Raw genomic sequence first — 56322 nt, 5'->3', positions numbered from 1 at the left:
GTGAGGTGGTGTAGCTGGTGGCATTCGCCCCGACCGAGGTGAAGTAGCCGGTGTTGCGGAAATTGTCGGTCTGCTGCCGCGCCAGCTCGACCCCCGCCAGGATCTTGTGCCGGATGGGGCCGGTGTTCAGGTCGAAGACGAAGTCGGTCTGGTTGATCAGGTTCTGCCGGTGGGTCTCGTTGTTGTAGGCGGCGATCGACACCGTGCTGCCATTGGCGGACACCGCGCCGGGGAAGACGTTCTGGTAGAACTTGTCGTAGTCGGCGAAGCGGAAGTTGTTGCGCAGCAGCACGCCGTTCTCGAAGCGGTGCTCGACCCCGAGGTTGAGCGCATTGACCTGCGCATTCACCGGGCTGCGGCCAGGATCGCCGAAGAAGGTGGCGCGGCCGGTCTCCAGCGGCCGGCCGCGGAAGGACGGGATGCCGCGGTCCGCCACGCGCTCGTCGCGGAAGTATTCGTAGGAGGCACGGACGATGGTGGAATCGCCGATCCGGTAGGCGAAGGTCGGGTTGATGCCGTAGCGCTTGAGGTTGACGCCGTCGCGGTAGCTGTCGCTCTCCTCGTACATCCCCAGCAGCCGGACGGCGGCATTCTCGTTGATCGCCTGGCCGAGGTCGAAGCTGCCGCGCCACTGGCCGAAGGAGCCGGCCTGCAGCCGCACCTCGCGCCGCGGGTCCCAGTTCGCCTGCTTGGTCACGCGGTTGATCACGCCGCCGGTGCCGCCGCGGCCGAAGATCATCGCGTTGGGGCCGAGCAGCACCTCGACGCGGTCCACGTTGTAGAGGTCGCGGTAGTACTGCACGTCGTCGCGCAGCCCGTCGACGAAGAGGTCCGAGGTGGTGGACTGGCCGCGCAGCACCGGGGTGTCGCGGTTGCCCTCGCCCTGCGCATAGCCGGCGCCGGGGACGTAGCGCAGCACGTCGCCCAGGTTCTGCATCGACAGGTCGCGGATCGCCTGTTCGGTGATGACGGTGACGCTCTGCGGCACGTCGCGCAACGGCGTGTCGGTCTTGGTGGCGGAGGTGGTGCGCTGGGTGGCGTAGCCGGAGGTCACGGCGGGCACGGCGTTCACATCCATCTGAGGCAGCGCGATGGGGGCCGCCTGGTCCTGCGCCACCGCCGGGACGGCCCCGCAGGCCAGTGCCAGCAGCGAGGTCGCCGCCAGCAGCCCGGGCCGCCGGCCCGGCCGCGTCACCACGGCATTTCGATTGCAGTTCGGCATGTCCATCAGTACGACCCAAGTTTCCGCGATTGCGAGTTATTCGCAATAAGGGCAACCTGCCCGGGCCGCTGCCGCCAGGCAAGGGCCCGCGGCCGATGCATGGGAAAAGAAATGCGATTGCGAGTAATTCTCATTCGGTCTAGGCCAGGGACCATGCCCGTCGCGCCTAGCCTCCGCCGTCGCCTGCCGATCCGCCGCCAGGGCGCCAGGGCGTGACCGCGCGCCGGGCCCTCCTCTTGGCGCATCGCTGGGTCGGGCTGGTGCTCGGCCTCGTCCTCGCCGTCATCGGCGCGACCGGCAGCATCCTGTCCTACCAGCGCGAAATCGACGCGGCGCTGAACCCCGCGCTGTTCCGCCCCGACGGCCCGGCCGACCCGGCGCTCACCTATGCCGCCATCCAGCGCCTGGCGGAGACGGCCGGCCGTCCCGTCGGCGGCATCCGGCCGCCGGATGCGGTCTGGCCGGTCTGGGTGGTCTCGCCGCCGCGCGGCGCGCGCGGCGCGACGACGGCCTACCTGGACCCGGCGACCGGGCGGCTGCTTGGCGAGCGCGACGCCCGCGCCGGCTTCATCGGCACGACGCGCGACCTGCACGACACGCTGATGCTGCGGGCCTGGGGCGGGCGCGAGGCGGTGGGCTGGCTCGGCGTGCTGACCCTGCTGTTCTGCGCCAGCGGCATCTGGCTCTGGTGGCCGCGCGACGGCGCGCTCGGCCGGGCACTGGTGACAATCCGGCGCCGGCCGGCGGTGATGCTGAACCTCGACCTGCACCGGGTGGTCGGCATCTGGCTGGCGGCGGTGCTGGCGGTGGTCGCCTTCTCCGGCGTCGCCATCATCTTCCCCGGCTGGTTCCGCCCGCTGCTCGGCATCGCCGCGCCAGCCGCCGGAGCGCCGCAGCGCGGGCCGCTGCGGCCCGAGTCGCTTCGCCTGGATGCGGACGCCGCCGTCGCCGCGGCGCTGGCGCACCTGCCCGGCCAGGTGGTGACCGGCGTCATGCCGCCCACCGGCCAGCGCCCCGCCTGGGGCGTGACCCTCCGCCCCGCCGCGGCCGACCCGGAAATCCGCGGCCGCACCGTCCTGACCATCGACGCCGGCACCGGCACGGTGCTGGAGGAACGCGGCCCGCGCACCCGCGGCGCGGCGGAGGAGGCGCTCGCGCTGCAACGCTGGCTGCATGGCGGCGCCATCCTGGGGACCGGCGGGCGCCTTCTCGTCTTCCTGTCGGGCCTCGCCATGCCGGCGCTCTTCGTCACCGGCCTCGCCGCCTGGCTGCTCCGCCGCCGCAACCGCCGCCGGGTCCGCCAGGCGGACCCTGCCGCCCTGTCCGGGAGGACCGCATGAACCCCACCCCGCCCGACCTCTCCCCGCTCACCCTCATCCTGCAGGCCGATATCGTGGTGCAGGGGGTGATGGCGCTGCTGCTGCTCGCCTCGCTCGCCTGCTGGGCCATCATCATCGAGAAGGCGGTGACCCTGCGCGGCTTGGCGCGGCAGGCCCGGCTGCTCGCCGCCGAAGGTCCCGACGCCGCGCCGCCGGGCGGCGAGGGCCTCGCCGCCGCGACGCTGCGGGCCGGCCATGCCGAATGGCGCGAGGGGCGCGATCCGGCCGAGACCGCCGGCGAATTCCGCGGCCGGCTGGAACACGCCATGCGCGCCGCCATCGCCGCGACGCTGCGGCAGGCCGAGCCCGGCCTGCCCCTGCTGGCGACCATCGGCGCGGTCAGCCCCTTCGTCGGCCTGTTCGGCACGGTCTGGGGCATCATGCACAGCTTCGCGGGCATCGCCGCACGGCAGGATACCAGCCTGGCGACCGTGGCACCCGGCATCGCCGAGGCGCTCTTCGCCACCGCCATCGGCCTGGTCGCCGCCATCCCGGCGACCATCGCCTACAACCGCTGCACCACGCGGCTGCACCGGATCCGGCAGGAGGCGCTGGCCGCCGCCGGGACGCTCGCGCTGCGGCTGGCGCGCCGGCCGGCCTTCGTCGCCGGCGGCCGCGCCGCGGCGGCGGAGTAGCTGGCATGGCGATGCAGCTTTCCGGCGGCGACGACGGCGACGACGCCCGCCCGGTCGCCGAGATCAACGTCACGCCGCTGGTCGACGTGATGCTGGTGCTGCTGGTGATCTTCATGGTGACGGCGCCGATGCTCACCGCCGGCATCCAGGTCGACCTGCCGCGCGCCGCCGCCGCGCGCCTCGCCCCGCCCGAGCCGCCGCTCGAGCTCGGCCTGACCCGGGCGGGCGAGCTCTTCCTCGGCAAGGAGCCGGTCGCCGAGCCGGCGCTGGAGCCGCGCTTGGTCGCGCTGCATGCCGAATCGCCCGACCGCGCGCTGCATCTCCGCGCCGACCGCGGCATTGAGTATGGCGAGGTGCTGCGGATCATGGCCCTGGTGCAGCGGGCCGGTATCCAGCGGGTCGCCCTCGTCTCGCAGCCGGCGCCCTGAGCCATGGCCCAGCCGCAGGCGCTGCCCCGCTTCGACGGCTTCGCCGTCCCGCCGCCCCCCGGCCTGCCGCGCCGCCCGTCCGGGCGGAGCCTGGCCTGGACCGGCTCGGCCGTTCTGCATGCGGTGGCCGGGCTGGTGCTGCTGTTCGGCATGCCCGCCCCGGCACCCGTCGTGATGCCGGTGATGCTGCTGGAGATGACGGCGCCGGAGCCGGTTGCGCCGAGTCCCGAGCCGGTCGCCGAGCCCGTCGCCGAGGCCATGGCGGAGGCGGCGCCGGCCCCCCTGCCCGTCCCGGCCGAGGCGCCGCCCGAACCACCCGTGGCGACCGAGACACCACCGATGCCGATGGCCGAGGCGCCGGCCTTGCCCGAACCGCCGCCGCCCGTGCCGGAAGTGGCCGAAACGGCCCCCGAGGCCGTCGCCGAATTGCCGGTCCCGCCGCCCCTGCCGCGCCCGCCGGCGCCGCAGCACCGCCCCGCGCCGCCGCGGCCTGCGGTGGCGCAGGTGCAGCCCACGGCACCGGCACCGGCGCCGCCCGCCCCCGCGGCTCGGGCCGCAGCACCCGCCGCCGCGGCACCGCCGGCGAGCTACGTCGCCCGGTTGTTCGCCGCGCTGGAACGGCACAAGACCTATCCGCAGGAGGCCCGCTTCCGCCGCGCCCAGGGGGTCGCCATGCTTCACTTCCGCATGCGGCGCGACGGGACCGTCATCGGCTACCGGCTGGAACGCAGCGCCGGCGATGCCGCGCTGGACGGCGCGGTGCTGGCGATGATCGAGCGTGCCTCGCCGCTGCCCGCCCCGCCCGCCGAGGTCACCGGCGACCCGATCGAGCTGACCGTGCCGGTCCGCTTCGCCCTGCGCTGACCCGCCGGCCGGATTGAAGCACCGCGCGGAACGGCGCTAGGATGGCGGCAGCCCGGGCAGCACGGGTTGCCCGACCCAGGGAGCGATTCATGCCCACGGCCGCCGCGCAGCACCCCTATCTCGACCTCTTCTCCTTTGCCCTCGTGCCGCGCCTGAAGTCCGGGCCGGACCATGCGAAGGACCCGCCGGCGCCGCATCTGCTGCCGCTGGCCAATGCCTCGCCGGAGGCCAGGCAGGTGCTCGACCTGCTGCTCGGCGCCGACCACGACCTCCGCGACGACCATGACCAAGCCGCAGGCATCAACCTGGCGCTGGCGGAAACCCGCATCCGCCTGGCGGTCAGCCATGGCGACAAGTCGCCGGCGCTGCAGACCGCGCTGACCCGCATCGCCCTGGCGCGGGAGGAGATGGCGAAGCACGACACCCGCCGCGCCTGCGCCGCCCTGGCCGATGCGGTGCGCGCGGTGATGGCGCCGGCAGCCAAAGGGTAAGGCAAGGCCAGGGAGGAAGTATCCTCCCTGGTCCCTCTTCTATGTTTGGGAGTCCGACCTGCCGCGCGGCAGGCGCCAAGCCCACAACAAGGAGGGGGAAGCTTGGGGAAGGAATACTTTTCCCTCCCCAAGCTTCCCCGCAGATCCGCTAACCGCCGACCGCTCCACCACCGTTGCGCACCAGGCCGATCAGCGTCGAACGCGGCGGCACGCCGGCCTGGAATTCCGGCCAGCGCGTCGCCGGCCGGTCGAAATTGCCGCCGGGCTCGGCGCCCGGGTGGCGCACCGCGCTGAACAGCGCCTCCCCATCCGGGGTCAGCGCCGCGCCGCCGACCGAGGCCGCCCGCGGCGCGCCATAGATCGGCAGCGGCACCCCGCGCCCCGGCCCGTCCAGGTCGCAGACATAGAGCCCCTCCGCCTGCGGCCCGACCCGGCCGCCGCGGTCGGTGCCGATCCAGGCCCGGCCGCGCGCATCCACCGTCACCGTGTCCGGGTTCTCCGGCCAGGCGCTGCCCGGCGGCAGGCCGGCCCGGCCGTAGCGGGCCTCGGCGCTGCGCGGGTCGCCGGCGGCGAACAGCAGCCCGGCCCCGGCGGTCGCCGCGCCGTCGTCGCCGCCGGCCGCGGTCAGTTCGATCACATGTCCGGCCGGCCGGGCCGGGCTGCCGTGGCAGGCCAGCAGCAGCCGTGGCCGGGTCGGGTCGAGCCCGAGCCCGGAAGGCGAATCGAGCGGGCTGCCCCCCGCCTGGGTCGCCGCCATCACCGGGTCCGGCACGCCCGCCGGCAGCGGCAGCCAGGTGAAGCGGTCGCCGTCCAGCCGGGCGACCGAAAGGCTGCCGGCATCCAGCACGTCCTCCCCGGTCGCCGGCCCGGCCGAGACGAAGCGGAACAGGAAGCCGCCGACCCGCCGGTCGGTCAGGTAGACCACCGCGCGGCCGTCGCGCGACAGGGTCGCCGCCACGTCGCCGTGCGCGAAGCGGCCGAGCGCGGTGCGCTTCACCGGCACCGATTGCGGGTCGAAGGGGTCGAGCTCGACCACCCAGCCGAAGCCAGACGCGTTGGCGAAGCGCGGGTCGACATTGCCGAGCCGGGCCAGCCAGGGGGTCGGGTCGCCCTCGGCCAGCAGCAGCGTGCCCCAGGGGGTGACGCATCCGCCGGCCAGGCCCAGCACGCCCCGCACGCTGCCGCCGCCGCTGACACGGCACAGCGTGGCACCGCCCAGCCGGCGGCTCTGGAAGCCGCCATCCACCACCACCCAGCCGCGGCCGCGCTTTTCCAGGTTCAGCAGGGAGGCGCCCTGCATCGCCGCCGCCGCGGCCGGCTGGTCGCGCCCGCCGGGGAAGGCGAAGGCGGGGTCGACCCGAGGATGCACCACCGCCAGCACCGCGCGGGGGATGCCGTCGGCGGCCTGCTGCGTCGGCACCGCGATGGCGGCGACCCTCGCGTCCCAGCCGAATTGCGCCGCGGCGCCATCCGGGGTGGGCCGGCGCGGGTCCCAGGCCGGGGCGTCGAAGGTGACGCGGTCGCCCCAGCGGACCAGGACGTCGCGGCGGTAGCCGCGCGCCACCGTGTCGTCCTGCTGCACCGGCAGGCCCATGGCTTCGAGGTCGTTGCGGCGGGTCTGTGCCCGGGCGGCGAGCGGGGCGAGGGCGGAGGCGGCCAGCAGCGCCCGGCGCCGGATCGCGCGCCGCGTCCCCTTCCCTGCAAAGCCCCTGGCATCCTGCATCAGCGCGTCCTCGTTGCGGCGGCGCGGACCTTGCCACCCGGCCGCCGCCGGCGTCCATCCGCCGAGGGCCAACAAGGGCGTGCGGCAAGCGGCCTTGGGTTGGCGGGCATTCCGGGCCTAGACTGCGGCATCCCGCAGAGAAGGTCCCGCCGATGACCCCGCCCCGCAATTCCACCGCCGCCCGCGACGTCGCCTACGCGCTCCACCCCTATACCGACCACAAGGCGCACCTGATCAACGGCCCGATGGTGATCAACCGCGGCAAGGGCGTGAAGGTCTTCGACGACCAGGGCAAGGACTACATCGAGAGCGTCGCCGGGCTCTGGTGCGCCAGCCTCGGCTTCGACAACGAGCGCCTGGTGCAGGCCGCCACCGACCAGATGCGGAAGCTCCCCTTCTACCACTCCTTCACCGGCAAGTCGCACGAGCCGATGGTGGACCTGGCGGAGATGCTGATCGAGCGCGCGCCGGTGCCGATGAGCAAGGTGTTCTTCGCCAATTCGGGGTCCGAGGCGAACGACAGCGTCATCAAGATCCTCTGGTACATGAACAACGCCATCGGCCGGCCGGCGAAGAAGAAGATCATCAGCCGGCTGAAGGGCTACCACGGGATCACGCTGGCGGCGGCCTGCCTCACCGGCCTGCCGGCCAACCACAAGCTGTTCGACCTGCCGCTGCCGGGCTTCATCCATGTCGGCACGCCGCACCACTACCACAACGCGCTGCCCGGCGAGTCGGAGGAAGACTTCGCCACCCGCCTGGCCGCCGAGCTGGAGGAGGTGATCCTGAAGGAGGGCCCGGAGACGGTGGCCGCCTTCTATGCCGAGCCCTTCATGGGCGCCGGCGGCGTCATCATCCCGCCCGCCACCTATTTCGAGAAGATCCAGGTGGTGCTGAAGAAGTACGACGTGCTGATGTGCGTCGACGAGGTGATTGCCGGCTTCTTCCGCACCGGCAATTACTGGGGCAGCCAGACCTTCGCCATACAGCCGGACATCCTGGTCTGCGCCAAGGCGCTGTCGGCGGCCTACCTGCCGATCTCGGCGGTGATGGTGAACGAGCGGGTCTTCCAGGGCATCGCCGAGGGGTCGTCCACCGTCGGCACCTGGGGCCACGGCTTCACCTATTCCGGCCATCCGGTGCCGGCCGCGGTCGCCATCGAGACGCTGAAGATCTACGACGAGCTGGACATGCTCTCCCATGTCCGGAAGGTCGGGCCGCACATGCAGGCGGCGCTGCAGCAGCGCTTTGCCGAGCACCCGATGGTCGGCGAGGTCCGCGGCGTCGGGCTGGTGGCGGCGGTCGAGCTGGTCGAGGACAAGGCGAAGGCCAGGAATTTCGACCCGGCGAAGAAGATCGGCCCGCGGCTGACCAAGCTGGGCGAGAAGCACGGCGTCATCATGCGCGCCATGACCAACGACAGCATCGGCTTCTCGCCGCCGCTGATCATCTCGACCGCCGAGATCGACGAGATGGTCGACCGGGTGGGCCGGGCGCTGGACGAGCTCTCGGTCGAGCTGCGCCGCGAGAGCATCGCCGCGGTCTGACCCGCCCGCAGGCAGGCGGTCCTGCGGGACCGCCTGCCCCGCCCGCTATCGTCATGGCCGGGCCCGACCCGGCCATGCCCCTCCCGCCGGCAAGCACTCCGTGGCCCCGGGCCTGACGGGTCGGGACCGCCTCTTCCGGAGCCCGACCCGGCCCCCCCATGCAGATCCCGACTTCCCTCGCCGCGCCGAGCCTGCCGCTCGCGGTCGCGCTGGCCATCGCGCCGGTCGCCGGCGTGCTGCAATCCAAGGCCATCGCGCCGATCGCCACCCTGGCGCTGCTGCTGTGCGTCGTCGCGCACCGGCGTCGGCACGGTGCCTGGCCCTGGCCGCAGGGCGGCGCCGCCGGGGTGGCGCTGGCGCTGTTCGGCTGGGCGGCGGTGACCGCGCTTTGGGCGCCGGAGCCGCTGCGGGCGCTCGGCACCGCCGTGCAGGTCGGCGGCTTCGTGGCGCTTGGTGCCGCCGCGGCCCGGGCGATGGCCGCCGAGGACGAGGCGGCGAAGCACCGGCTGGTCCTGGTGGCGACCGGCGGGCTGGTCGCCGGGCTGGCGCTGGCGGCGCTGGACGCGCTGACCGGGCATGCCATCCGCGCCGCGGTGCGCGGGCTGAAGGAGGTCCCGGTCACCCTCGCCTTCGGCCTCAAGCCGGCGGCCTCCGCCATGGGGCTCTGGCTGCCGCTGGTCGCCGCGTCCGGCCTGTCGCGCTGGCTGCGCAGCCTGGTCCTGGCGGCGGGTGCCGCGGTGCTGGTGCTGCTGCCGGGCGAGGCAGCCAAGCTCGCGGTGGTCGCCGGTGGCCTGGCTGGCGCGGCGACTTGGCTGGCGCCGCGCTGGGCGCCGCGGCTGCTGGGCGCCGGCCTGGCGCTGGCGATCCTCGCCATGCCGGTGGTGCTGGGGCCGGTGCTGGCGCAGGGCGTGCCGGCGGACCGCATCGCCCCCTCGGCGGCGCACCGGCTGCTGATCTGGGACTTCGTCATCGACCGGATCGCCGAGCGGCCCATAGCAGGCTGGGGGATGGAGGCGAGCCGCGAGATCCCCGGCCACCGCGATCCCCCGACCCTCGAGGCGCTCCGGCGCTTCCACCTCACCGACCCGGGGGCGGCGCTGTGGCTGCCGACGGCGAAGCTGCTGCCGCTGCATCCGCACAACGGCGCCTTGCAGCTCTGGCTGGAGCTCGGCCTGCCCGGTGCCCTGCTGGGCGCGGCGCTGGCGCTGCTGCTGGGCGCGGCGGCGGCACGGTCGCCGCGCCCGGCGGTGGCGACGGCGGTGCTGGCGGCGGCCAGCGTCACCGCGATGCTGAGCTTCGGCGCCTGGCAGGAATGGTGGGTCGGCGCGGAGTTGATGGCATTGGCGGGCGTCGCCGCCCTGCCGGGGCGTCAGTCGGCCTAGGCTTCGAAGGCCAGGGAGGAAGCATCCTCCCTGAACCCTCCTCTATTGTTGTGGGTTTGCACCGGCCGCGCGGCGGGTGCCGACTCGGAAAAAGGCAGAGTGGGGTCGGACGCAGGCGCCCAACGGGAAGGGAATGGCTTGCCCTCCCCAGGCTTCTCAGCGCTCGACCGGCGGCAGGCTGCGCAGGAAGGCGATCAGCGCCGCCATGTCCGGCGGCGCGATGTCGCGGTACTCGGCGAAGGCCATCGGCGGGTGCAGCCGGCGGCCGTCGCGGGAGATGCCGGTGCGGATCGCCCGCTCGATCTCCGCATCGGTCCAGGCGCCGAGCCCGCTGGTCCGGCTTGAGGTCAGGTTGGCGGCGACCGCGCTGCCCCAGGGCCCGGCGAAGGCCTGGCCCCCGGCGCCGAGCTTCGTCGTGTCGCGCCGGCCGCCTTCCAGCATGGGCGTGTGGCATTCGGTGCAATGCGCTACCGGCCCGGCGAGGTAGGCGCCATAGGCCACCGCATCGGCCCGCGGCGGCGCCGCGACCCGGCCCACCGGCGGGCCATAGGAAGGCGGCAGCGGGATACGGTAGGTGGATTTCTCCGACACGCTGGACACCGCCGGGACGCTGCGCAGATAGGCGACCATCGCCGCCAGGTCGTCGTCGGACAGGCCGCGATAAAGGCCGATCGGCATCGGCGGCCCGATGACCGAGCCGTCGGGGCGGATGCCCTCGCGGATCGCCCGGCCGATCTGCGCATCGGTCCAGCCGCCGATGCCGGTGGCGCGGTCCGGGGTGATGTTCGAGGCGACGGCGCGGAAGGGCGGGATGTCCTCGACCACCCAGTTGCCTGCCAGCGCCTTGCCCGGCAGCGGACCGTCCGGGCCTTTCGGGGTGTGGCAATTGCCGCAGGCGGCGATGGTCTCCACCAGGTAGCGGCCGCGCTCCAGCGGTGTCTCCGCCGCGGCGGCGCCGAGCGACGCGGCCAGGGCCAAGGCGAGCATGGCAGTGCCGCGGCGAACCCGCTTCCAGGCTTCGATCGTCATGCAGGCAGTCCTCCCGCGGCGGAGGCTAGCCTCGCATGCCGGCGATGCGCAATGATACGCGGCCGGGCACGCATCGATCCGCTGGACCACACCGCATCACGGGATGCGGCGCGGCTACGGGCAGGCGGTCAGCGTGCCCGGGCGATGCAGAATTCGACGATATCGGCGAGGGCCCGACGCTCCGGCCCGTCGGGGAAGCCCTGCAGGGCCGCCAGGGCCTTGTCGCCGTAGAAGCGCGCCCGCTCGACCGTGTCGTGCAGCGCCCGGTGGCGGGCGATCAGCCGCTGCGCTTCGGCCAGGTCCTCGGGGCCCTGCTCACGCTCCTCCAGCACCCGGCGCCAGAAGCCGCGCTCGGCCTCGCTGCCGCGCTCGAAGGCCAGCAGCACCGGCAGGGTGATCTTGCCCTCGCGGAAATCGTCGCCGACCGTCTTGCCGAGTTGTTCCTGCTCCGCCGAGTAGTCCAGCGCGTCGTCCACCAGCTGGAAGGCGGTGCCGAGGGTGCGGCCATAGACGTCCAGCGCCTCCTCCTCCGCCACCGGCCGGTCGGCCACCACGGCGCCGATCCGGGTGGCGGCGGCGAACAGCGCGGCGGTCTTGCCCTCGATGACCTGGAGGTACTGGTCCTCGGTCGTCGTGGTGTCGTTCTGGGTGACGAGCTGCAGCACCTCGCCCTCGGCGATGGTCGAGGAGGCGGCGGAGAGGATCGCCAGCACCTTCAGCGAGCCATCCTCCACCATCAGCTCGAAGGCCCGGGCGAACAGGAAGTCGCCGACCAGGACCGAGGGCTTGTTGCCGAACAGCGCATTGGCGCTGGCCTGGCCGCGGCGCAGCGAGCTTTCATCCACCACGTCGTCGTGCAGCAGGGTCGCGGTATGGATGAACTCGACGCAGGCCGCGAGCAGCACGTGGCGATGGCCGCGATAGCCGCACAGCCGCGCCGCGGCGAGGGTGAGCAGCGGCCGCAGCCGCTTGCCGCCGGCCGCGACGATATGCGCCGCCAGTTGCGGGATCAGCGCTACCGGGCTTTGCATCTTCTCGACGATCAGCCGATTGCAGGCTTCGAGATCCGCGCGCACCAACGCCGTCAGCGCCGTCAGCGCATCCTCACCGCCGGACGCGGCCCTGTTGATCGGCGATGCTACCGGCATCGCACCCGCTTCCGCGTCCACTTCACTTGACCCAGTCCTAGGGGGCGGCACCATAACGACGCTCCCAGATGGCGGCAAGCGCAGGGAAAACAAGGATTTCGCTCGGAATGCGTGTCGTCGTCGAGAGCACCGATCCGGTGCGGGTGAGTTTCCTGCTGGCTTTGCTGCGCGATGCGGGCATCGCATGCATCGTGCTGGATGCGCATATCAGCGCGCTCGAGGGCGGGATCGGCGCCTTCCCGCGCCGCTTGGTGGTGGCCACGGACGACCTCGCCCAGGCCCGCCGGGTGCTGCGCGAGGCCGGCGAGGACGCCGCATGACCGACGCCGCGGCGCTGACCGAGGACCGCCTGCTCGACGGCCGGGTGCTGCTGCTGCAGCCACGGCGCGGGCTGCGGGCCGGGCTGGACGCGGTGCTGCTGGCCGCCGGCGTGCCCGCGCTGCCCGGCCAGCGGGTGCTGGAGGCCGGCTGCGGCAGCGGCGCCGGCTTCCTCTGCCTGGCGGCCCGGGTGCCGGACCTGGCGATCCTGGCGGTGGAGCGGGATGCCGAATTGGCGGCGCTGGCACGGGCCAATGCCGCGGCCAACGGCTTGGCCGGGCGAGTGGAGGTGATCACCGGCGACGTGCGAGATCTGGACCTGCTCCGCCGGCTGCCGCCCTGCGATCACGCCTTCGCCAACCCGCCCTTCTGGCCCGGTGGCACCGCGCCGCCGGAGGCGCTGCGGCGGGCGGCGACGCATGAGGAGGCCAGCCTGGTCGACTGGGCGCGGTTCCTGGCGGCGCCCCTGGCGCGGCGCGGCAGCGTGAGCCTGATCCTGCCGGCGGCGCGGCTGGATGCCGCCATGGCGGCCCTGGCGGCGGCCGGCTGCGGCGGGACCCGGCTGGTGCCGTTCTGGCCACGTGGCGGGCAGGCGGCCAAGCGGCTGCTGCTGCAGGCCCGGCGCGGCGGGCGCGGGCCGGCACGGGTGGAGCCGGGCCTGGTGCTGCACCAGGCCGCCGGCTTCACCGCGGCGGCGGAGGCCATCCTGCGGGATGCCGCGGCGCTGTCGGGCTGAGGAGCCTGCGGGCGGGGGCGGCCCCGCCCGGTGATCAGCTTTCCTGCGTCTCCGGATGGCGCAGGTACCAGAGCCGCTCATGCGCCGCGACCAGGCTTTCCATGTTCCGGCGGCGGTTGGTGTCCGGCGAGACCGGGCGGCGCGTCAGCATCATCTCGAGGATACGCAGCAGCTGCTCGGCGACTTCGTAGTCGGCCTGATCGCAGGCGTGGTGAAAGGCGATCAGGATCTTGTCGGACAGGCGGCGGCTATGTCGCGGTGCGGTGCCGCGCGTGGCCTCGCGGGCGCCTTCCAGGTCCGAAGCCTCGTCCACCATCATACTCGTCTCCAGACCCGGCCGGTCGGTGCCAGGCCACCGGCTTATGACACATAAGATCGAAGCAAACCTACCGGCGTGCAAGCCGCCGCCCGCCTAGCCCGGACCTCCGGCGCCGACCGGGACCGGGCCGCCGAGCCTGACGCCCATCTGGGCGGCGATCGTGGCGGCGATGTCCTCTGGCCGCAGCTCGGGCCGGAACAACGACCGGACCCGGGCATCCGGTCCGACCAGGTAGATGAAGCTGGAATGGTCCATCAGGTAGTCCGTCATGTCCGGGCGCTGCGCGCGTGCATAGTAGACGCGATAGCGTCGCGCTACCTCTGCGATCTGCTCCGGCGTGCCGGTCAGCCCCTGCAGCCGCGGATGGAAGCGGCTGACATAGTCGGCAAGCGCCGCCGGCGTGTCGCGCTGCGGGTCGATGGTGATGAAGACGGGCGTCACCGCCTCCCCCGCCTTGCCCATCGCGTCGAGTGCCGCGGCCATGGTGCCGAGCTCGGTCGGGCAGACATCGGGGCAGTAGCTATAGCCGAAATAGATCAGCATCCAGCGGCCGGCATAGTCCTTCTCGGTCACCGGCTGGCGGGCCTGGTCGACCAGGCTGAAGGCACCGCCCAGGGCCATGCCCTGCGGCAGTTGCACCCCGCCGGCGCCGGGCACCGGCATCTGGCCGCCGAAGATCTGGCCGAGTCGGGCGGCGAAAGCCTCGCCCAGGCCTTCCCCCGGGGCACGGGTCACCCAGGCATAGGCCCAGACGCCGCCGAGCAGGACGGCGAGCAAGACGGCAAGGATGCGGATGGTCCTGAGCATGCGCACCGTTTAGCGGCGGGACTGGTTGCATGCCAGCGCAGGAAGCAAGGATGGGGGAAGGTATTTCCCCCACCCTCCCCGTTACGTCCGTGCGTCAGCTTGCCTCGGCAGGGGAGGCCGACCAGTCGGCACCGATGCTGGGGGCCCAGACATCCTCCCAGCTGCCCTCGGTGCTGGCGCGGGAATACTCGGTCGAGCGGTTCTCGAAGAAATTGGTGTGCTCGACCGCGTTCAGCATCTCGTCGAGCCAGGGCAGCGGGTTCTTCTCGATGTGGTAGTGCGGCTCGAGACCCAGCTGCTGCAGCCGGCGATCGGCGATGAAGCGGATATACTGCTTGGTCTGCGCCGCATCCAGGCCCTCGACCCCGCCCAGCTCGAAGGCCAGGTCGATGAAGCTGTCCTCGTGCTCGACGATGGTGGCGCAGATCTCGGTCAGCTCCTGCTTCAGCTGCTCGGTCCAGATCTCCGGGTTCTCCTGCACGAAGGTGCGGAACAGCCGGATGATCGACAGGCAGTGCAGCGTCTCGTCGCGCACGGACCAGGAGACGATCTGCCCCATCCCCTTCATCTTGTTGAAGCGGGGGAAGTTCATCAGGATGGCGAAGGAGGCGAAGAGCTGCAGCCCCTCGGTGAAGGCCCCGAAGGCGGCGAGGGTCTTGGCGATCTCGGTCTTGTTGGCGACCGAGAAGTTCTGCATGTAGTCGAACTTGTCCTTCATCTCCTTGTACTTGAGGAAGGCGGTGTACTCGACCTCCGGCATCCCCACCGTGTCGAGCAGGTGCGAATAGGCCGCGATGTGGATGGTCTCGGTGTTGCTGAACGCCGACATCATCATCAGCACTTCCGTCGGCTTGAACACCTGGGAGTAGTGCTTCATGTAGCAGTTGTTCACCTCGACATCCGCCTGGGTGAAGAAGCGGAAGATCTGCGTCAGCAGGTTCTTCTCGGTCGGCGTGAGGTTCTTCTGCCAGTCCTTGACGTCGTCGGCGAGCGGGACCTCCTCCGGCAGCCAGTGGATGCGCTGCTGCATCAGCCAGGCGTCATAGGCCCAGGGGTAGCGGAAGGGCTTGTAGACCGGGTTGGCGGTCAGCAGGTCGAAGCGGACCGGATGCTGGTCGGGTGGGAAATTGCCGTCGGCCATGGTGCCCGTCATTCGTTGTGCTTTGGGGGATGTGGGGTCGGGTCGAAGGCTGTCCATGGGAAGGACAGCCCCCTAGCGACGGCGACGCCGGCCTACTGGCAGGCGAGGCATTCCTCGTAGTCCGTGCTGGTGCCGGCCTTGGCCAGGATCGCCATCGGCCGCGGCTGCGGCACATGGGCCGCCATCACGTCGCCCTGCCCGACCACCTTCTCGGAGATCGTGTCGGCCCGCTGGATCGACAGGCTGCGGCAGTAGTAGAGCGACTTCATGCCGCGCTTCCACGCCATGACGTGAATCTGGTGCAGGTCCTTCTTGTGCACGTTGGCCGGCAGGAAGAGGTTCACCGACTGGCTCTGGCAGATGAAGGGCGTGCGGTCGGCGGCGTGTTCCACCACCCAGCGCTGGTCGAGCTCGAAGGCGGTGCGGAAGGTCGCCCGCTCCTGCTCGGTGAGGAAATCCAGGTGCTGCACGCTGCCCTTGTTGACCGTGATGGTGGTCCAGGTCTCGGCATCGTCGCGGCCGTGCTTCGCCAGCACCTTCTTCAGGTAGGGGTTGCGGACGATGTAGCTGCCGGACAGCGTCTTGTGGTTGTAGACATTGGCGGCGATCGGCTCGATCCCGGGGCTCGCGCCGCCGCAGATGATGGAGATGCTGGCGGTCGGCGCGATCGCCATCTTGTTCGAGAAGCGCTCCATGAAGCCGTATTCGGCGGCATCCGGGCAGGGCCCCCGCTCCTCCGCCAGGATGCGGCTGGCGACATCGGCCTGCTCGCGGATGTGCTTGAACATCCGCTTGTTCCAGACCTTCGCCACCACGCTCTCGAAGGGCACGTTCAGCCCCTGCAGGAAGCTGTGGAAGCCCATGACGCCGAGGCCGACGCTGCGCTCGCGCATGGCGGCGTATTTCGCCTTCGCCATGCTGTCGGGGGCGGTGTCGATGAACTCCTGCAGCACGTTGTCGAGGAAGCGCATCACGTCGGGGATGAAGCGCGGGTTGTCCTTCCACTCGAACCAGGTCTCGAGGTTGAGCGAGGACAGGCAACAGACCGCGGTGCGGTCGCGGCCATGCTGGTCGCGCCCGGTCGGCAGGGTGATCTCGGAGCAGAGGTTGGAGGTCTTGACCTCCAGCCCGGCCAGCTTGTGGTGCGCCGGCAGCGCCCGGTTCACCTGATCGGAGAAGATCAAATAGGGCTCGCCGGTCTCGATCCGCGCCGTGAGGATGCGGATCCACAGGCCGCGTGCCGAGATCTTCTTGACCAGGGCGCCGTCCTTCGGGCTGGTCAGCGCCCAGTCCTCGTCGGCCTCGACCGCGCGCATGAAGGCGTCCGGCAGCAGCACGCCGTGGTGCAGGTTCAGCGCCTTGCGGTTCGGGTCGCCGCCGGTCGGGCGGCGGATCTCGATGAATTCCTCGATCTCGGGGTGGGAGACCGGCAGGTAGCAGGCGGCCGAGCCGCGCCGCAGCGAGCCCTGGCTGATGGCGAGGGTCAGGCTGTCCATCACCCGGATGAAGGGCACGACGCCCGAGGTCTTGCCGTTGCGGCCGACCTTCTCGCCGATGCCGCGCAGGTTGCCCCAGTAGCTGCCGATGCCGCCGCCCTTGGCGGCCAGCCAGACATTCTCGTTCCACAGCCCGACGATGCCGTCGAGGCTGTCGGAGGCCTCGTTCAGGAAGCAGGAGATCGGCAGGCCGCGCGTGGTGCCGCCGTTCGACAGCACCGGCGTCGCCGGCATGAACCAGAGCTTGCTGATATAGTCGTAGATCCGCTGCGCATGCGCGGCGTCGTCGCCGAAGGCACTGGCCACGCGGGCGAACAGATCCTGATAGCTCTCACCCGGCAGCAGGTAGCGGTCATCGAGCGTCGCCTTGCCGAAATCGGTCAGCAACGCGTCACGCGTCCGATCCACCTGGACCTGGTGATGTCCTTCCAATTGTACCGCATCGAACACGGTGACATCCCCCTCAAGCCCGCGGACCGGAGCATGCATGTTGGATGGTTCCTACACAAGATATTGGAGCGAGAGAGCCAGTCTAACACCATATCGGGTATCGGGTTCAAAAAAATCGTCGCGCCGCAAGCCCAGGTGAAAGGCCGATGTTCTTGATACGTTCAAGTATAGGGCCGCGATCGCGGGTTGCCCGTCAAGCGCTTTCCCGGGGCGCGACGCGGTATCGGGCTGGAGGGTGATTCGCGCCCGGGGCTCAGCCCGGATTCGCCGCCTGGCGGGCCGGCCTGGCGGTGCAGCCGGGCGCGTCCGGGGCGCAGGGCGCCGCCCGGCGCGGCTTCGTCGGCGCGGCCCCGGCCTGGCCTTCGGCCGACTCGGTCCTGGCGGCCGGCTTCCGCCGCGCCGGCTCCGGCTTGGCCTGGGCACCCGTGCCTTTGTCCCAGCCGCGCACCTCGGCCCAGATATCGCCCGGCTCGGTCTGCAGCGGCGCCAGGCCAGGGCCCCCGGCCGCCCCGTTGCCGGGTCGCGCCCCGGCGCCGGCGCGCGGCGCGTTCTGCGCCGCGGCCAGGGTCGGCAGCAGCAGGATCAGCGCAACGGCGGCGGCCCGGCGCCAGCCGGGCCGGGCCGCGCGCGCCTGGGAAGCGGGCATGACCATCATCCTCGAACTTGGAAGGCCGGTCTTTGTCAGGGATCGCCCGCCGGGCGCAAGCCTATCCGCCGATGGGGCGCGTCCCGCACCAGTCCGCGATGAAGCCGGCAATCGCCAGCGTCGTCCGCTGCAGGTGGGCGAGCTCGGTGCGCTCGTCGAAGGCATGCGCCCCCTCCCCGCGCGGCCCGTAGCAGAGGCCGGGGATGCCGAAATAGCGGCCGTAGAAGCGGGTGTCGTTCACCGCGGTGGTGATCCGCGCCGGCATCGCCTCCCCGAAGACCTGGGCATGGGCGGCGGCCAGCACGGCCTCCGCCTCGGTCCCCGGCTCCAGCACGTAGCCATCCGCCAGGAAGCCGTGCCAGGTGACCGAGGGCGGGTTGTTGGCCAGGAAATTGTCCGTCCTCGCGGCGGCGGCGACGCAGCGCTCCACCGCGGCCTGGGCCTCCGCCACCTCGGTGCCGGGCAGCAGGCCGATGCGGCAATCCACCTCGCACCAGGCCGGGGTCGAGGAGGCCCAGTCGCCGCCGCGGATGATGCCGGGGTTGAACTTCAACGGCGACTCGATCCCGGCATACCAGGGATCGGCCTTGGCCGCCGCGTTGATCGCCTTGGTATGGTCCTGCAGCGCCTGGATCAGGTGATAGGCCGACAGGATGGCGTTGCTGCCGGATTGCGCCACCGCGACATGCACCGGTACCCCGCGCACCGCGATGCGGAACCACAGCGTGCCGGTATGCGCCCGGGTGATGGTGCCGCCGGTCGGCTCCGGGATCAGCGCCGCCTCCGCCCGGTAGCCGCGCACCAGGGTGGAAAGCGCGCCGTTGCCGGTGCTCTCCTCCTCGGTCACCGTCTGCAGGTGGACGTCGGCGGCCGGCTCCAGCCCGGCCGTCTTCAGCGCATCCATGGCGAAGACCATGGCGGCGACGCCCGACTTCATGTCGTGCGCGCCGCGGCCGTACATCCAGCCATCCTTGATGGTCGCGGCATAGGGCGGGTAGGTCCACATCTCGAGCGGGCCTTCCGGCACGACGTCGATATGGCCCTGCAGGATCAGGCTGCGACCCGTTGGATCCTTGGCCCGGTGGGTGGCGACGACCTGGACCGACTTCGCCGGATCGACCTCGACCATCGGGCTTGCCTTGGGGTGCTGGGCCAGCGGCACGTCCGCCAGGGTATAGCGGTCCACGCCATAGCCGCGTGCGGCAAGCTGCCGCGCCATCCAGTCCTGCAGCGGCGCCTCGTTGCCGCGGGTGCTGGGGAAGCGGACCAGGTCGCCGAGGAAGCCGACCTCCTGCGCGAAATTCGCCTCCACGGCGGCGGCGAGGCGGGCGAGCAGGGCGGCGTCGGGCATGGGGCGGTCCTTCCGGTGCAACCCGGCGAAGGTCCGCCCCAGGCCCGTCCCGGTCAACCTGCCCTCACCCCGGGGGGCGTGCCAGCCGCGGCTCGGTCATGTTGGGCGGGCTGGGGTCGTAGACCACCCTGTCGCGCCGCCCGGCCCAGGCGTTCTTCAGGTTGATCACCGGGATCAGCCCCTTGTCCTCCAGCAGCGCCCGCATCGCCGCCTGGGTCAGGTCGCGCCGCCGCTCCTCGTCCATCGTGGTCAGGGCCTCGGACAGCGGCCCGTCCACCGCCGGGTTCGAATAGCGCTGCCGGTTGAAGGCCCCGTGGCCGAGCTCGGCGTTGCGCGTCATCACCACGTTGCGCAGCGGGATGATCGAGCTGTAGCTGCTGTAGTAGGTCATGAACATCGAGAAGTCGCGGTTGGTCGCCTTGGTGAAGAGGCTGGCCGGCGGCAGGGTCTGCACCTGCGCCTCGACGCCGATGCGGGAGAAACCCTGGGCGATCGCCTGCAGCAGGTTGTCATCCGAAGGAAAGAAGCCGTTCGGCCCGTGCAGGGTCATGCGGAAGCCCTGGCCGTAGCCGGCCTCCGCCAGCAGCGCCCGGCCGCGTGCGGGATCGAAGGGCAGCGGCCCGATCCCCTCCAGCCGGTGCTCCGCCCCAGGGGCGGCGAACTGGTCGGCCGGGGAGGCGAGGCCGCTGTAGAGCCGGTCCGCGATCTGCTGGCGCGGGATCGACAGCGACAGCGCCTCCCGCACCCGCCGGTCGGCAAGGGGATTCGCGGGCAGGGGCTTGCCCTGCTTGTCCACCACGAAGGGCGAGGATTCCCGCATCGCATCGGGTGCGAGGTAGACGAAGGTGATGCTGTCGATCTGGAAGACCGCGAAGCGCGCATCCTGCTGCAGTCGCGGCACGTCCTGGACCGGGACATAGTCGATCAGGTCGACCTCGCCTGCCAGCAGCGCCGCGGTGCGGGACCCGGCCTGCGGGATGTAGCGGTAGACCACGCGGTCCCAGGGCTCGACCGGCCCGTACCAGTCCATGTTGCGGGCCAGTTCCAGCCGCTCGCTGTGGCGGTAGTCGACATGGCGGTAGGGGCCGGTGCCGATCATCAGCTTGCCGCTGTTGAAGTCGGCGGTCTGCGGGCTCGGCCCATGCACCTTGCGCGAGAGGATGACCGGCGAGCTCATGTCGAACCGCATCATCGGGTTCGGCTCCCGCGTCCGCAGCAGGATGGTCTCCCGGTCCACCACCTCGACCGCCGCGATGCTGCGCACGGCGGAGGTGAACAGCGCCGGGCTGTTCGGCACGGTGGGCACGCGGGCGAAGGTGAAGGCGACGTCCTCGGCCTCGAAGGGCGTGCCGTCGTGGAAGCGGGCCTCGGTGTTGAGCTTGACCTCCCAGGTCAGGTCGTCCAGCGGCCGCATGCTGCGCGCCAGCCGCGGCTGGAAGCGCGCCTTGGTGTCGAGGTCGAACAGCGGCTCGAACACCATCCGGGCGATCTGGTTGTTGTTCTGCGTGTTGTGGTAATGCGGGTCGAGCGCACTCGGCGGCGTCTGCGCGCCGATGGTGAGCACGCGCTGCGCGCCGGCGGGCGCAGCGGCAAGGAGCGCGGCCGTGACGGCCGCCGCCAACTGACGATGCATGGAGACCTCCCGATCGGCCGGTCTCTGCCGGCCTGGTCGGGAAAGCCTGCGGTAGCGCGCCGGCTCAGGTCAAGCGATAGACGCCGGCGTTATCGAATCGGCGGCGCATATTGCAGCCCGCCCTTGGTCCAGAGGTTGTTGATGCCGCGCGGCACGCCCATCGGGGTGATGTTGCGTTCCCAGCTCTCCTCGAAATTGCCGACCTGGCGGATGATCTTCACCGCCCAGTCGTTCTCGAGCCCCATCGCGCGGCCGAAATCGCCCGACTTGCCGAGCAGCCGCTGCACGTCGGGGTTGGTGCTGGCCATGAAGCTGTCGATGTTCTTGCTGGTGATGCCCAGCTCCTCCGCGGTCACCATGGCGAAGTGGCTCCAGCGCACCACGTCGAACCAGCGCCAGTCGCCCTTGCGCACCACGCCGCCCAGCGGCTCCTTCGAGATGATCTCCGGCAGCAGCACGAACTGCTCGCCCTCGTTGCCCTGGCTGGTGCGGAAGGAGGCGAGCGACGAGGCGTCGTTGGTGTAGGCGTCGCAGCGGCCGCTGACGAAGGCCTGGCGGATCTCCTCCGGCTGCTCGATCACCACCGGGGTCATCTTCATCCTGTTGGTGCGGAAGTAGTCGGCCAGGTTCAGCTCGGTCGTGGTGCCCGGCTGCACGCAGACCGTGGCGCCATGCAGTTGCCTGGCCGAGGTGACGCCGAGCGATTGCTTCACCATGAAGCCCTGGCCGTCGTAGAAATTGACCGAGGCGAAGGCGAGGCCGAGCTGCGCCTCCCGCCCCGGGGTCCAGGTCGTGTTGCGCGCCAGCATGTCGACCTCGCCCGACTGCAGCGCGGTGAAGCGCAGCTGCGAGTGGTCGGCACGAACTTCACCTTGGACGCATCGCCGAGCACCGCGGCGGCCACCGCGCGGCAGGCATCGACGTCGAGCCCGCTGTAGTTGCCGCGCGCATCCGGCAGCGCGAAGCCGACCGCGTTGATCGAGACGCCGCAGGACAGCTGACCGCGCGCGCGGATCGCGCCGATGGTGTCGGGCGCCGGCTGCGCCACGGCGGCGAAGGCCGAGACGACGGTTCCGAGCAGCGCCATCCCAAGGCGCCCGGCCTGCTGATGCATCGCTTCCGTTCCCCTTCCAGGCTTGGGCTTCCACGGCCCGAAGCCAAGCTTCGCCGCCGCGGGATGCCGCGTGCGAGATCCTTTCCAATATATTTCTTACCAAAAATAAACGGCCAAGAATGTAGGTGTCAGGCCACTTTCACATTTTTGCCTACGAAACGTATATTATCTTCAATGCTTGCACTTGCTGTGTGACGCAGGGTAACCGGAACCGCCGCCGGCGCTTGAGCCGGTGCGTGACGCAAGTCAGGGGGGTACGGGGACGCTGGATCCCCGGCCGCGGCCCGAGTGCGCGCCAAAGGTGCGACACAGGCTCCCCCGCCCAAAACCGATGACCTCAACGCGGGAGACCGGGTTTTATGAGCAGCTATTTTTCTGAGAGCTTCGACAACGGGATCGGCGCCCTCAACCACACCTGGGGCAACGGCATCGACACCAGCGTGCGTGGCCAGGTGACGATCAGCGGCAACAGCGGGATCATGGAGCGGCCCTGGGGCGACGCCGCCGGGCATGGCTACGGCACCTACAGCATCACCGCGTCGATGACCGGCAATGCCGAAGGCCCTGCCGCCCTGCTGTGGCCAGGCAACGACAAGTGGCCCGGGCCGGAATTCGACCTGGCCGAGGTCATCAACGGCACGCCCTACGGCACCATGCATTTCCGCGGCTCGAACGGCGGCGACGTCTACGGTTCGGTCTACTACACCGGCGTCGACGAAACGAAGGTGCACACCTACTCGCTCGACTGGCAGCCGGGCAGCCTCACTTTCTCGGTCGATGGCCGCGTCTACGGCGGCTTCACCGACAATGTCGGCCGCGACTACGACCACGGCGGCATCAACGAGGTGTTCTCGATCATGAACCGCAGCGGCGGCACCTCGATCACCGTCTACGACATCTCCTACTCCCCGTCCGGCGGCGGTGGCGGTGGTGGCGGCGGCAACGCGGTGCAGGCCGAGGTGACGACGAGCGGCAGCTCGACGCAGCCCGCGACCAGCGTGGCCAGCAATGGCCAGCCCGCCTGGTGGCCGGCCTGGGAAGCGGCCTGGAATGCGAACCACAACAGCGGCGATACCAGCTGGCAGGGTGAATTCTGGGCCCATGTCGCCGCCGGCGACTACATGATGGCATGATACGTGGTGGGCGGGCCGGATCCGGGCCGCCCACCGCCGCCTGGACCGCGATGCGTTCACGTCGGCTCAGGCGTCATGGTCCAGCCATTGTCTGGGCGCGTGGATCAGCGTCTTCGACGAGTCCGCCTCAACGCATCCCGCTCCAGGCGTCGGGTGTCAGCAAGCCAAGCTTCGGCAAGCCGGCCTTCGCCGGCGAGTCCGACGCTACTCCCACTCGATCGTCCCCGGCGGCTTCGAGGTGATGTCGTAGGTCACCCGGTTGATCCCGCGCACCTCGTTGACGATCCGCCCGGCGACGCGGGTGAGGAATTCCATGCTGAACGGAAACACGTCGGCCGTCATGCCATCCGTGCTGGTCACCGCCCGCAGCGCGCAGGCGGAATCGTAGGTCCGGCCATCGCCCATCACGCCCACGGTGCGCACCGGCAGCAGCACGGTGAAGGCCTGCCAGATCGCGTCGTAGAGGCCCGCGGCGCGGATCTCCTCCAGGTAGATGGTATCGGCCTTGCGCAGGATGTCGGCCTTATCCCGCGTCACCTCGCCGGGGATGCGGATGGCCAGGCCCGGCCCCGGGAAGGGATGCCGGCCGACGATCTCCTCCGGCATGCCGAGCTCGCGCCCGAGCACGCGGACCTCGTCCTTGAACAGGTCGCGCAGCGGCTCGACCAGCTTCATCCGCATATGGGCGGGCAGGCCGCCGACGTTGTGGTGGCTCTTGATCGTCACGCTCGGCCCGCCGGTGGCCGAGACGCTCTCGATCACGTCCGGATAGAGCGTGCCCTGGGCAAGGAAATCGGCGCCGCCGATCTTCGCCTGCTCCTCCTCGAACACCTCGATGAACAGCCGGCCGATGGTCTTCCGCTTCAACTCCGGGTCGGTCACCCCGGACAGCTGGCCGAGGAAGAGCTCGGAGGCATCGCGGTGCACCAGGCGGATGTTGAAGCGGTCGCGGAAGGTCTTCACCACCTGCTCCGACTCGCCCGCCCGCATCAGCCCGTGGTCGACATAGATGCAGGTGAGCTGGTCGCCGATCGCCTCGTGCAGCAGCACCGCGGCGACGCTCGAATCGACGCCGCCCGACAGGCCGCAGATGACGCGCCCCGTGCCGACCTGGGCGCGGATGCGCTCGATCATCTCGGCGCGGAAGGCTCCCATGGTCCAGTCACCGCGGCAGCCGCAGACCAGATGGGTGAAATTGCGCAGCAAGGCGCCGCCATGCGGGGTGTGCACCACTTCCGGGTGGAACATGGTTCCGTAGTAGTGCCGCGCGTCGTCGGCGATCAGCGCGAAGGGCGCGCCCTCGCTGCTGGCGACCACGCGGAAGCCGGGCGGCAGCTGGGTGATCCGGTCGCCATGGCTCATCCAGACCTGCTCGCGCGCGCCGGGCGCCCAGATCCCCTGGGTGATGGCGCATTCGCCGGTGACGTCGATATGGGCGCGGCCGAACTCGGCCGGGTGGCCGCCTTCCACCGTGCCGCCCAGCTGCGTCGCCAGGGTCTGCTGGCCGTAGCAGATGCCGAGCACCGGCAGGCCGCTGTCGAAGACATAGGCCGGGGCGCGGGGCGAGGCGCCCTCGGTCACGCTGGCCGGGCCGCCCGAGAGGATGATGCCGCGCGGCGCGAAGGCCCGGATGCGGTCGTCGGCGGCGGTGAAAGGCCAGACCTCGCAATAGACCCCGGTTTCCCGCAGCCGGCGCGCGATCAGCTGCGTCACCTGGCTGCCGAAGTCGAGGATGAGGATACGGTCGTGCTGGCCGGCGGAGGGAGCGGGGTCGTTCATGGCGCCTTGCAGCACAGCGCCGCGAGCCGGGCAAGCATTGCGCGCGTTGCCGCCCCGATCCCTACCCTTCCGGGGCTGCCGCGGTCGCCGTCAGCAGGGTCTCGATCGGGTCCCAGACGAAGGCCATCTGCTGCATCGTCCGGCCGGCGAAGCGGATCGCCTCCTGCGCCGCCGGGCGGCCATGCAGGCGCTGGTAGAACCACCGGCTCGGATTGTCCTGCAGCACCCAGAGCATGGCGGACCGGCAGCCGACCACCGCCAGATGCGCCGCCATGGCCCGCATCAGCCGGCGGCCGACGCCGCGGTCGCGGTAGTCGTCCAGCAGGTAGAGCGTCTCGACCTCGCCCTGCGCCAGCCAGTCGCGCCGGGCCCTTCCGCCGGAGGTGAAGCCGATGATGGTGCCGCCCTCCCCCGCCGTATCCGCCGGCGCGTCGGCGCCCGAGGCGACGGCGACGAAGACCGCATGGCCGTTGCGGCGATCGGTGATCGCCTGCTCGTAGCCCGCGGCATGCCGCAACGGCGACAGGTCCGCCAAATAGTCGTCGGGCAGCACGCCGGCATAGGCCGTGCGCCAGGTCGCGACATGCACGGCGCCGATGGCTTCGGCGTCGGTGGCGCGGGCGCGGCGGATGCAGATCATGGCTGCGCGCTTCCCTTCCCCAAGGCTGTGGTCCTGGCCTCAGGACCTACGTTGCAAGACTGCGGCGAAAAAACCATCCGTGCCATGCTGCGCGGGGCTGGTGACCAGAAACTTTCCCTCGCCCGGCGGATCGCCCGGCATCCCCGCCGCGGCCCAGGCCTCGGCCAGGGGCAGCGGGGCGAAATCCGGATGGCGGTCGAGGAAACCGGCGACCTGGTCCTCATTCTCCTCGGGCAGCACCGAACAGGTAGCATAGACGAGACGCCCCGCAGGCCGCACCAGTTCCGCCGCCAGGTCCAGGATTTCACCCTGCTTTGTACGCAGCTCCGCGAGATCCTGGGAACCGGTGCGCAGCCGCGCGTCTGGGTTGCGCCGCCAAGTTCCTGTACCCGTGCAGGGTGCATCGACCAGCACCCGGTCGAATTGCCCGGCCCGGCGCTTGGCCCAGCGGTCGCCGGGCTCCAGCAGATGCCGTTCGGCATTGTCGACCCCGGCGCGGCGGAGCCGGCGGACCGCGCCTTCCAGCCTTGGTGCGTTGACGTCGCAGGCGGTGATGCGGCCCTTGTTCCGCATGGTCGCCGCCAGCGCCAGGGTCTTGCCCCCCGCCCCGGCGCAGAGGTCGGCCACCCGCAGCCCGGGCCGGGCATCGCACAGCAGGGCGATCAGCTGGCTGCCCTCGTCCTGCACCTCGATCAGCCCCTCGGTGAAGGCCTTCGTGGCGGTGACCGCGCGGCGGCTCGGCAGCCGCAGGCCCCAGGGCGACCAGCGGGTCGGCTCGCACTCGAACCCCTCGGCGGCCAGCGCCGCGGCGGCCGCCTCCCGCGTCCCCTTCAGCAGGTTGGCGCGCAGGTCGAGCGGCGCCGGGCTCTCCATCGCCGCCGCCTCCGCGGCCAGGCGGTCGCCGAAGCGGGCGCGGAAGCCGGGCAGCACCCAGGCCGGCAGGTTCAGCCGGACCTCCTCGGGCATGTCGGGATGGACCAGGCCGCTGACCACGGCCGCCGCCGCCTCACGGTGATGCGCCAGGGTCCGCAGCAGCCGCTCCTCCAGCACGTTCAGCGGCTCGGCGGCGTATTGCCCGCCGGGGAAGGCGCGCAGCACGGCCTCGACCGGCTGGCCCTCGACCAGCAGCAGCTCGGCCGCGGCCAGCATCCGGCCGGTCGGCCGGCACTTGGCCCAGGCCAGCCACCAGTCGAGCCGCATCCGCTGCCGCACCACCCCCCAGGCGCGGTCGGCGACGGCGCGGCGGTCGCCGCCGCCGATGAAGCGGCGGGCGCGGAAGAAGTCGTTGGCGATGGCGTCGGCCGGGCGGCGCGGCTGCGCCTCCAGCGCCTCCAGCAGCTCGATCGCGGCGGCCAGGCGGGCGGCGGGGGTCATGCGAGGCGCTCTGGCAGGGCGGCCAGGTCGGCCAGGATCACCGCGGTCTGGTCGAGCCAGTATTCCGCCGGCCCGCCCGCGCGGTTCACCCAGAAGACCCGGAAGCCGAAGCGCTGCGCCCCGTAGGCGTCCCAGGGGTTGGAGGAGACGAAGACGACCTCGTGCGGCTGGCAGCCGAAGCGGGCGGTGGCCAGGGCATAGACCCGCGGGTCCGGCTTGAAGCAGCGCAGCGGCTGGACCGAGAGCACGTCGTCGAGCAGCGGCCCGAGGCCCCCGGCGGCGACCGAGGCCTCCAGCATCTCCGGCGAGCCGTTCGACAGTATGGCGGTCGGGATGCCCCGGACGCGCAGCGCGGCCAGCATCGGCGCGGCCTCCGGATAGGCGTCGAGCGTGCGGTAGGCAGCCAGCAGGTCGGCCCGCAGCGTGGCATCGGCCACCCCATGCACCGCCAGCGCATGGTCGAGCGCCTTTTCGGTGAGCGCCCAGAACGGCTCGTAGGCGCCGGTGGCGGAGAGGATCCAGCTCCATTCGATCTGCTTGGCGCGCCAGAGCGCCGAGACTGCGCCGGCCTGCTGCCCCAGCCGGGCGGCATGGCGGCCGACCGCGGCATGCACGTCGAGCAGCGTGCCATAGGCGTCGAAGATCGCGGCTTTCGGCTGCGGCATCTGGTCTCTCCGGTCAGGCGGACCCTGTAGCCCATTCACGGCGGAAAGGCGGCATGCCGCATGGCTGGCCCTTCCGGCGCGGCTTCGGCAGACTGCGGCGCGGACAAGAAACGGAGGAAACGATGCAGAACCCGATGGCCCTGACCGGCCGCACCATCGTCGTCACCGGCGCCGGCCAGGGGATCGGCCGGGCGCTGGCGGAACTCGTCGTCGGCCTCGGCGGCAATGCCGTGATGGTCGAGCGCAACCCGGACACGCTGCGCGCCACCGCCGCCGAGATGGACCAGGAACACACCCTGCCGGTGCTCGGCAACGTCGCCGAGGAAGGCTTCGGCGAATCCTGCGTCGAGCAGGCGGTCAAGCGCTTCGGCGCGGTGCACGGGCTGGTCAACAACGCCGGCATCACCCGGCCGGCGATGTTCGCCAAGATGACCATGCAGCAGTGGCAGGCCGTCATCGACGTCAACCTGACCGGCTGCTACCTGATGATGCAGGCGGTGGGGCGGCACATGATCGAGCGTGCCAAGGCCGACATGCCGCAGCCGACCGGGACCACCGGGGCGATCGTCAACATCTCCTCCACCGCCGGCAAGCGCGGCTCGATCGGCCAGGTGAACTACTCGGCGGCCAAGGCCGGGCTGTTCGGCATGACCATGACCGGGGCGCGGGAATGGGCGCGTTACGGCATCCGCTGCAACTCGGTCGGCTTCGGCACCGTGGTGACGCCGATGACCGAGGTGATCCGCAGCGACAAATTCGCCGAACAGACCATGTCGCGCATCCCGATGGGCCGCTACGCGCAGCCGTCCGAGGTGGCGCCGCTGATCTGCTTCCTGCTGTCGAACGGCGCGGTCTACATCACCGGGGAGAACATGACGGTGTCGGGCGGCAGCCATATGCAGCCGTGATGGTGGACGGGGGCGCTGCCCCCGGCCCCGGCAGAGGGGCGCTGCCCCTCTGCACACCCCGCCAAAGGCCGGTTGGACGTATACGTCCAACCCCTTGGAACCCAGGGGTTTTGGACATCAATCGCTTCAATCGGGCTCAAGCCAGAGGTGGCGGCGGCACGAGGCCGCGGATCGCCTGGGTTAGGCGGCGCGCGGGCTTTGCAATTGAGGATTTCAACGCCTGACCCCGCAATGCCGGATTCGGACAAAGCCGCGGCCGACCGCAAGGGCTTTGGAGTCGAGGCGGCTGAAGCCTGCCATTCGCCTCGGAATGCTTGGGTCCGGGTCGGCTCCGATCAGCGGAAAGGCCGGGTAGACCTGGGAAAACGGCCGATCCCGCTTGAGGGTTTTCGGTTTTGAAGGCTTCAACCCCGGGCACCCGGGGATGCCTGCAGACGGCCCCGACGCGGCGGGCAGCGAAGGCCCTTCGCTGCGGATGTGCGGCGGTTGCTGGACGGATGGAGATGTCAAAGAGCGCGGTATATTTTCCTACATTACCCAGGCTCGGAAGGCAAGCGAAACCGCCGCACCTGCTGCCCGCCGGAGGGAAGCGGCCACGCCATGGGTTTCCGGCCGGCCGGGATACCTGGCCAGGTCGCCGGGTTCGCATCCATCGCCGCAGCCTGGCATGTCCCACTGCCGCCGGACGCCCGTCCACCAGCAAGCCGGACGGCAAAAAAGCCGCATGCTCCCGCACCCTGTAAACTCAGGGTTACCGTCCTTCCCGAATTCGCGATAGTTTGTGGCGAAGTTTCCCTCCGGTATGTAACCACGCCGTGCACGACATCCCTGCGCCCCAGGCCGCCCCGTCCCGCCGCGCCGGCTGGTCCGCCCGCAGCCGCGGCCTGCTCGCCGGCGGCATCCTCCTCGCCCTGCTCATCCTCGCCGGCGCCGCCTTCGGCCTCTGGCGGGCCCGCGACGCGGCGATCGAGGACTGGAAGCAGCGTGCCGCCGGCTTCACCACCATCCTCGCCGAGCATGCCGGCCAGACCATCCGCGCCGCCGACCTGGTCCTCCGGCTGATCCAGCGGGAGGTGGACGAGGCCAGGCTCGACACCCCGGACCAGCTCCGCGCCCGGCTCGGCACCCAGGAGTTCTGGGAGCTCCTGCGCGGCAGCATCGGTGGCGCGCCGCAGATCGACGTCGCCACCGTCATCGCCCCCAACGGCGACATCGTGAACTTCACCCGAAGCTGGCCGGCGCCGCCGATCAACCTGGCCGACCGCGACTATTTCCGGGCGGCCATCCAACCGGGCTTCGAAGGCGTCACCGTCTCCGTCCCGGTGCCCAACCGCGGCACCGGCACCACGGTCTTCTACCTGGCCCGCCAGCTGCGCAACGCCGCCGGCGCGCCGATCGGCGTGGTCATCACCGGCATCCGCTCCGACTTCTTCATGGAATTCTACAAGGCCATCGCCGCCGGGCCGGACCATGCCATCGCGCTGTTCCGCGCCGACGGCATCCTGCTGGCGCGGGAGCCCCTGCCGGACGCCCTGATCGGCCGGTCCTTCGCCGGCCAGCCGGTGTTCCGGGAGGTCCTGAAGCCCGGCGTCATCGCCGACGTCGTCGTCACCCGCTCCACCCGCCTGGTCGGCGGCGAGGCCAGCCTGCGCCTGGTCTCGCCGCGCCGGCTGGCCGACTTCCCGCTGGTCGCCAACGTCACCATCACCGATGCCACCATCCTCGGCGACTGGTACAAGACCGCGCGCTGGACCGGCTTCATCGTCATCCCCGCCGCCCTGCTGCTGGTCGCGCTCAGCGCCATGCTGGCCCGCATGCTGGCGCGGCGGGATGCCATCCTGGCGGAGGTCGATGCCGCCCGCCTGGCCGCCGAGCAGGCGAACGAGGACCTGCGCGCCGCGGTGCGCCAGGTCGAGGCGGCAAGCCGCGCCAAGACCGACTTCCTGGCCAATATGAGCCACGAGATCCGCACGCCGATGAACGGCATCATGGGCATGAACGCCCTGCTGCTGGAGACGGTGCTGACCGAGGAGCAGCGCAAGTATGCGATGCTGACCCGCGATTCGGCCGATGCGCTGCTCACCGTCATCAACGACATCCTCGACATCTCGAAGCTCGAGGCCGGACGGGTCGAGCTGGAGGAGGTCGATTTCGACCTGGTCGCGCTGGTCGAGGACTGCGCCGCGCTGCTGGCGCCGCAGGCCGGCGCCAAGCAGATCGACGTCTCGGTCTTCGTCGACCCGGCGCTGCCCGTCTTCATGCGCGGCGACCCGACCCGGCTGCGCCAGGTGCTGCTCAACCTGCTGAGCAACGCGGTCAAATTCACCGCCACCGGCTCGGTCGCGCTGCAGGCGGTGCCCGGGGAGGGCCCCGAGGCCGGCATGGTGCGCTTCGAGGTGCGCGACACCGGCATCGGCATCGCGGCCGAGGTCCAGGCGAAGCTGTTCGACAAGTTCAGCCAGGCCGACAGCTCGATCACACGGCAATATGGTGGCACCGGCCTGGGCCTGGCGATCAGCCGGCAGCTGGTGCAGCTGATGGGCGGGCAGATCGGGCTCGAAAGCGACATCGGCCGGGGCTCGCGTTTCTGGTTCGCGGTGCGGCTGCTGCCGGCGCTGGGCCCGGTCGCCCCCGCGCCGACCCTGCCCTATGCCTGGCGCAAGACCCTGCGCATCCTGGTGGTGGACGACATCCCGCTGAACCGGGAGGTCTTCGTCCGCCAGCTCTCCGCCCTCGGCTTCCAGGTGGCCGAGGCGGCCGACGCGCTGGAGGCGATCGCCGCGGTGGAGGGCGCCATCGCCGGGGGCCAGCCCTTCGACGTGGCGCTGCTCGACCAGATGATGCCGGGCATGTCCGGCCTGACCCTGGCCGGCCGGCTGCGCGCCATGCCGGGGACCGCGGCGCTGAAGCTGGTGCTGGTCACCTCGGCCGGCATCCCGGACTGCCGCCGCAGCCTGGAGGGGCTGGTCGATGCGGCGCTGGAGAAGCCGGTCCGCCGCGGCGAGCTGCTGGCCTGCCTGGCCCGGGTGACCCAGGCCGAAGCCGCCCTGGCCGCGCCGCCGCCCGCCGCGCCGCCGGCGGCCGAGGAGGAGCCGGGCGGCCTGACCGTGCTGGTGGCGGAGGACATCCCGGTGAACCAGCTGGTGGTGACCGGCCTGCTGAAGAAGGCGGGCTACCGGGTCCGGCTGGCCGCCAACGGGGTGGAGGCGGTGGCGCGGGCGGCCGAGGGCGGCATCGACATCATCCTGATGGATGTGCAGATGCCGGAGATGGACGGGATCGAGGCGACCCGCCACATCCGCGCCCTGCCCGGGCGGCCCGGCCAAGTGCCGGTGCTGGCGCTGACCGCGGATGCGATGACCGGGGCCGAGGCCTACTACCGCAAGGCCGGATTCGACAATTACCTGGCCAAGCCGGTCCGCAAGGCGGAGCTGCTGGCGAAGATGGCGGAGCTGCAGGAGCTGGCGCGGGGCTAGCGGCGCCCGCCACGCGGCAGGTGCCAAACCCACAGACATGGAGTAGGGGCCAGGGAGGATACGTCCTCCCTGGCCTTGCCTTATCCTTCCAAGCGGTAGTTCGGCGCTTCCCGGGTGATCGCCACGTCATGCACGTGGCTTTCCCGCAGCCCCGCCCCGGTGATCCGGCGGAAGCGGCAGTTCTGCTGCATCTCGGCGATGGTGGCGTTGCCGGTATAGCCCATGGCGGCGCGGACGCCGCCGACCAGCTGGTGCAGCACGGCGCCGACCGGGCCCTTGTAGCCGACCCGGCCCTCGATTCCTTCGGGGACGAATTTCAGCGTGTCCTGCACCTCCTGCTGGAAGTACCGGTCGGCCGAGCCGCGCGCCATGGCGCCGAGCGAGCCCATGCCGCGGTAGGATTTGTAGGACCGCCCCTGGTAGAGGAAGACCTCGCCCGGGGCTTCGTCCGTGCCGGCGAAGAGGCTGCCCATCATCACGCAGTCGGCGCCGGCGGCGATCGCCTTGGCGATGTCGCCCGAGGTGCGGATGCCGCCATCGGCGATCGCCGGGACGCCGTGCTGGCGGGCGGCCGCGGCGCTTTCCAGCACCGCGGTCAGCTGCGGCACGCCGACGCCGGCGACGATCCGGGTGGTGCAGATGCTGCCCGGGCCGATGCCGATCTTCACCGCGTCGGCGCCGGCGGCGATCAGCGCCTCGACCCCCTCGGGGGTGGCGACGTTGCCGGCGACCACCTGGACCGCGTTCGACATCCGCTTGATGCGCTCGATCGCCGCCAGCACGCCGCCGGAATGGCCATGCGCGGTGTCGACCACGACGACGTCGACCTCCGCCGCGATCAGCGCCTCGACCCGGCGGAAGCCGTCCTCGCCCACCCCGGTCGCAGCCGCCACCCGCAGCCGGCCGAGCGCGTCCTTCACCGAATTCGGATGCGCCTGGGCCTTGTCCATGTCCTTGACGGTGATCAGGCCGATGCAGCGGCCGGCGTCGTCGACCACCACCAGCTTCTCGATCCGGTGGCGATGCAGCAGATGCCGCGCCTGGTCGGGGGTGATGTCGGAGGTGGCGGTCACCAGGTTGTCGCGCGTCATCAGCTCGTAGACCCGGGTGCCGGGGTCGTTGGCGAAGCGGACGTCGCGGTTGGTGATGATGCCGACCAGCCGGCCGCCGGGCTCGCCCGGCTTGCCGCGCTCGACCACCGGGATGCCGCTGATGCGGTGCTGGTCCTGGATGGCGCGGACCTCGGCCAGGGTCTGGTCGGGGTGGATGGTGACCGGGTTCACCACCATGCCGGATTCGAACTTCTTGACCCGGCGGACCTGGGCGGCCTGTTCGTCCGCCGTCATGTTCTTGTGGATGACGCCGATGCCGCCCGCCTGGGCCATGGCGATGGCCATCGGCGCCTCGGTCACCGTGTCCATGGCGGCGGCGACCAGCGGGATGTGCAGCGCGATCTCGCGCGTGAAGCGGCACCGCGTGTCGGTCTGGTTGGGCAGCACGGCGGAATAGGCCGGCACCAGCAGCACGTCGTCGAAGGCGAAGGCCTCCTCGATCAGGCTGCTGCGGATGCGGCCTTGCGGGGCGGCGTCCGGGATGGAATCGGGGGCCATGGGGGGACCTTTCGCACTCGGGCGCGACCCGCACACGGCACCCGCCTTCGGGGCGGGGATCGCGCCAAAGACGGGGCGGTCCGATCCGCTGCCTTGGCGCGTCCCCTTAGACCCTTCCACGCCGTTGCGGCAAGCGGTGTTGCGGCGGCCGGGCTATGCGCCCGCGGCTTGGCTTGCCGGCCGGAAGCCGGTGGCGACGACGTAGAGCTCGGCGCTGTCCTTGCGGCTGGCCGGCGGCTTGACGTGGCGCACCGTGGCGAAGCGCTGCTTCAGCAGGTCGAGCAGGTCCTTCTCCGTCCCGCCCTGGAAGACCTTGGCGACGAAGCCGCCGCCGGGCGCCAGCACCCGGATGGCGAAATCCAGCGCCAATTCCGCCAGGGCGATGATGCGCAGGTGGTCGGTGGCGTTGTGGCCGGTGGTGTTGGGCGCCATGTCGGACAGCACCAGGTCGGCCTGGCCGTCGAGCGCCGCCAGCACCGCCTGCTCCGCCGCCGGGTCCTGGAAATCGCCCTGCAGCACGATGGCGCCGGGGACCGGGTCCATCGCCAGCAGGTCGAGCGCAACCACCTTGGCCCCCGCGCCGATCCGCTGGATCGCCACCTGGGTCCAGCCGCCCGGCGCGGCGCCGAGGTCGACCACCCTGCCGCGCGGCTTCAGCAAATGCAGCTTGTCGTCGATCTCGACCAGCTTGAAGGCGGCGCGGGACCGGTAGCCGGCGGCCTGGGCGGCGCGGACATAGGGGTCGTTCAACTGCCGCTCCAGCCATTTCTGGCTGGAGGTGCTGCGGGTCTTGGCCGTCTTCAGGCGGGTGGTGACGCCGCGCCCGCCGCTCGGTGGTCCCTTCATGGGCAGTCCGGATCCTCGCTGGCGCGCCGGCCCCGGTTCAGGGGCCGTGCCGTCGGGCGAGGTAGGGCCGGTTGTCGCGTGACGCAATGCGGTCGGCGCGGATCATCCGCAGCAGCATGCCCTCCCGCAGCCCGCGATCGGCGACGGTGAGCGTCGGCACCGGCCAGACCCGGCGGATGGCGGCATAGACGGCGCAGCCGGGCAGGACGAAATCCACCCGTTCCGGGCCGACGCAGGGATGCGCCGCGAGGCCGGCCCGGCCGAGGGCGAAGAGGTCGCCCAGCGCCTGGTCGGCCACCTCGATATCCAGCACGCGGCCATCGACCAGCGGCCGGCGGTAGCGCGGCAGGGCCAGCGCCACCCCGGCGAGCGTCGTGACGGTGCCGCTGGTGCCGATCAGCCGGACCCCGCCGGCGCGGATCTCCTGGCCGATGCAATGCACCTGGTCGAACCGGCGGAGATGCGCCGCCACCTCGTCGACCACCGCATGGAAGCCTTCCTGGGTGAAGCAGGAGGCACCGGCGCGCTCCGCCAGCGTCACCACGCCGAGCGGCATCGAGACATAGCCGATCAGTTCCGCCGGGACCTGGCCCTGGCCCGGACGCGGCGCCGCGGCGGGGACGCGGATCCAGGCGATCTCGGTGCTGCCGCCGCCGATATCGAACAGCAGCGCGCGGCGGTCCTGCTCCTCCAGCAAGGGAGCGCAGGATTCCATCGCCAGCTCCGCCTCCTCCCGCGCCGAGATGATGCGGGGGCGGAGGCCGGTCTCGGCCTCGACCCGGGCGAGGAAGGCGGCGCCGTTGGCGGCGCGGCGGCAGGCCTCGGTGGCGACGGCGGTGAAATGCCGGACCGGACGGCGGGCGAGCTTCTCGGCGCAGGCTCCGAGGGCGGCGATGGCGCGGTCCATGGCGGCGTCGGAAAGCCGGCCGGTGGCAGCCAGGCCTTCACCCAGCCGGACGATGCGGCTGAAGCTGTCGACCACCCGGAAGCCGGCATGGGCCGGGGCGCCGACCAGCAGGCGGCAATTGTTGGTGCCGAGGTCGAGCGCCGCATAGGCGGGCGAACTGCTGCCGCAACGGACCGCAGCGCCGGGGGCGCCATAGCCGGAAAGCCGCTCGGGGGCGGGTCCTTGTGGCTCTGGCAGCCCCAGGGTTGCGGTATCGTCTGGCATCACGCAGGACCGTCTGGCCCATCTCCTTCCCGGCGCCGTTTCCGGCGAGTGGGCCACGCCGCAGGGCGCGGCGTCTCAGGCGCCATCGTCCTGTAATGTGGTGTGGCGGGCAAGCGCTTTCGACGGGTGGGGGTGTTGCGGCCCGCGGGACGAAGTGTTAGCAGAGCCGCCCTGCCGCCGGAGCGGTTGGCAGGGTCCCGGTGGGGGATAGTTTAACGGTAGAACTCCCGACTCTGACTCGGGCAGTCTTGGTTCGAATCCAGGTCCCCCAGCCATCCCCGCCGTCAACGCCCGGCTTTCCCAGTGTCGCCTCCACCACGGTGGCGACCTTGGGGACTTCGCGTCCCGCAGTCTTCTGGCCGTGCGCGAAGCAGTAGATTTCCCGGATCGGAAACGCGCACCTAGTGAGACCGGGGCTGACACCTCCCGCCGGTCGGCCGCCGCCGCGACGCCGTCCCTGCCCCCAGCCCGACTACGCCAGGCCGCAACCGCGCGGCGCTGGAGTCACCGGCGCCGCCAGGCCACCCGCGCCCTGCGCCACGCCCGTTCGATCCAGCGCGCCGAGTGCTCCAGCGGGGTCTTGAGCCACGGCACGTCGTCGCTCATCAGCGCGAGCCCGAGCGGCAGCATCCACAGCCCGAGCACCGGCAGGATCGAGAAGATGCCGCCGCCGATGAGCACGACGGCGGAGGGCAGCCGCAGCCATCGCCGCGGCGGATGGCGCAGCCATTCGATGGCCGACCTGCCACGCTCGGGCAACCTGGTCAGCAGGCGCGCCACCCTGCTGTCCCAGGCCGCCGCGGTGGTGACGCTCATGCGCCGGCACCGCTTGGGCCAGGCGATCGCTGGCCGGCGCCGCCCATGGCCATCTTCGCGCAGCTCATCGGACCATCCCGCCGCGCCCGTCCGGGCAAGCCGCCGCGGCACCCCGGCAGGAAGGCCCTCCGGCTTCCCGGCGATGGCTCCCCGTGCCGCCGCGCGGGACCATCCCAGCGCTCAGCGCAGTCCGAAGAAGGACAGGACGGCAACCACGACGACCACGAGGCCGACAATGTAGATGATGTTGTTCATGGCAAATGGTCTCCGATTATGACCGGTCACGCCGGACGTCGTACCCCGGGCGGGCTACGCGGTTGTGCGAATGGGCGATTCATCCTGCCGTTCCGCGCCCCGGGCATGGGTAGCCCATGGCGAAGTCCGACATTCGACCGGACCTGCAACGCAGGCATTGTGGCGGCGGCGCGGCAAGGCGGCCTGGATGACGCAATCGGGATGCGGCATGGCCCGATGCCCGGCATGGTCGCGGCGCCGCAGCCCCCCGGCGGGCGCCGGCCCGGCATCCCAGCTCATGGCTGCGCGGGCCTTGCCGCGCGGACCGCGCGCCGGCCCCGGGATGCGGCCGGACGATGGTGACGGCGGCGGCCTCCGCCTGCCGCTGCGCACGCAGCGGCGGAGCGCGGCCCCTGCCCGGTGCACCGGCACGGTCGGCCGCGCCCGACCCGGCAGGCGCCGGTCCCCGGCCTCGCGCCCGGGGGACCGGCCAATGCCGGACGGCATCGGCGGCGCCAGGCCCGCGATGCCGGCAGCCTGGCGCAGGCCTACAGCCGATAGACCCGCCGCGCCGTCCCGGCGAACAGCGCCCGCTTCTCCGCGGCGGAGGCCCCGGCGGCGATCCGCTTGAAGGCATTCCAGATCGCGCCGTAGCCGATGCCCATCTTCTCCACCGGGAAGTTGCTCTCGAACAGGCAGCGCTCGGCGCCGAACAGCTCGATGCAGGTGAGGATATAGGGCTTCCAATGCTCGGCCAGCTCGGCCGAGCTCGGCGGCGCGGGCAGCGCGCCGTAGTCGTAGGCCGCCAGCCGCATCATCATCCCACCCAGCTTGACCACCACGTTCGGGCACCCGGCCAGCGCCGCCATGCCGGCCCGCCACTGCGCGAAGACCGCGTCCCGCTGGCCGGCATAGGGGCCATAGCCCAGCGGCCCGCCGCAATGGCCGAGTATGAAGGTCGTGTCGGGGCAGGCCCGCACCACATCCAGGGCCTCGGCCAGCTGGGTGTGGAAGACCCAGAGGTCGAAGGCGAGACCCAGCGCCGTCAGCCGCCGCAGCCCGGCGCGGAATTCCCGCCGGGCCAGCAGCCCCGGCGCGGGATGCCCGTTGCCGATGACCGGGTCGGCATCCCAGGCGGCGGATTGCCGCACGCCGCGGAACCGCCCGCCGCCGGCCCGGAGATGCGCCCGCAGCACCGGCTCCACCGCCTCGCCCAGCGCCAGGTCGGCATAGCCGACGATGCCGGCGGCCACGCGCGTCGGGCCATAGCCGCCGCTGTCGCTCATCGCCGCGATCCCGGCGACGAATTCGGTCTCGCCGACCGGGCGCAATGCCTCGGGCCCCGTGGCGCGGTGCATCGCGTGGCACTGGACGAAGACCGTGGCCTCGATGCGGTGGCCGCAGTCGAGCTCCGCCAGGAATTCCGGCAGCAGGTAGGTCTGCCCCGGCCGCTCCCACAGGTGGTGGTGCGCATCGACGATCGGCAGGTCGGGCTCCAGCGCCGGCTCCGCCGGACGCCGGGCCAGCCAGGCGGCATCGGGCGGGAAGATCCGCCCGTAGCGCGTCGGCTGCGGGATGGCCTGCATCACTCCGCCGTCGCGTACTTGCCGCCGGTCTGCGGCGTCGGCGTGTCGAACCCCTGGCGCTGCCGGTCGAGCCGCGTCTCCCGCTTCCAGGTCCGCTTCAGCGGGTCGCGCACGCCGAAGCGGAGCGTGCCGAGCCCCTCGACCGACAGCTCGACCCGGTCGCCATCCATGAAGGCGTTCAGCCCGCGATGGTTGGTGCCGGTGGCGAGGATATCGCCCGGCTCCAGCGTGTGGATGGACGTCACCCATTCGATGCAGCGGGCGATCTTGTGCGCCATGTCGCTGGTGTTGAAGGCCTGCATCAGCGTGCCGTTGTTGGTCAGCCGGATGTCGAGGTTCTGCGGATCCTTCACCTCGTCCTTCGTCACGATCCACGGGCCGATCGGCGCGAAGGTGTCGCGCGACTTCATCTGGAAGAAGACGTTGCCCGGCGGCTTCAGCCCGCGCGCCGAGCCGTCGATGAAGTTCATGTAGCCGAAGACGTGGTCCATGGCGTCGGCCGCCTTCACCTGGCAGGCGCGCCTGCCGATGACGAGGGCCATCTCCGCCTCGCCCTCGAAGATCGTCGCCGGCACGTCGGGCAGCACCATCTCGTCGCCCGGGCCGATGATGGCGGTCGGCGCCTTGTGGAAGGCGTTGATCGCCGGCACCGCCGGCAGGGTGCCATCCTCCATGTAGTTCACCGCCATGCAGACGATGTTGCCGGGCCTGGGCAGGGGCGGGCGGATGCGCAAGCCCGCCAGCGGCCCCGCCGGGCCGCTGGCCAGCGCCGCCTCCAGCTTCGGGCGGTAGGCCTCGAACCGGGCGATCAGCCCGTTGATCAGGTCGTGCGGCCCGGTATGCGGGATATCCGCCACCACGGCCGAGACATCGACCACCTGGTCCTCGCCCCGCAGCAAGCAGAGCCGGAAATCCTCGACGAACAGCAGCTTCATGGCGTTTCCCCAAGGGCGCACGGGCGGCGCCGGTTCATCCTTGGGGCTGATTGGGCACGCATACGGGACCGCCGGCAACCACCCGCAGCGGGAACGGTCAGGCGCGCGGCCCGTTTGCTGCCCCGACCGATGCCTAACCTCTGCCCCCTCCCCCTTCGTCCCAGCCGCCTCCGCGCCGCCATCGCCATCCCGGCCCGGGACGAGGCGGCGCGGCTGCCGGACTGCCTGCGGGCGCTCGCCCGGCAGCAGGCCCCGGGCGGGTTGGCCGTGCTGGTCCTGGCAAACAATTGCCGCGACGACACCGCCGCCGTGGCCCGCGCACTCGCCCCCACCCTGCCCTTCCGCCTGGTCGTGCAGGAGGCCGCGCTCCCCCCGGCCCTGTCGCATGCCGGCGGCGCCCGCCGCGCGGCGATGGATGCGGCGGCCGACCTGCTGGCGGCCGAGGCCGACCCGCGCCACGCCGCCCTCCTCAGCACCGATGCCGATGGCCGGGCCGAGCCAGGCTGGCTGGCCGCCAACCTCGCGGCGCTCGCCGCCGGCGCCGATGCGGTGGCCGGCGCCATCGCCGCCGACCCGGCCGAGGCCGCCCTGCTGCCGAGCGGCCTGCGCCGGCGGGAGGCCCGCGAGGCCCGCTACGCCGCCCTGCTGGACGAGATGGCCTCCCTGGTCGATCCCGACCCGCACGACCCCTGGCCGCGGCACGCGGCGCATTCCGGCGCCTCGATCGCCCTGACGCTGGCCGCCTACCGCCGCGTCGGCGGCCTGCCCGCGGTCCCCGTCGGCGAGGACCGGGCGCTGTTCGAGGCCTTGATGCGGGCCGATATGCGGGTGCGGCACTGCCCGGCGGCGCGGGTGATCGTCTCCTGCCGGCTGGATGGCCGCGCCGCCGGCGGCATGGCGGATACGCTGCGGCGCCGGCTGGCGGAGGCCGACGCGGCGCCGCTCGACGCCGGGCTGGAGCCGGCGCTCGACGCGCTGTTCCGGCTGCGCTGCCGCCGCGCCTTGCGGCGGCTGCGGGCCGGGCAGCCGCGGCCGGGCGACCCGCCGCAACTGGCCCTGGTGCTCGGCCTGGCGCCGGCGGCGCTGGCGGAGATCGCCGCCCTGCCGCGCTTCTGGCAGGCCTGGGAGGCGCTGGAACGCCAGGCCTCGCCGCTGCGGCAGCGCACGCCGCTGCGGCTCGCTGCCCTGGCGGGAGAGGTGCGGCGCGCCCAGCGCATCCTGCGGACGCTGCGCGGCGCCCCGGCGCCGGTCAGCCCGCCGCGGCTGCCGGAGGTGCGCGGAGCAGGTCGAGACGATACTGGGCGGCGCGCGACTGCCGCGTGACGCCGGCGAAGCCGGCCGCGGCGCCGAGGAAGATCTCCGTCGCCGCATCGCCCGAGAGCGGGTAGTCGGTCGGGTCGGTCCAGTGCACCAGCAGCACCTCCCCGCCCGGCGCCAGCGCCGCGCCCACCCGGGCGGCGAGCCGGCCGACATCGGCGGCATCCAGGTAGTAGACCACCTCGGACAGCAGGATCAGGTCGAAGGGACCGGCGGCCTCGGGCCAGTCGCCCGGCACGCATGCCTGCCGGAAGGCCACCTGCGGCAGGCCGGCACAGCGCACCCGCGCCGCCTCCAGCGGGGCAGCGGCGGCGTCCAATGCCAGCAGCGCGCCGCAGCGGGGCGCCAATGCCTGGGTCAGCACGCCGATCGAGCAGCCGACCTCGAGCGCCCGCGGGTAGTGCGGCCGGTCCAGCGCGGCCAGAGTCGCGGCATATTTCGCCCGTTCGTAGTCGCTCTCGGCGAAGCGCCAGGGGTCCGGGTCGCGGGCGTAGATCGCCTCGAAATAGTCGGGTGCGAGCGACTTCGGCGGGCGGCTCATGCGGCCTCCTCCAGGAACAGCTCGAAGGGGCGGAAGGCCAGGGCCAGCGCCGCCTCGGGCAGGCGGAAGCCGCCCGGGTCGTCGTCGATCAGGCCCGAGACCTGCGATTCATGCGCCGCCACCGCGCGCCGCTTGGCCGGCAAATGCCGCGCGACATCCAGGCGGAAGCCCCGCGCCGGTACGGCAAGGTCAGGCTCCGGCGGCAACGGGAACCCGGGGATGGGATGCGCGAAGGCCAGTCCCCAGACCGGATAGGCAAATAGGCGCGTGCCCGCCGGCCAGCCCCGCATCGCCGCGGCGACGATGGCGAAGCTGGCGGTGTGGTCACGGTGCGGGTCGTGCCGCCACGCGGCGAGGACGGTGCCCGGGGCCGGGCCGGCGGCGCGGCGCAGCGCCGCCACGGCGGCGTCGAAATCCGCGCCCGCCATGGGCACCGCGGTATCCGGCAGGCCGAGGAAGGCGATGTCGCGCGCCGGGTCCAGCCCCAGTTCGCCGACCGCCGCCCGTGCCTCGGCCTGCCGCTGCGCCACCAGCCTCGCGCGCGGCCAGGCGCGGGAATTGGGATGCGAGCCGGCACCGTCGCTGACCACCACCACCCGCGCCGGCCGCCCCGCCGCGGCGCAGGCCGCCAGCAGCCCGCCGCAACCGAGGCTTTCATCGTCCGGATGCGGCGCCACCACCAGAACGCCGCCCGGCCCGAGCTGTGCATCGAGCCCGTCCACCAGCGGCAGGTCGCGCTCGGCGGCGCGCAGCCAGGCGCCGGCCAGGCTCATCGCACGTCCCACTCCGTCCCGTTGACCAGGATATCGGCCGCCGCCGCGCCCAGGGCGCGGTCCGGCGCCGGCTGGCGCAGATAGGTGGCGAGGTCGCGGCAGAGCCGCTCCAGCGGGTTCGGCCGCAAGAAGGCGGTCAGCCCGACCGAGCGCTGCGCCAGTTCCAGCACGTCGAGCGCCGCGCGTTCCACCGCCGTCCGGGCCAAGTTGGCATAGGTCGCGGCGTCGTCCGTGGCCGGTGCTGCCTCGGCCCGAAGGGCGGCGGATTCGACCCAGAGCCGCGCCGTCTCCGCCGCGATCGCCGCCTGGCCGAGCCGCGCCGCCTGGTGCGGGTCGCCGCCGCGGCCGGTGCGGCGGAGATGGCCGAGGAGGGCCTCCAGCACCGCCTCCGCCCCGCCGCACTGCACCGCGGCGAAGCGCCAGGCGCCGGCGGAGAAGTCCGGCTGGGCCAGGTAGTGGCCCGGCGCGCCGATCGCCATGTCGTGGCTCGTCGCCAGCCCGGTGAAATCCACGGCACCGGTCGCCGAGGCCCGCATCCCCTGCGCCGTCCAGCCGGCGAGGTCGGCGCGTTCGCCCACCGGGAGCGGCACCAGCAGCATCCTGGGCGGCGCCTCGGGCATCGCTGCCGGGCGGGCGGTCACCAGCGCCCGGGTGGCGAAGCCGGCGCCGGAGCACAGCACCTTGCGGCCCGCGAGCCGGCCCGCCGGGTCGATCGCCAGCGGCGGCTCGCCCGGCGCGTCGGTGTTCCAGACGGCGAAGAGCATGCCCGCCATCGCGTCCCCGGCCGCGGCCTCCGCCTGCGCCGCCGTGCCATGGCGCTGCACCAGGCGCAGCGCGTTCACGTGGCCCTCGTAGAGCCGCCCCAGCGGCAGGCTGGCGCGGCCGACCAGGCGCAGCGCCCTGGCCAGCGGCGCCGCCCCGCAGGGCTCGATCCCCCAGCCGCGCCCGCCCAGGGCCCGCCGCAGCGGCGCCCGCAGCAGCCCGGCCTCGCCCAGCGCGGCGACCGAGCCGGCCGGGAAGGCGCCGTCCCGATCCTCGGTCGTGGCGGCTTCGGCGATGCCGGGCAGCACCGCCCGCAAGGCGTCCAGGGGGTCGGGCGCGGCGCCGAAGGCGGCGGGACGGATGACGGAAATGGCGGCAGTCCTCGGGGCCGCGCGGGATGCGGGGCCGTGGGGCAAACGGGTCGGCCGCCGGAAAGATGCATCCCGCCCGCTTCCGCTCAGGCCTGCGTGACCGGCGGCATGCCGCTGCAACCCCGCCGCCGCGCCCGGCTATTGCCCTGGATGAACGAAACGCGCCGGGCCGCAGCGGAGGAGTTGGGCGGCCGGGCGGCGCTGCCACGCTATCTGCTGCTGTTCTCCATGCTGTTCCTCGGCTGGGGCGTGCTCAGCCCCTTCCTGCCGGCGGTGCTGGCCCTGCAGGGCGCCTCGGCGGCGGAGGTGGGGCTGCTGCTGGGCATGGGCACCGCGCTGCGGCTGGTCGCCATGCCGGTGGCGGGGGCGGTCGCCGACCGCACCGGCGCGCCGCGTGTCGTGCTGGCCCTGGCGCTGCTGGCGGCGGCGGCCTCGGTGGTCTGCTACGGGGCGGCGACCGGCGGGGCGATGCTGCTGCTGGTCGGCGTCGCCCATGCCCTGGCGACCGCCCCCATCGGCCCCTTGCCGGATGCGCTGGCGGTGCGCGCGGCGGCCGAGCCACGGCGGCGGCGGCTCGACTACGGCGTGGTGCGGGGCGCCGGTGCCGCCGCCTTCATCGCCGCCAGCACCACGGCCGGCTTCGCCGTCGCGGCGGCGGGGTCGCCGCTGGTGGTGCTCTGGCTGAATGCCGGCTGCTTCGTATTGGCGGCCGGCGCGGCGCTGCTGCTGCCGCGGCCGGCGGTCTTGCTGCCGCGGCCGACGGTGGATCCCGCGCCGCTGCCCGCGGCGGTGCCCCCCGCGCCGCTGCCCGCGGCGACACGCGCCGCCGGGCCGGTGCGGGCGCTGCTGCGGCTGCCGGAATTCCGTCGCCTCGTGCTGGTCTCCGGCCTGATCCAGGGCAGCCACGCCTTCTATGCCGGTTTCGCCGTGCTGGGCTGGCAGGCGGCGGGGATCGGGCCGGGCAGCATCGGCACGCTCTGGTCGCTCTCCGTCGCGGCCGAGGTGGTGGTCTTCTTCCTGCTGGGCCGCCGGTTGCTGGGCCGGCTGGGGGCGGGCGGCACCTGTGCGCTCGCCGCCGCCGCGGGGGTGCTGCGCTGGTCGGCCATGGCGCTGGACGCCCCGGTGGCGCTGCTGGTGCCGATGCAGTTGCTGCACGGCCTGACCTTCGCGGCGCAGCACATGGCGGCCATGGCGGTGCTGGCGCGGCTTGCGCCGGACCGGCTGGGCGGCACGGCGCAGGCGCTGCTGGCCTCGCTTGGCACCGGGCTGTTCACCGCGGTGCTGCTGCTGCTGTCCGGGATGCTCTACGACCGGGTCGGGCTGGGCGGCTTCTGGGCCATGGCGGCGCTGTGCGGCCTGGCCCTGCCGCTCGCCCTGGGGCTGCGTGCGCCGCCGGCCTGACCGGGCAATGCAACCTGGCCGGGTGACGGCCGCGCAACATTCCGCCTCGCCGGGGGGCTATTGGACCGGCCGGGCATTTGGTATGGGCGCGCAGCGGCATTCCCGATAGTGTGACCGACCGTCGTGTGCCGACGACAACCATTGCCCGATCGCCTGCCCCAACGCGCCCGCTTGCGCCACTGCCCGAAGAGTTGCCGTATGGGAACGCCCGAACAACAAGGCCTCTATGATCCGCGGAACGAGCACGACGCCTGCGGCGTCGGCTTCATCGCGGATATCAAGGGCCGGAAATCGCACGACATCATTGCCCAGGGCCTGCAGATCCTGGTGAACCTCGACCATCGCGGCGCGGTCGGGGCGGACCCGCTGATGGGCGACGGCGCCGGCTGCCTGATCCAGATGCCGGACCGCCTGCTGCGCCATTGGGCCGACACCGAGGGCCTGACCCTGCCGCCGCCCGGGCGCTACGCGGTGGCGATGTGCTTCCTGCCGCAGGATGCCGGGTCGCGCGCCTTCGCCGTGGCCAGCCTGGAACGCTTCGTCGCCGCCGAGGGCCAGACGCTGGTCGGCTGGCGCGAGGTGCCGGTGGACACCGCCGGCCTCGGCGCGGCGGTGATCGCGGCGATGCCGGTGATCCGCCAGGCGATCGTGGCGGCGAGCGGCGCGATCCGCGACCAGGACGCCTTCGAGCGCAAGATCCTGACCATCCGCAAGCAGACGCTGAACAAGTTCCGCACCTTGGCGGATGCGGAAGGCCTGCCGCGCGACGTCGACCTGTACATGCCGTCCTTCTCGACCCGCACGGTGGTCTACAAGGGGCTGCTGCTGGCCGGCCAGGTCGGCAGCTTCTATGTCGACCTGCGCGACCCCTTGTGCGAATCGGCGCTGGCGCTGGTGCACCAGCGCTTCTCGACCAATACCTTCCCGTCCTGGAAGCTGGCGCACCCCTACCGTTTCATCGCCCATAACGGCGAGATCAACACCGTCCGCGGCAACGTCAACTGGATGTATGCGCGGCGCGGCGGGATGTCCTCGGCGCTGCTCGGCCCCGACCTCGACAAGATGTGGCCGCTGATCCCGCACGGCCAGTCGGACACCGCCTGCCTCGACAATGCGTTGGAAATCCTGCTGGCCGGCGGGTATTCGCTGGCGCATGCGATGATGATGCTGATCCCGGAAGCCTGGGCCGGCAACCCGCAGATGGATCCCGACCGCCGCGCCTTCTACGAATACAACGCGGCGCTGATGGAGCCCTGGGACGGGCCGGCGGCGATCGCCTTCACCGACGGGCGGCAGATCGGCGCGACGCTCGACCGTAACGGGCTGCGCCCGGCGCGCTACATCGTCACCGACGACGACCGGGTGATCCTGGCCTCCGAGGCCGGCGTGCTGCCGGTGCCGGAGGAGCGCATCCGCCACAAGTGGCGGCTGCAGCCGGGCCGCATGCTGCTGCTCGACCTCGACGCCGGGCGGATCATCGACGATGCCGAGATCAAGCGGAAGCTGGCCGCCGAGCACCCCTATGCCGAATGGCTGAAGGCGACGCAGTTCAAGCTGGAGGAATTGCCGGAGGCCAAGGCGCCGACGCTGCCGACCCGGCAGAACGACCAGGACGGGCTGCTGCGCGAGCAGCAGGCCTTCGGCTACACGCAGGAGGACCTGGCCTTCTTCCTGGAGCCGATGGCGGCGCAGGGCGACGACCCGATCGGCTCGATGGGCACCGACACGCCGCTGGCGGTGCTGAGCCGCCGGCCGAAGCTGCTGTACAACTACTTCAAGCAGAACTTCGCCCAGGTCACCAACCCGCCGATCGACCCGATCCGCGAGGAGCTGGTGATGTCGCTGGTCTCGATGATCGGGCCGCGGCCGAACCTGCTGGGCCACCATGCCGGGTCGCACTACCGGCTGGAAGTGGCGCAGCCGGTGCTGACCAATGCCGACCTCGCCAAGATCCGCGGCATCGCCGCGCTGGCGGGCGATGCCTTCCGCACGGCGACGCTGGACGCCACCTGGGCCGCGGCGGATGGCGCCGCCGGCCTGGCGCCGGCGGTCGAGCGCCTCTGCAACGCGGCGACCAATGCCGTGCTGGAAGGCCACAACATCCTGGTGATCTCGGACCGCGCGGTGTCGGCCACGCGCATCCCGATCCCGGCGCCGCTGGCCACCGCCGCGGTGCACCACCACCTGATCCGCCAGGGGCTGCGCACCCAGACCGGGCTGGTGGTGGAGACCGGCGAGGCGCGGCAGGTGCACCATTTCTGCGTCCTCGCCGGCTATGGCGCGGAGGCGGTGAACCCCTATCTGGCCTTCGAGACGCTGGAGGCGCTGCGCCAGCGGAGCAAGCTGCCGCTGAAGCCCTATGAGGTGCAGAAGAATTTCCTCAAGGCGATCGGCAAGGGCGTGATGAAGGTGATGTCCAAGATGGGCATCTCCACCTACCAGTCCTATTGCGGCGCGCAGATCTTCGACGCGGTGGGCCTGTCCACCGAATTCGTCGAGAAGTACTTCTCAGGCACGCAGAGCGTCATCGAGGGCGCCGGGATCGCCGAGATCGCCGCCGAGGCGGTGCAGCGCCACGCCCAGGCCTTCGGCGACGACCCGGTCTACCGCGAATTGCTGGACGTGGGCGGCGACTATGCCTTCCGCCTCCGCGGCGAGGACCATGCCTGGACGCCCGAGAGCGTGTCGCGGCTGCAGCACGCGGTGCGCGGCAATTCGCGGGACGAGTACCGCGCCTATGCCGCCGGCATCAACGACCAGAGCCGCCGGCTACTGACGCTGCGCGGGCTGATCGAATTCAGGCCGGCCGCGGCGCCGGTGCCGCTGGAGGACGTCGAGCCGGCGGCCTCCATCGTCCGCCGCTTCGCCACCGGGGCGATGAGCTTCGGCTCGATCAGCCGCGAGGCGCATACGACGCTGGCGATCGCGATGAACCGCATCGGCGGGCGGTCCAATACCGGCGAGGGCGGCGAGGAGCCCGACCGCTTCCAGCCGATGGCGAACGGCGATTCCATGCGCTCGGCGATCAAGCAGGTGGCCTCCGGCCGCTTCGGCGTGACCACCGAATACCTGGTCAATGCCGACGACATCCAGATCAAGATGGCGCAGGGCGCCAAGCCCGGCGAGGGCGGCCAGCTGCCCGGCCACAAGGTCGACAAGAACATCGCCAAGGTGCGGCATTCGACGCCGGGCGTGGGCCTCATCAGCCCGCCGCCGCACCACGACATCTATTCGATCGAGGACCTGGCGCAGCTCATCCACGACCTGAAGAACGTGAATGACCGCGCCCGCATCTCGGTCAAGCTGGTCTCGGAGATCGGCGTCGGCACGGTGGCCGCCGGCGTGTCCAAGGCGCGCGCCGACCATGTGACGATCTCGGGCTACGAGGGCGGCACCGGCGCGAGCCCGCTGACCTCCCTCACCCATGCCGGCTCGCCGTGGGAGATCGGGCTGGCCGAGACGCAGCAGACGCTGGTGCTGAACGGCCTCCGCGGCCGCATCGCCGTGCAGGTCGATGGCGGGCTGCGGACCGGGCGCGACGTCGTCATCGGCGCGTTGCTCGGCGCCGACGAGTTCGGCTTCGCCACCGCGCCGCTGATCGCCGCGGGCTGCGTGATGATGCGGAAATGCCACCTGAACACCTGCCCGGTCGGCGTGGCCACGCAGGACCCGGTGCTGCGCGCCCGCTTCACCGGCCTGCCGGAGCACGTGATCAACTTCTTCTTCTTCGTGGCGGAGGAGATGCGCGAGATCATGGCGCAGCTCGGCTTCCGCACGGTGGAGGAGATGGTCGGCCGGGTCGATAGGCTCGACATGCGGGCGGCGCTGGACCACTGGAAGGCCAAGGGCGTCGACCTCACCCGCCTGCTCTACCAGCCGCCGGCGCGCGACGGCGTGGCGATCCGCCATGCCGAGGTGCAGGACCATGGCCTCGACAAGGCGATGGACCGCGGGCTGATCGCCGATGCGGCGGAGGCCATCGAGGCCGGCACGCCGGTGCGGCTGACGCGGGAGATCGGCAACCTGCACCGCACCGTCGGCGCCATGCTGTCCGGCGCGGTGGCGCGGCGGCACGGCAACGAAGGCCTGCCGGACGACACCATCCACATTGCCTTCACCGGCCATGCCGGGCAGTCCTTCGGCGCCTTCCTGGCGCGTGGCGTGACGCTGGATTTGACCGGCGACGCCAACGACTACGTTGGCAAGGGGCTGTCGGGCGGCCGCATCGCGGTGAAGCCGCCGGCGGGCCTGGCGCGTGACCCGGCGAAGAACATCATCGTCGGCAACACGGTGCTCTACGGCGCGATCTCCGGCGAGGCCTATTTCGAGGGCGTGGCCGGCGAGCGCTTCGCGGTGCGCAACTCGGGCGCCGTCACCGTGGTGGAAGGCTGCGGCGACCATGGCTGCGAGTACATGACCGGCGGCGTGGTGGTGGTGCTGGGCGAGACCGGGCGGAACTTCGCCGCCGGCATGTCCGGCGGCATCGCCTATGTCCACGATCCCGACGGGGCTTTCCGCACCCGCTGCAACCTGTCGATGGTCTCGCTGGAAGGCATCGCACCGGCCGATCCGGCGGCGGCGGATGCGCCGGGCCGGCCGCGCCAGCGCTCGGTCTCGGCCGAGGACAGCGGCATGGGCGACATGCTGCGGTACGACGCCGAACGGCTGCGCGTGCTGGTGGAGCGGCACCTGCTGCTGACCGGCAGCGCCCGGGCGCGCATGTTGCTGGAGGATTGGGACACCGCCCTCTCGCAGTTCGTCAAGGTGATGCCAGCCGACTACCGCCGCGCGCTGATCGACCTGCAGGCGGAGACCGCGGCCACGGCCGCGGCGGCCGAGTAAGGACAAGACCGATGGGCAAGCCGACAGGATTCCTCGAGATCGACCGGCGCGACCGGGGCTACGAGGCACCGGAATCCCGCGTCAAGACCTGGCGCGAATACGTCACCCCGCTGCCGGCGGAGACGCTCGGCCAGCAGGCGGCGCGCTGCATGAATTGCGGCATCCCGTACTGCCACAACGGCTGTCCGGTGAACAACATGATCCCGGACTGGAACGACCTGGTCTACCGGGAGCAGTGGCAGACGGCGCTCGCCACGCTGCACTCGACCAACAATTTCCCGGAATTCACCGGCCGCATCTGCCCCGCCCCCTGCGAGGCATCCTGCACGCTGAACATCCAGGACGCGCCGGTCACCATCAAGTCGATCGAATGCGCCATCGTCGATCGCGGCTGGGAGGAAGGCTGGATCGTCCCGCAGCCGCCGGCGCGGCGGACCGGCAAGCGCGTGGCGGTCGTCGGCTCCGGCCCCGCCGGCATGGCGGCGGCGCAGCAGCTGGCCCGCGCCGGCCATGCGGTGACCCTGTTCGAGAAGAGCGAGCGCATCGGCGGCCTGCTGCGCTACGGCATCCCCGACTTCAAGATGGAGAAGCACCTGATCGACCGCCGGGTCGAGCAGATGGCCGCGGAAGGCGTCGAATTCCGCACCGGCGTCGAGATCGGCGCGGCGCTGCCGGTCGAGGCGCTGCTGGCCGGGCACGATGCGGTGGTGCTGTCGGGCGGCGCCGAATGGCCGCGCGACCTGGAGGTCGAGGGCCGCGCGCTGGACGGTATCCACTATGCCATGGACTACCTGGTGCAGCAGAACCGCCGCGTCCACGGGGCGCCGGAGGAGCACGCCGCGCCGCGCGGCACCATCTCCGCCCGCGGCAAGCATGTGGTGGTCATCGGCGGCGGCGACACCGGCGCCGACTGTATCGGCACCGCGGCCCGTCAGGGTGCCGCCTCGATCACGCAGATCGAGATCATGCCGAAGCCCCCCGAGCGGGAGAACAAGGCGCTGTCCTGGCCGAACTGGCCGAACAAGCTGCGCACCGCGCCCGCCCACATGGAAGGCTGCACCCGCGACTGGGCGGTGCTGACCAAGCGCGCGACAGGCGAGGCCGGCCGGGTCACCGCGCTCGATTGCGTGCGGGTCGAGTGGGTGCGCGACGGCGGGCGGATGCAGATGCGCGAGATCGCCGGCAGCGAGCTCACGCTGAAGGCCGACCTCGTGCTGCTGGCGATGGGCTTCCTCGGCCCGCAGCGCGCCGGGCTGCTGGAAAGCGCCGCGGTGGCGCTGGACGGCCGCGGCAACGTGCAGGCGGACACCGAGGGATATGCGACGTCCGTCCCGCGCGTCTTCGCGGCCGGCGACATGCGGCGCGGGCAGTCCCTGGTGGTCTGGGCGATCCGCGAGGGGCGGCAATGCGCCCGCGCGGTGGACGCGTTCCTGATGGGGGCGAGCAGCCTGCCGCGCTGAGGGAAGGAAGCAAGGCCAGGAAGGAAGTATCCTCCCTGGACCCTCCTCTGTTTTTTTGGGTTGGCACGCGCTTCGCGGCAGATGCCAACACAGAAACAGGAAGGGTGGGGTTTGGGGAGGAAACACTTTTTCCTCCCCAACCTTGCCTGCCGGGCGCCGATCCTGGCCTACTCTCCGGCAAAACCGGAGGAACCCACCATGCGCGCCGCCGTCTTCCGCCAGGGCGACTTCGTCGTCGACACGATCCCCGACCCCGTCCTCGCCGAGGGCCAGGTGCTGGTCCGCACGCGGGCCTGCGGCATCTGCGGCTCCGACCTGCATGCGGCGAAATACGCCGATTCCTTCGCCGACCTGTCGCAGCGCTCCGGCAACCGCTTCGGCATGGCGCGCGACCGCGACATCGTCTTCGGCCATGAATTCGTCGGCGAGGTCGTGGCCAACGGCCCGGGCACCGAGGGCCGCTTCGCGCCCGGCACGCTGGTCACCTCGATGCCGCTGACCATCGCCGGGCAGGTGGTGCAGGGCGTCGGCTACAACCCGGACGTCCCCGGCGCCTTCGCCGAATACCTGCCGCTGGCCGAGCGCATGCTGCTGCCGCTGCCGGCCGGCATGAACCCCGACCATGCCGCGCTGGTCGAACCGCTCGCGGTCGGCGTCCACGCGGTGGCCTTCGGCCGCATCACCCCGGACGACGTGGCGCTGGTGATCGGCTGCGGCCCGATCGGGCTGGCGGTGATCGCCGCGCTGAAGCTGCAGGGCATCGGCCCCATCATCGCCTCGGATTTCTCCCCGGCGCGGCGGGCGCTCGCGGCGCGGATGGGGGCCGACATCGTGGTCGATCCCGCCGCCGCCTCGCCCTATGCGGCGCTGGACGCGGCGGCCACCCCGGCCGGCTTCGATGCAAGCCGCTATGCCCAATTGCTCGGCCTGTCGCCGGCGCGCCGGCCGGCGGCGATCTTCGAATGCGTCGGCATGCCCGGCGTCATGGCGCAGATCTTCGACGCGGCGCCGGCCGGCGCCCGCATCGTCATCGTCGGCGTCTGCATGGAACCCGACCGCTTCGAGCCCTTCTTCGGCATCCTCAAGCAGCTCAGCGTGCAATTCGTGCTGGGCTACACCGCGGCGGAATTCGCCTCGACGCTCGGCCATATCGCCGAGGGGCGGATCGACGTGGCGCCGCTGATCACCGGCCGGGTCGGGCTGGACGGCGTGCGCCAGGCCTTCCTCGACCTGGCAAGCCCGGAGGTGCATGCCAAGGTCCTGGTGGAACCCTGGCGCTGACCAAGGGGCCGCGGCATCAATCCACCTTGAAGCCGCTTTTCTCCACCACCGGCCGCCAGCGCTCGATGTCGTCGGCGAGGATCTTGGCAAGTTCGGCCGAGGTCGAGACCTCGGGCTCCAGGCCGATCGCCAGCAGCTGCGCCTTCACCTCCGGCTCCATGGTCGCCGCCGCCAGCTCGTCGCGCAGCGCCGCCACCACCGGCGCCGGCGTCCCGGCCGGGGCGTAGAAGGCATAGAAGCCGAAGCTCGCCTGGTCCGGATGCCCGAGATCGGCGATGGTCGGGATGTCCGGCGTCGTCACGCCCCGCTTGGGGCCGGAGGTCACCACGATCCGCAGGTTGCCGTCCTTGTGGTGGGTCAGGAAGTCGGACACGCCGCCGCAGCCCGCCTTGATATGCCCCGCCGTCAGGTCGGCGATCACCGGCGCCGCGCCCCGGTAGCCCACCGGCTCCAGCGGCACCCCGAAGGCGCCGCCGAGCTGCAGGCCGAAGAAATGCGTCGACGAGCCCAGCGCGGTGCTGCCGAAGCTGCCGCGTTTCGGGTCCTGCCTCACCCAGGCGACGTAGTCGAGGAACGTGGTGAAGGGCAGGCTCGGCGCCAGCACGAAGCAGGTCTGCACCGTGCCGGTCATGGTCACCGGGGCGAAGTCGGTGCGCGGGTCGAAGGGCAGCTTGCGGAAGGTCAGCACCGGCTGCACGGTCGAGGCACTGGGCGCGAACATCAGCGTGGTGCCGTCGGGCGTGGCGTATTTCAGCGCCTCGCAGGCCACCGTGCCGCTGGCGCCGGCGCGGTTCTCGATGACGATGTTGCGCAGCTTGCCCCGCTTGCGCAGCGTCTCGGCCAGGGCCCGGCCCATGACATCGGTGCCGCCGCCGGGCGGGAAGCCGACCAGGATGCGCACCGTGCCCTGCGGCAGGGCGGCCTGGGCGATGGCGGGCGCGGCGAGCAGCGCGCCCGAGGCGCGCAGCAGGGCGCGGCGTGGCAGGTGCATGGGTCCCCTCCCCGGTCTTGATTCTTCCTGGACCGGGTCAGGCTGCGGTGCCCGGCGCCGCGCTGTCAATCGGGCGGCCGGCGGCGGCGAGGACCTCGGCCAGCAGCCGCGCCTCGGCATCCGGGTAACGCGGGGAGAAGTGGAAGGGCTCGATCCGCCGCGTCCCGGCAGCGCGGGCGATCTCGCCGGCCGCCTGCGTGGTCAGGTGCCGGCGGTCGCGCGCATGCGCCGCATCCGCCGCGGCGAAGGGCGCCTCGATGAACAGGATGTCGGCACCCTGCGCCAGGGCGATGGCCGCGGCGCGGTTGCCCGGCGTGTCGGCCAGGTCGGTCAGGTAGGCGAGGCGCTCGCCCGGCGTCACCTCGACCAGGCCGCGCAGGGTGCCGAGCGGCGCCGCCCCGCCCGGCAGCAGGACCGGCACCGCATCCGCGGCCCCAGCCAGCACCGCCGCCTTCAGCCCCGCCAGCCAGGGGCCGGCCGGCAGGCCGCGCGCCGCCAGCCCGGCCGGCCGGACATTTGCCCGCGCCGCCGTCTCCACCGCGAAGCCGAGGCAGGGGGTGCCATGGTCCAGCACCGCCGCCCGCAACCGCAATGACCCGAGTTGCAGCACCGTGCCATCCGCCACGGCCGGCTGCGGCGCCTGCGGCTCGGCACGGAACCCCGCCGACAGGCGAAGCCGGGTCCGGGCCCAGGCCGGGCCCGGCGCGACCTCGGTCACCTCGAAGGCCAGCTCGGCCGGGATGCGGTCCACCAGGTTCCAGGTATAGGCCTGCAGCCGGTGGAACAGCCGCGCGGCGAAGCCGGCCGGGCCCACAACCTGCACCCGCGCCGCACGCCCGATCAGCAGCCGCAGCAGCCGGTCGAACCCCGCCCAATGGTCCATATGGGCGTGCGAGACGGCGACCAGCCCGACCCGCAGCAACTGCCGCGGCGCCAGCGAGGACAGGTCGCCGCAGTCCAGCAGGATCGCCTCCGGTTGCTGGAGCGCCTCGATCCACAGCCCGGGATCGCCGGTCCGCCCGTTCAGCAGGCGGGGATGCAGGATCGCGGCCATGGCCGGGGGGATGCCACGCCCGGCGACCATGGTCGAGCGGTACAGCACACGTGAGCCCCTTCGGCGGCATCGGGATGAACGCAGGAAAGCATCGGCCGTTGAGGCTGCCATTACTGCTAGGACAACACAGTGCAGGAATACCCGCGGCATGCGTGAGCCAGAGCCGGACGGGCCGGCGATCGCCGGTCGCACCCGCATGGAGGACGCACCGGCGCAGCGCCAGGCCGGTGCCGAAACGGCGCGGGACGAGGCTGCCGCCATGCTGATCGGGGGCGACGCCGCGTCGGAGGCCCTGGCACGCCACGGCGCCGCGGCACCCGCACCATCCGGCAATCCGCCGGGCTCGACGGCGGAGGAGCTGCGTCGCGCGGTGGACGAGCTGCACCGGCTCGCCGCGATGCTGGAGGCGAGCAACGCCTCGCTCGGCGCGGCCAATACGGCACTCGAGGCCAGCGTCGCCGAGCGGACCGCGGCGCTGGCCGCACTCGACCAGCAGCTGCGCGACAGCGAGGAGCGGCTGCGCCTGGCCGAGCGCTACGCCGGGGCCGGCACCTGGGATTGGGACATCCGCGCCGGCGGATTCAGCTGGTCGGCGGAATACTTCGCCGTGCACGGGCTCGACCCGGCCGCGGCCATGCCGGGCCACGCCGCCTGGATCGCCGCCATGGTGCCGGAGGACCGCGCCGCCGCGGAGGCGGCGGTGCAGACCTGCCTGCGCCGCTGCGACCCCGATTTCCGTGTGGAATACCGCATCCGTCACCCGGACCGCGGCGAGCGCTGGCTGACCGCGCGCGGAAGGCTGGTCTGCGATGCGGGAGGCGAGCCGCTGCGGCTGGTTGGCCTCACCCTCGACATCACCGACCGCAAGCGCGCCGAGCTGGCGATCGCCGAGGTCAATGCCACGCTGCGGCAGGACATGGAGGAGGAGACCCGGGCGCGCGAGGCGGCCCAGGCCAAGCTGTTCCAGACCCTGAAGCTGGAGGCGCTGGGCCAGCTCACCGGTGGCGTGGCGCACGACTTCAACAACCTGCTGTCCGTCATCACCAACGGCGTGGCGCTGCTGAGGCGCGACCCGGAGCCGGCGCGGCGCGACCGGCTGCTGGATGCCATGGCCCAGGCGGCGCATCGCGGTGCCGACCTGACGCGGCGGCTGTTGAGCTTCGCCCGCCGCCAGGCGCTGCGGCCGGAGCCGCTCGACCTGCGGGCCTGGCTGGAGGACATGCGGGAGTTGCTGGCCCGGGCCCTGCGCGCCGACATCGCCATCGAGATCGAAGCCGCGCCGGATCTTTGGTGGGCGCGGGTGGATCCGGCGGAGCTCGAACTGGCGGTGCTGAATCTCGGCGTGAATGCGCGGGACGCCATGCCGAAGGGCGGCGCGCTGCGGCTTTGCGCCACGAATGTCGAGCTGGACGCCTTGACCGATCCGGATCGGCTGGGCGGCGCCTTCACCCGTCTCGTGGTCCAGGACACCGGCACCGGCATGGCGCCAGAGGTGCTGGCGCGGGTCTTCGAGCCCTTCTTCTCCACCAAGGATGTCGGCCAGGGCACCGGGCTCGGCCTGGCGCAGGTCTATGGCTTCGCCCGGCAGAGCGGCGGCGCCGCGCGGGTCAGCAGCCGGCTGGGCCAGGGCACCAAGGTGACGCTGCTGCTGCCACGCGCGGCACCGACCCTGCCGGCCGGCGTCGCCGCGGTGCCACCGCCGCCGGTGGAAGCCGTGCCCGACGTGCCGATGCGCCTGCTGCTGGTGGAAGACGACGATGCGGTGGCCGAGCTGACGACGGAGACGCTGCGGCATCTCGGCCATGCCGTGACCCGCGTCGCCAGCGCACCGATGGCGGTGCGCACGCTGGCGGAAGGGCTGCCGGTGGACCTGGTGCTGACCGACGTGCTGATGACCGGCGGGCAGGACGGGCTGGAGTTGGCGAAGCAACTCGGCGCAATCCATCCGGGCCTGCCGATCCTGCTCTACAGCGGTTATGGCGGGGCCCCGGCCCGGGTGGCCGCGGCTGGGCTGCCGCTGCTGCGCAAGCCGTTTTCGCTGGAGGAATTGCGCCGGGCGCTGGTGGCGGCGCGGCAGAAGTAGGCAAGGCGGGGAAGGACGTATCTTCCCCGGCTCCCCCCCCTCTTTTCCCGTGGGTCGGCACCTGCCGCGCGGCGGGTGCCAGCCTCATAGAAAGGAAGGGTAGGGTTGGACGCATGCGTCCAGCGGGGAGGGAATAGTCTTCCCTCCCCAACCTCGTCTTCAGGCCTGCACGCTTGGCAACGGCGGCGGCGCGGTCCCCGCCAGCAACGCCGCCCGCGCCGCGGCAAGGATCGCCCCACCACCACGCTCCGGCCGCAGCACGAACAGCAGCAGCGAACGCCCGGTCACCATGTAAGGGTGGCCGAATTCGAAGGGCTCCGGCTCCTCCAGCTCCGGCCGGTTGGTATCCACCAGCAACAGCCAGCGCTGCCCGGCAGGCGGCTCCGGCAGGGCGAATTCCACCACGTCGTGATA

At 72.0% G+C, this 56322-nt stretch carries 45 protein-coding genes, 1 tRNA gene and 1 pseudogene (2 of these 47 running past the window's edge); 19 read left to right on the top strand and 28 right to left on the bottom strand.

Annotation, left to right across the window (positions count from 1 at the left end; all coding sequences use genetic code 11):
- Positions 1-1228, bottom strand: the 5' portion of a protein-coding gene (locus tag ACFQS7_RS04765; RefSeq protein WP_380065871.1) for a TonB-dependent receptor. 932 nt of this gene lie to the left of the window's left edge; only the first 1228 of its 2160 coding nucleotides appear in the window; its start codon is at positions 1226-1228; the stop codon falls past the left edge of the window.
- A gap of 206 nt (positions 1229-1434) precedes the next feature.
- On the opposite strand from ACFQS7_RS04765, the gene ACFQS7_RS04760 reads away from it, so the two are divergent.
- From ACFQS7_RS04760 to ACFQS7_RS04740, 5 genes are all read left to right on the top strand, one after another.
- Complete coding sequence (locus ACFQS7_RS04760) at positions 1435-2562, top strand: PepSY-associated TM helix domain-containing protein (RefSeq protein WP_380065870.1); 1128 nt, start codon at positions 1435-1437, stop codon at positions 2560-2562.
- Complete coding sequence (locus ACFQS7_RS04755) at positions 2559-3236, top strand: MotA/TolQ/ExbB proton channel family protein (RefSeq protein ID WP_380065869.1); 678 nt, start codon at positions 2559-2561, stop codon at positions 3234-3236. Before ACFQS7_RS04760 ends, ACFQS7_RS04755 begins: the two co-directional genes overlap by 4 nt.
- Positions 3237-3241: 5 nt before the next feature.
- Positions 3242-3664: an ExbD/TolR family protein gene (locus ACFQS7_RS04750; RefSeq protein ID WP_380065868.1), complete on the top strand. Its 423-nt coding sequence runs from the start codon at positions 3242-3244 to the stop codon at positions 3662-3664.
- Between the two features lie 3 nt (positions 3665-3667).
- Positions 3668-4528, top strand: a complete 861-nt coding sequence (locus ACFQS7_RS04745; RefSeq protein WP_380065867.1) for an energy transducer TonB — start codon at positions 3668-3670, stop codon at positions 4526-4528.
- An 89-nt stretch (positions 4529-4617) separates the two neighbouring features.
- A complete protein-coding gene (locus ACFQS7_RS04740) occupies positions 4618-5019 on the top strand; it encodes a hypothetical protein (RefSeq protein WP_380065866.1) in 402 nt (133 codons plus the stop codon).
- A 148-nt stretch (positions 5020-5167) separates the two neighbouring features.
- Here the strand turns inward: ACFQS7_RS04740 and ACFQS7_RS04735 are convergent, their stop codons facing one another.
- Complete coding sequence (locus ACFQS7_RS04735; RefSeq protein WP_380065865.1) at positions 5168-6742, bottom strand: PhoX family protein; 1575 nt, start codon at positions 6740-6742, stop codon at positions 5168-5170.
- 152 nt (positions 6743-6894) lie between these two features.
- Here ACFQS7_RS04735 and ACFQS7_RS04730 point away from each other — a divergent pair, with 152 nt between their 5' ends.
- The gene (locus ACFQS7_RS04730; protein WP_380065864.1) at positions 6895-8289 is read left to right on the top strand and encodes an aspartate aminotransferase family protein; all 1395 of its coding nucleotides are present in this window, start codon (positions 6895-6897) and stop codon (positions 8287-8289) included.
- A gap of 158 nt (positions 8290-8447) precedes the next feature.
- Positions 8448-9671, top strand: a complete 1224-nt coding sequence (locus tag ACFQS7_RS04725; protein ID WP_380065863.1) for an O-antigen ligase family protein — start codon at positions 8448-8450, stop codon at positions 9669-9671.
- A 156-nt stretch (positions 9672-9827) separates the two neighbouring features.
- Here the strand turns inward: ACFQS7_RS04725 and ACFQS7_RS04720 are convergent, their stop codons facing one another.
- On the bottom strand, positions 9828-10700 hold the full coding sequence (locus ACFQS7_RS04720; RefSeq protein ID WP_380065862.1) for a c-type cytochrome: 873 nt from the start codon (positions 10698-10700) through the stop codon (positions 9828-9830).
- A 128-nt stretch (positions 10701-10828) separates the two neighbouring features.
- Complete coding sequence (locus ACFQS7_RS04715; RefSeq protein WP_380065861.1) at positions 10829-11848, bottom strand: polyprenyl synthetase family protein; 1020 nt, start codon at positions 11846-11848, stop codon at positions 10829-10831.
- 107 nt (positions 11849-11955) lie between these two features.
- On the opposite strand from ACFQS7_RS04715, the gene ACFQS7_RS04710 reads away from it, so the two are divergent.
- Positions 11956-12168: a DUF2007 domain-containing protein gene (locus ACFQS7_RS04710; RefSeq protein ID WP_380065860.1), complete on the top strand. Its 213-nt coding sequence runs from the start codon at positions 11956-11958 to the stop codon at positions 12166-12168.
- The gene (locus ACFQS7_RS04705) at positions 12165-12902 is read left to right on the top strand and encodes a tRNA1(Val) (adenine(37)-N6)-methyltransferase (RefSeq protein ID WP_380065859.1); all 738 of its coding nucleotides are present in this window, start codon (positions 12165-12167) and stop codon (positions 12900-12902) included. Before ACFQS7_RS04710 ends, ACFQS7_RS04705 begins: the two co-directional genes overlap by 4 nt.
- A gap of 34 nt (positions 12903-12936) precedes the next feature.
- Here ACFQS7_RS04705 and ACFQS7_RS04700 read toward each other — a convergent pair whose 3' ends face one another.
- The 8 genes and pseudogenes from ACFQS7_RS04700 to ACFQS7_RS04665 all read right to left on the bottom strand — a co-directional run bounded on the left by ACFQS7_RS04700 (position 12937) and on the right by ACFQS7_RS04665 (position 21859).
- Positions 12937-13218, bottom strand: coding sequence for a hypothetical protein (locus ACFQS7_RS04700; protein ID WP_380066195.1), 282 nt, complete (start codon positions 13216-13218; stop codon positions 12937-12939).
- Positions 13219-13314: 96 nt separating this feature from the next.
- Positions 13315-14028, bottom strand: a complete 714-nt coding sequence (locus ACFQS7_RS04695) for an SCO family protein (protein WP_380065858.1) — start codon at positions 14026-14028, stop codon at positions 13315-13317.
- Positions 14029-14122: 94 nt separating this feature from the next.
- Positions 14123-15181 carry a ribonucleotide-diphosphate reductase subunit beta gene (locus tag ACFQS7_RS04690; protein WP_380065857.1) on the bottom strand — a complete coding sequence of 353 codons (1059 nt, stop codon included), beginning with the start codon at positions 15179-15181 and terminating at the stop codon, positions 14123-14125.
- 80 nt (positions 15182-15261) lie between these two features.
- The gene (locus ACFQS7_RS04685; protein ID WP_380065856.1) at positions 15262-17154 is read right to left on the bottom strand and encodes a ribonucleoside-diphosphate reductase subunit alpha; all 1893 of its coding nucleotides are present in this window, start codon (positions 17152-17154) and stop codon (positions 15262-15264) included.
- A 214-nt stretch (positions 17155-17368) separates the two neighbouring features.
- Complete coding sequence (locus tag ACFQS7_RS04680; protein ID WP_380065855.1) at positions 17369-17761, bottom strand: hypothetical protein; 393 nt, start codon at positions 17759-17761, stop codon at positions 17369-17371.
- Between the two features lie 61 nt (positions 17762-17822).
- Positions 17823-19112, bottom strand: coding sequence for an ArgE/DapE family deacylase (locus ACFQS7_RS04675; RefSeq protein ID WP_380065854.1), 1290 nt, complete (start codon positions 19110-19112; stop codon positions 17823-17825).
- A 64-nt stretch (positions 19113-19176) separates the two neighbouring features.
- The gene (locus ACFQS7_RS04670) at positions 19177-20745 is read right to left on the bottom strand and encodes an ABC transporter substrate-binding protein (protein WP_380065853.1); all 1569 of its coding nucleotides are present in this window, start codon (positions 20743-20745) and stop codon (positions 19177-19179) included.
- Positions 20746-20834: 89 nt separating this feature from the next.
- A pseudogene (locus ACFQS7_RS04665) lies at positions 20835-21859 on the bottom strand (amino acid ABC transporter substrate-binding protein).
- 359 nt (positions 21860-22218) lie between these two features.
- On the opposite strand from ACFQS7_RS04665, the gene ACFQS7_RS04660 reads away from it, so the two are divergent.
- Positions 22219-22992, top strand: coding sequence for a family 16 glycosylhydrolase (locus tag ACFQS7_RS04660; RefSeq protein ID WP_380065852.1), 774 nt, complete (start codon positions 22219-22221; stop codon positions 22990-22992).
- 204 nt (positions 22993-23196) lie between these two features.
- Here the strand turns inward: ACFQS7_RS04660 and guaA are convergent, their stop codons facing one another.
- From guaA to ACFQS7_RS04640, 4 genes are all read right to left on the bottom strand, one after another.
- Entirely contained in the window at positions 23197-24771 is a 1575-nt protein-coding gene (gene guaA, locus ACFQS7_RS04655) for a glutamine-hydrolyzing GMP synthase (protein ID WP_380065851.1), read from the bottom strand.
- A 61-nt stretch (positions 24772-24832) separates the two neighbouring features.
- The gene (locus tag ACFQS7_RS04650; protein WP_380065850.1) at positions 24833-25411 is read right to left on the bottom strand and encodes a GNAT family N-acetyltransferase; all 579 of its coding nucleotides are present in this window, start codon (positions 25409-25411) and stop codon (positions 24833-24835) included.
- A 39-nt stretch (positions 25412-25450) separates the two neighbouring features.
- On the bottom strand, positions 25451-26785 hold the full coding sequence (locus ACFQS7_RS04645; protein WP_380065849.1) for an RsmB/NOP family class I SAM-dependent RNA methyltransferase: 1335 nt from the start codon (positions 26783-26785) through the stop codon (positions 25451-25453).
- Positions 26782-27450, bottom strand: a complete 669-nt coding sequence (locus ACFQS7_RS04640; RefSeq protein WP_380065848.1) for a haloacid dehalogenase type II — start codon at positions 27448-27450, stop codon at positions 26782-26784. Before ACFQS7_RS04640 ends, ACFQS7_RS04645 begins: the two co-directional genes overlap by 4 nt.
- 122 nt (positions 27451-27572) lie before the next feature.
- On the opposite strand from ACFQS7_RS04640, the gene ACFQS7_RS04635 reads away from it, so the two are divergent.
- Positions 27573-28358, top strand: a complete 786-nt coding sequence (locus ACFQS7_RS04635) for an SDR family NAD(P)-dependent oxidoreductase (RefSeq protein ID WP_380065847.1) — start codon at positions 27573-27575, stop codon at positions 28356-28358.
- An 815-nt stretch (positions 28359-29173) separates the two neighbouring features.
- Positions 29174-31834: a response regulator gene (locus ACFQS7_RS04630; protein ID WP_380065846.1), complete on the top strand. Its 2661-nt coding sequence runs from the start codon at positions 29174-29176 to the stop codon at positions 31832-31834.
- Between the two features lie 80 nt (positions 31835-31914).
- On the opposite strand, the gene guaB is transcribed toward ACFQS7_RS04630, so the two are convergent.
- From guaB to ACFQS7_RS04615, 3 genes are all read right to left on the bottom strand, one after another.
- A complete protein-coding gene (gene guaB, locus ACFQS7_RS04625; RefSeq protein WP_380065845.1) occupies positions 31915-33444 on the bottom strand; it encodes an IMP dehydrogenase in 1530 nt (509 codons plus the stop codon).
- A 153-nt stretch (positions 33445-33597) separates the two neighbouring features.
- Positions 33598-34290 (bottom strand): RlmE family RNA methyltransferase, encoded by a 693-nt coding sequence (locus tag ACFQS7_RS04620; RefSeq protein ID WP_380065844.1) that lies wholly within the window; start codon positions 34288-34290, stop codon positions 33598-33600.
- Between the two features lie 37 nt (positions 34291-34327).
- A complete protein-coding gene (locus tag ACFQS7_RS04615) occupies positions 34328-35461 on the bottom strand; it encodes a Ppx/GppA phosphatase family protein (protein ID WP_380065843.1) in 1134 nt (377 codons plus the stop codon).
- Positions 35462-35662: 201 nt separating this feature from the next.
- Here ACFQS7_RS04615 and ACFQS7_RS04610 point away from each other — a divergent pair.
- Positions 35663-35736: transfer RNA gene (locus ACFQS7_RS04610), tRNA-Gln, on the top strand.
- Between the two features lie 229 nt (positions 35737-35965).
- Here the strand turns inward: ACFQS7_RS04610 and ACFQS7_RS04605 are convergent.
- The 3 genes from ACFQS7_RS04605 to ACFQS7_RS04595 form a co-directional block, all read right to left on the bottom strand.
- Positions 35966-36277 carry a hypothetical protein gene (locus ACFQS7_RS04605; RefSeq protein ID WP_380065842.1) on the bottom strand — a complete coding sequence of 104 codons (312 nt, stop codon included), beginning with the start codon at positions 36275-36277 and terminating at the stop codon, positions 35966-35968.
- A gap of 782 nt (positions 36278-37059) precedes the next feature.
- Positions 37060-38097: an amidohydrolase family protein gene (locus tag ACFQS7_RS04600; RefSeq protein WP_380065841.1), complete on the bottom strand. Its 1038-nt coding sequence runs from the start codon at positions 38095-38097 to the stop codon at positions 37060-37062.
- Positions 38097-39032 (bottom strand): fumarylacetoacetate hydrolase family protein, encoded by a 936-nt coding sequence (locus ACFQS7_RS04595; protein ID WP_380065840.1) that lies wholly within the window; start codon positions 39030-39032, stop codon positions 38097-38099. The genes ACFQS7_RS04600 and ACFQS7_RS04595 overlap by 1 nt, the downstream gene beginning before the upstream one ends.
- A 129-nt stretch (positions 39033-39161) precedes the next feature.
- Between ACFQS7_RS04595 and ACFQS7_RS04590 the strand changes: the two genes are divergently transcribed.
- The gene (locus ACFQS7_RS04590) at positions 39162-40355 is read left to right on the top strand and encodes a glycosyltransferase (RefSeq protein WP_380065839.1); all 1194 of its coding nucleotides are present in this window, start codon (positions 39162-39164) and stop codon (positions 40353-40355) included.
- Here ACFQS7_RS04590 and ACFQS7_RS04585 read toward each other — a convergent pair.
- The 3 genes from ACFQS7_RS04585 to ACFQS7_RS04575 are packed head-to-tail and all read right to left on the bottom strand — an operon-like array spanning position 40282 to position 42841.
- Positions 40282-40890, bottom strand: a complete 609-nt coding sequence (locus ACFQS7_RS04585; RefSeq protein WP_380065838.1) for a class I SAM-dependent methyltransferase — start codon at positions 40888-40890, stop codon at positions 40282-40284. The two genes, ACFQS7_RS04590 and ACFQS7_RS04585, sit on opposite strands and share 74 nt — an antisense overlap.
- Positions 40887-41663: a PIG-L deacetylase family protein gene (locus ACFQS7_RS04580; protein ID WP_380065837.1), complete on the bottom strand. Its 777-nt coding sequence runs from the start codon at positions 41661-41663 to the stop codon at positions 40887-40889. The genes ACFQS7_RS04585 and ACFQS7_RS04580 overlap by 4 nt, the downstream gene beginning before the upstream one ends.
- Complete coding sequence (locus ACFQS7_RS04575) at positions 41660-42841, bottom strand: acyl-CoA dehydrogenase family protein (RefSeq protein ID WP_380065836.1); 1182 nt, start codon at positions 42839-42841, stop codon at positions 41660-41662. The genes ACFQS7_RS04580 and ACFQS7_RS04575 overlap by 4 nt, the downstream gene beginning before the upstream one ends.
- Before the next feature lie 105 nt (positions 42842-42946).
- Between ACFQS7_RS04575 and ACFQS7_RS04570 the strand changes: the two genes are divergently transcribed.
- From ACFQS7_RS04570 to ACFQS7_RS04555, 4 genes are all read left to right on the top strand, one after another.
- Positions 42947-44197: an MFS transporter gene (locus ACFQS7_RS04570; protein ID WP_380065835.1), complete on the top strand. Its 1251-nt coding sequence runs from the start codon at positions 42947-42949 to the stop codon at positions 44195-44197.
- Positions 44198-44395: 198 nt separating this feature from the next.
- The gene (gltB, locus tag ACFQS7_RS04565) at positions 44396-49039 is read left to right on the top strand and encodes a glutamate synthase large subunit (RefSeq protein ID WP_380065834.1); all 4644 of its coding nucleotides are present in this window, start codon (positions 44396-44398) and stop codon (positions 49037-49039) included.
- An 11-nt stretch (positions 49040-49050) separates the two neighbouring features.
- Entirely contained in the window at positions 49051-50499 is a 1449-nt protein-coding gene (locus ACFQS7_RS04560; RefSeq protein WP_380065833.1) for a glutamate synthase subunit beta, read from the top strand.
- 198 nt (positions 50500-50697) lie between these two features.
- Complete coding sequence (locus tag ACFQS7_RS04555; RefSeq protein ID WP_380065832.1) at positions 50698-51780, top strand: zinc-binding dehydrogenase; 1083 nt, start codon at positions 50698-50700, stop codon at positions 51778-51780.
- 16 nt (positions 51781-51796) lie between these two features.
- Here ACFQS7_RS04555 and ACFQS7_RS04550 read toward each other — a convergent pair whose 3' ends face one another.
- Together ACFQS7_RS04550 and ACFQS7_RS04545 are read right to left on the bottom strand one after the other, a co-directional pair.
- Positions 51797-52771, bottom strand: a complete 975-nt coding sequence (locus ACFQS7_RS04550; RefSeq protein WP_380065831.1) for a Bug family tripartite tricarboxylate transporter substrate binding protein — start codon at positions 52769-52771, stop codon at positions 51797-51799.
- Between the two features lie 37 nt (positions 52772-52808).
- Positions 52809-53825, bottom strand: coding sequence for a hypothetical protein (locus ACFQS7_RS04545; RefSeq protein ID WP_380065830.1), 1017 nt, complete (start codon positions 53823-53825; stop codon positions 52809-52811).
- A 148-nt stretch (positions 53826-53973) separates the two neighbouring features.
- Here ACFQS7_RS04545 and ACFQS7_RS04540 point away from each other — a divergent pair, with 148 nt between their 5' ends.
- Complete coding sequence (locus ACFQS7_RS04540) at positions 53974-55908, top strand: ATP-binding protein (RefSeq protein ID WP_380065829.1); 1935 nt, start codon at positions 53974-53976, stop codon at positions 55906-55908.
- A gap of 159 nt (positions 55909-56067) precedes the next feature.
- Here the strand turns inward: ACFQS7_RS04540 and glgX are convergent, their stop codons facing one another.
- Positions 56068-56322 carry the final stretch of a glycogen debranching protein GlgX gene (gene glgX / locus ACFQS7_RS04535; protein WP_380065828.1) on the bottom strand. Its footprint extends 1950 nt past the window's final position, so only the last 255 of its 2205 coding nucleotides appear in the window; its start codon lies off the right edge, out of view; the stop codon is at positions 56068-56070.

The organism is Dankookia sp. GCM10030260, assembly GCF_042666655.1.
In the GTDB taxonomy this organism is placed as follows: domain Bacteria; phylum Pseudomonadota; class Alphaproteobacteria; order Acetobacterales; family Acetobacteraceae; genus Paracraurococcus.
The sequence above is the reverse complement of the archived record's forward strand: the minus strand, read 5'-3'. Positions and strand labels throughout refer to the sequence as shown.

Bases quoted from the DNA above. Each gene is read 5' to 3' on its own strand.
- gltB (WP_380065834.1), top strand. From the start codon at position 44,396: ATGGGAACGCCCGAACAACAAGGCCTCTATGATCCGCGGAACGAGCAC.
- ACFQS7_RS04660 (WP_380065852.1), top strand. From the start codon at position 22,219: ATGAGCAGCTATTTTTCTGAGAGCTTCGACAACGGGATCGGCGCCCTC.
- ACFQS7_RS04695 (WP_380065858.1), bottom strand. From the start codon at position 14,028: ATGCTCAGGACCATCCGCATCCTTGCCGTCTTGCTCGCCGTCCTGCTC.
- ACFQS7_RS04730 (WP_380065864.1), top strand. From the start codon at position 6,895: ATGACCCCGCCCCGCAATTCCACCGCCGCCCGCGACGTCGCCTACGCG.
- ACFQS7_RS04590 (WP_380065839.1), top strand. From the start codon at position 39,162: ATGCCTAACCTCTGCCCCCTCCCCCTTCGTCCCAGCCGCCTCCGCGCC.
- ACFQS7_RS04710 (WP_380065860.1), top strand. From the start codon at position 11,956: ATGCGTGTCGTCGTCGAGAGCACCGATCCGGTGCGGGTGAGTTTCCTG.
- ACFQS7_RS04700 (WP_380066195.1), bottom strand. From the start codon at position 13,218: ATGGTGGACGAGGCTTCGGACCTGGAAGGCGCCCGCGAGGCCACGCGC.
- ACFQS7_RS04740 (WP_380065866.1), top strand. From the start codon at position 4,618: ATGCCCACGGCCGCCGCGCAGCACCCCTATCTCGACCTCTTCTCCTTT.
- ACFQS7_RS04750 (WP_380065868.1), top strand. From the start codon at position 3,242: ATGGCGATGCAGCTTTCCGGCGGCGACGACGGCGACGACGCCCGCCCG.
- ACFQS7_RS04620 (WP_380065844.1), bottom strand. From the start codon at position 34,290: ATGAAGGGACCACCGAGCGGCGGGCGCGGCGTCACCACCCGCCTGAAG.
- ACFQS7_RS04645 (WP_380065849.1), bottom strand. From the start codon at position 26,785: ATGACCCCCGCCGCCCGCCTGGCCGCCGCGATCGAGCTGCTGGAGGCG.
- ACFQS7_RS04635 (WP_380065847.1), top strand. From the start codon at position 27,573: ATGCAGAACCCGATGGCCCTGACCGGCCGCACCATCGTCGTCACCGGC.
- ACFQS7_RS04670 (WP_380065853.1), bottom strand. From the start codon at position 20,745: ATGCATCGTCAGTTGGCGGCGGCCGTCACGGCCGCGCTCCTTGCCGCT.
- ACFQS7_RS04720 (WP_380065862.1), bottom strand. From the start codon at position 10,700: ATGACGATCGAAGCCTGGAAGCGGGTTCGCCGCGGCACTGCCATGCTC.
- ACFQS7_RS04690 (WP_380065857.1), bottom strand. From the start codon at position 15,181: ATGACGGGCACCATGGCCGACGGCAATTTCCCACCCGACCAGCATCCG.
- ACFQS7_RS04675 (WP_380065854.1), bottom strand. From the start codon at position 19,112: ATGCCCGACGCCGCCCTGCTCGCCCGCCTCGCCGCCGCCGTGGAGGCG.
- ACFQS7_RS04640 (WP_380065848.1), bottom strand. From the start codon at position 27,450: ATGCCGCAGCCGAAAGCCGCGATCTTCGACGCCTATGGCACGCTGCTC.
- ACFQS7_RS04745 (WP_380065867.1), top strand. From the start codon at position 3,668: ATGGCCCAGCCGCAGGCGCTGCCCCGCTTCGACGGCTTCGCCGTCCCG.
- ACFQS7_RS04615 (WP_380065843.1), bottom strand. From the start codon at position 35,461: ATGCCAGACGATACCGCAACCCTGGGGCTGCCAGAGCCACAAGGACCC.
- ACFQS7_RS04600 (WP_380065841.1), bottom strand. From the start codon at position 38,097: ATGCAGGCCATCCCGCAGCCGACGCGCTACGGGCGGATCTTCCCGCCC.
- ACFQS7_RS04680 (WP_380065855.1), bottom strand. From the start codon at position 17,761: ATGCCCGCTTCCCAGGCGCGCGCGGCCCGGCCCGGCTGGCGCCGGGCC.
- ACFQS7_RS04705 (WP_380065859.1), top strand. From the start codon at position 12,165: ATGACCGACGCCGCGGCGCTGACCGAGGACCGCCTGCTCGACGGCCGG.
- ACFQS7_RS04540 (WP_380065829.1), top strand. From the start codon at position 53,974: ATGCGTGAGCCAGAGCCGGACGGGCCGGCGATCGCCGGTCGCACCCGC.
- ACFQS7_RS04715 (WP_380065861.1), bottom strand. From the start codon at position 11,848: ATGCCGGTAGCATCGCCGATCAACAGGGCCGCGTCCGGCGGTGAGGAT.
- guaA (WP_380065851.1), bottom strand. From the start codon at position 24,771: ATGAACGACCCCGCTCCCTCCGCCGGCCAGCACGACCGTATCCTCATC.
- ACFQS7_RS04605 (WP_380065842.1), bottom strand. From the start codon at position 36,277: ATGAGCGTCACCACCGCGGCGGCCTGGGACAGCAGGGTGGCGCGCCTG.
- ACFQS7_RS04560 (WP_380065833.1), top strand. From the start codon at position 49,051: ATGGGCAAGCCGACAGGATTCCTCGAGATCGACCGGCGCGACCGGGGC.
- ACFQS7_RS04650 (WP_380065850.1), bottom strand. From the start codon at position 25,411: ATGATCTGCATCCGCCGCGCCCGCGCCACCGACGCCGAAGCCATCGGC.
- ACFQS7_RS04570 (WP_380065835.1), top strand. From the start codon at position 42,947: ATGAACGAAACGCGCCGGGCCGCAGCGGAGGAGTTGGGCGGCCGGGCG.
- guaB (WP_380065845.1), bottom strand. From the start codon at position 33,444: ATGGCCCCCGATTCCATCCCGGACGCCGCCCCGCAAGGCCGCATCCGC.
- ACFQS7_RS04595 (WP_380065840.1), bottom strand. From the start codon at position 39,032: ATGAAGCTGCTGTTCGTCGAGGATTTCCGGCTCTGCTTGCTGCGGGGC.
- ACFQS7_RS04735 (WP_380065865.1), bottom strand. From the start codon at position 6,742: ATGCAGGATGCCAGGGGCTTTGCAGGGAAGGGGACGCGGCGCGCGATC.
- ACFQS7_RS04550 (WP_380065831.1), bottom strand. From the start codon at position 52,771: ATGCACCTGCCACGCCGCGCCCTGCTGCGCGCCTCGGGCGCGCTGCTC.
- ACFQS7_RS04580 (WP_380065837.1), bottom strand. From the start codon at position 41,663: ATGAGCCTGGCCGGCGCCTGGCTGCGCGCCGCCGAGCGCGACCTGCCG.
- ACFQS7_RS04555 (WP_380065832.1), top strand. From the start codon at position 50,698: ATGCGCGCCGCCGTCTTCCGCCAGGGCGACTTCGTCGTCGACACGATC.
- ACFQS7_RS04755 (WP_380065869.1), top strand. From the start codon at position 2,559: ATGAACCCCACCCCGCCCGACCTCTCCCCGCTCACCCTCATCCTGCAG.
- ACFQS7_RS04725 (WP_380065863.1), top strand. From the start codon at position 8,448: ATGCAGATCCCGACTTCCCTCGCCGCGCCGAGCCTGCCGCTCGCGGTC.
- ACFQS7_RS04685 (WP_380065856.1), bottom strand. From the start codon at position 17,154: ATGCATGCTCCGGTCCGCGGGCTTGAGGGGGATGTCACCGTGTTCGAT.
- ACFQS7_RS04545 (WP_380065830.1), bottom strand. From the start codon at position 53,825: ATGGCCGCGATCCTGCATCCCCGCCTGCTGAACGGGCGGACCGGCGAT.
- ACFQS7_RS04585 (WP_380065838.1), bottom strand. From the start codon at position 40,890: ATGAGCCGCCCGCCGAAGTCGCTCGCACCCGACTATTTCGAGGCGATC.